This window comes from Curtobacterium sp. MCBD17_026 (assembly GCF_003234895.2).
Classification (GTDB): Bacteria; Actinomycetota; Actinomycetes; order Actinomycetales; family Microbacteriaceae; genus Curtobacterium; species Curtobacterium flaccumfaciens.
This window is the reverse complement of sequence record NZ_CP126281.1, coordinates 566,223-621,892: the sequence shown is the minus strand read 5'-3', so window position 1 is coordinate 621,892 and position 55,670 is coordinate 566,223. Positions and strand designations below refer to the sequence as shown.

The window sequence follows — 55,670 nt, the reverse complement described above, 5'->3', positions numbered from 1 at the left end:
CCGGCGACCGGTTCCGCCGAGGAGCCCGTGTCCGTGCCGTCGGACAGCGCCCGCGCCCTGCGCGAGCTCGAGATGGCCCTGTCGTCGTTCCGGCAGCAGGTGCGTGCGGACCTGCGCCGTCGGGCGACCCGCGGCACGCTCGGTGCGGACACCGTGACGCGGCTGCGCGACGGCCTGGAGGCCCTGCGCAAGTCGCTCTGACGGCCGGCGGCCGACAGGCGGTCGCGACCACGGGCCTCCCGGCCGTCACCGGGACCGCCCGCGGAACCAGGTTCCGGACACAGCACCGTGCAGATGCGCGGTGCCGTGTCCGGAACCTGGTTCCTCACCGTCCCGCAACCGGTGGGTCGACGACCGACAGCCGCGTCGGCGCGAAGCCGGCGAACGCCTCGGCCGCAGTCAGGGGTTCCCCGTGCTCGACGCGCGCCACGGTGGTGCGCACCGCCGCGAGCTGCCGGGCCAGCCGGTCCCGTTCGTGCTCCAGCCACGTCAGGTGCGCCGTGAGCGCCGCGACGTCGTCACCCTCGTCGTCGAGGCGTCGCGCGATCTCCGGCAGTCCGAGTCCGAGTCCGCGCAGCAGCAGGATCCGCTGCAGCCGGACGAGCGCGCGGTCGTCGTAGCGCCGGAGCCCGCCCGCGCCGACGGCGGTGGCCGGCAGCAGTCCGACGGCCTCGTAGTGCCGAAGGGTCCGACTCGAGACGCCGGCGGAACGCGCCACCTCGGTGATGGCGTGGGGAGCTTTCGCAGCTGCGTCGTCCGGGCCTGTCGATCCGTTCATGCTGGCGACTGTACTGGTTGACGCTGCGTCAACGGCAAGGGGTGGGCGGCACCCAGGGTCGAGCGCCCGTGGGCACCCGGGAATATGCGGCAGGCGAACCGTGTTGACTCGCGCCCGGAACTGAGTAGGTTTGCCGCTCGTGACGAACGAGATCCGGTCGTTGAAAGCACGACTGATCGGGGATCCCCTCCCCTCTGAGAAGCTCGAAGGACAGCTCCTCCCGAAGCACCTGGCCCTGCCGATCTTCGCGAGTGACCCGCTGTCCTCTGTCGCGTACGCGCCGCAGGAACTCCTGATGATCCTGCTGCTCGGCGGCATGGCCTTCCTGACGTTCGCGCCGTGGGTCGCCGCGCTCGTCGTGCTGCTGCTCGTGGTCGTCGTCGCCTCGTACCGGCAGCTCATCAAGGCGTACCCGTCCGGCGGTGGCGACTACGAGGTGGCGCACCGGAACCTCGGTGAGAAGGCCGGGCTGGTCGTCGCCAGTGCGCTGCTCGTCGACTACGTGATGACGGTGGCCGTGTCGGTCGCCTCCGGTGTCGACAACATCATCTCGGCGCTGCCGATGCTCGACCACTTCCGCGTCGAGCTCGCCCTGCTGTTCGTCGTGCTGCTCGCCGCCGCCAACCTGCGGGGTGTGCGGGAGTCGAGCAAGGCCTTCGCGATCCCGACGTACCTGTTCGTGGCGAGCGTCTTCGTGATGGTCGTCACCGGGCTCGTCCGGGTGGCAGCGGGCAACGCCCCGGTCGCGGAGTCCGCTGCGTACACCGTGCAGAACGTGGAACACACGACGCAGGCGGCGTTCATCCTGCTGCTCCTTCGCGCCTTCGCCTCGGGCTGCTCGGCCCTGACCGGCGTCGAGGCCATCGCGAACGGTGTGCAGGCGTTCCGCCGGCCGAAGATCAAGAACGCGCAGGCCACCCTGGTCGCGATGGGCGGCATCGCGATCGTCCTGTTCATCGGGCTCATCACCCTGGCGCTCGTGTCGCACGTGCACTACGCCGAGCGTGCCTGCGACCTGCAGGGCTTCGCGAACTGTGCCACCACGCCCCAGCGCTCGCTCATCGCGCAGATCGCTGCGGCGACCTTCGGCAACAACTCGGTGCTGTTCTTCGTCATCCAGGCGACGACGGCTGCGGTCCTGCTCCTCGCGGCGAACACGGCCTTCAACGGGTTCCCGCTGCTCGGCTCGATCCTGGCGCGCGACTCGTACGCTCCGAAGGCGCTCTCGACCCGCGGCGACCGCCTCATCTACTCGAACGGCGTCATCGTCCTCGCCCTCGTCGCCGCGGCGCTGCTCGTGGTCTACCGGGCGAACGTCACGAGCCTCATCCAGCTCTACATCATCGGTGTCTTCGTGTCGTTCACGCTCGGGCAGACGGGCATGGTCGTGCACTGGACGCGGCTGCTTCGGGCCGACCGGGACCGGGACGGGTCGCCCGCTGCTGACGACGAGCCACCCGTGAACCGCGGGCAGGTCGTCCGCTCCCGAACGATCAACGCGATCGGCGCCACCTTCACCCTCGTGGTGCTCGTCATCGTCACGATCACGAAGTTCACCCACGGGGCCTGGCTCGTGTTCCTGATCATGCCGGTGCTGTACGTGCTGATGCTCGGCGTGAACCGGTACTACCGCGACGTCTCGCACGAGATCGAGGCCGACGTCGAGACGAAGTTCGGCGCCACCGGCGACCACGCGATCGTCCTGGTGAACAAGCTGCAGAAGCCCGTGCTCAAGGCGCTCGACTACGCGGTCGCCGCGGAGCACGCGAGCATCGAGGCGGTGCACGTCGCGATCGACGACGCCGAGTCCCAACGCCTGCGCGACCAGTGGGCGGAGTACGGCATCCAGGTGCCGCTGACGATCGTGCCGAGCCCCTACCGCGACATCTCGATGCCGCTGATCAAGTACATCAAGGCACACCGGCACGAGCACGGCTCCGAGGTCGTCACCGTCTACACCCCGATCTTCATCGTCGGGCACTGGTGGGAGGGCCTGCTCCACAACCACCGCGGTCGCCGCATCCGCAAGAAGCTGCTGCTCGTGCACGGCGTCACCGTGGCCCTGGTGCCGTGGCTCCTCGACTCGTCCGAGCTGCTGTACGGCCGACGCTCCCGCCCGCTGCCCGGCCAGGATCGCCGCGGCGAGCCCGTCCGGCCCCCGCTCCGCCGCCCCGCGCAGCCCGCGTCGCCGGCCGAGGCCGCGACCGAGGACCGCCTGCTCCGATCCGCGGAGCGCAACAGCATCCAGCCGCGCCGCGCGACCCGTCCGGCGGGCCCCGCCGAGGGCGTCGACCCCGCGCTCTGCACGGGCGAGATCCACGCCCTCGTACCCTCCCCGCCGCGACGGGGAGCCGACGAGTCGTAGCATGTGGCCCCATGACCATCAGTGACCTGCGGACGTTCGCCACGTTCGACGGACACGGCGGCAAGGTCTCGAAGCGCGTCGAGGTGCTCGACCACGAACCGCCGCCCGGCAGCCCGCTCGAAGGACTCGTCGCCGTGCGGGGCGAGCACCCCCTCGGCGCGCGTGACGAGCGCGCCGCCGACGACTCCGCCGCGCTCTCCCGTGGCGTCCCGAGCGTCGGGTGGGTGGATCCGGCGGCGCTCCGCGACTGGTACCGCCCGGACCGCGTCGTCCTCACCCGGCTCGAGGCGCGGCAGTCCGGCATCGAGCCCGGCGTCTACGCCGACTCCCGTGGGCGCGGTCGCGTCCGGATCGACGGCCTGGAGGCTCACCTCGCCCCCGACGGTCGACCCGCGTTCCGCGCGCTGGCCGGCCCCACCGCCGAGCCCGTCGTCGACGCGCCGCTGCCGACCGACCAGGCCGTCCGCCTGGTGGCGGTGAGCGCTGTCACCGAAGGGCTCGAGGTCGTCACCGCCCCGGTGTCACCGTTCCTGCAGCCCGGCGAGCACCCGGCGTACGGCGACGACGTGGTCGGGTTGCCGCCACGTCCGGCGAGCGGTCACGTCCGGGTCACGGCGTCGGTGCTGCTCGACGGCGAACTGCACGAGGTCGACCGGATCGACGTGCGTGCGGCGACGATCTGGATCCGCCGCGACGACCGCGTCGTGCCGATCGCCACGAGTGCCGTCGGGCCCGACCTGGTGCGGTACGCGGCGACTGCGGTCTGAGCCGCTTCGGGGGACGCCGCTGCTGCGTGTCGTGACGGGGGTGCGGCGTACCGTCGCGGACATGAGTGACGCAGACCGCGACCAGCAGCAGACCCCGGACGCACCGATCCAGGGCGAGACCCTCGGCGGCCCCCGACCCGACCCCTCCACCGACGCGAGCAAGGACCCCGAGCAGTGGGTCACCGGCGACGAGCCGATGACCGGACCGCAGCGCAGCTACCTCGACACCCTGGCCCGTGAAGCCGGCGAGGAGCTCCCCGCCGACCTCACCAAGGCGCAGGCGTCGGAGCACATCGACCGTCTCCAGCAGCAGACCGGCCGCGGCGCCGATTCCTGAGGAGCAGTCCGCCCTTCGGCGGACCGCTGCCTGGGCATGCTCTGAGCGTGTTCTGGCGAAGCGCGGTCAGTCCCCTGTTCGAGGACGATTGGTGACGCGTCACCGGCTACCTTCGTGGCCATGCGAACGACATCGACCTCCATCGGCCTGACCGCGCTCCGCATCGTCCTCGGGGTGGTGTTCATCGCCCACGGCGCCCAGAAGTTCGCCCAGGGCATCCCCGCCGTGGTGCAGGGCTTCTCCGGCATGGGCGTCCCCCTCGCCGAGGTCGCAGCACCCCTGGTCGCCGGCCTCGAGCTCGTCGGCGGCATCCTGCTCGTGCTCGGCGTCGCCACCCGTGTCATCGGCGTGCTGCTGGCCGTCGACATGGTGGTCGCCGGGTTCCTGGCCCACGGCACCGCCGGCTTCTACTCGCAGGACGGCGGGTTCGAGTACGTGCTCGTCCTCGCGGTGGCGTCGTTCGCCGTGGCGTTGACCGGGCCCGGGCGGTTCTCGCTCGACGCCCTGGTGCTCAAGTCGTCGCGCCGTCGTCGTGGCGTCGAGGGACCCCTGCCCGCCTGAGCCGCGCGGCTCGTCCGGTGCGAGGTTCCGTCGCTCGTGCGAGCTCACCGGGGCCGCACCGGGAACGGAACCTCGCACCGTTCACGCGGCCCCCTCGCACCGTGCGAGGGGCCGCGCGGCCGTTCAGCCCGCCAGTGCATCCATGACCTGGCGGGCGATGCGCCGTCCGGCCCGGTTCGCACCGATGGTCGACGCCTGGGGACCGTAGCCGGCCAGGAACAACCGCGGCTCCTCGGCCGACCGGCCGTCCTCGACCACCACCCCGCCCGCCGGGGTCCGCAGGTGCAGCGGTGCGAGGTGCCGCAGGTCGGCGCGGAACCCCGTCGCCCAGATCACCGCGTCGGCGCGCACATGGGATCCGTCGGCGGTCCACACGCCGGTCTCGTCCATCCGCGTGAACATCGGCTCGTCACGCAGCACGCCGCGGTCGATGCCGGAGCGGATCCGTCGCGACACCGGGACCCCGGTGCCGCTGACGATGCTCGGCAGGACCTCGCCGGCGCGGGCGGCACGGTCCTGTTCGTCGACGGCGGCCACCGCGGACTCGACGTCGAGCGACGCGGTCCCGGCCCAGACCATCGGGCGCCGGGTGAACCACCGCGTCGAGCGGGCGACGCCGTCGAGTTCGAGCAGGAACCCGATCGCGCTCGTCCCACCGCCCACCACCACGACGTCCTGGCGAGCGAACTCGGTGGCGCTGCGGTACTCGGTCGTGTCGACCTGCCGTCCGCGGAACACGTCGCGGCCCGGGTACCACGGCACGAACGGGGTGCCCCACGTGCCGGACGCGTTCACCACGACCTCGGCACGGATGCGCGTGACGGTGCCGTCGGCGCTCCGGGTCGTGACGCACAGGCCGCCGTCCGCCGGAGCCTCGGCCGCCACGCCGCCGTCGCCGTCGATGCGCGAGACGGACGTCACCGTGACCGGGCGCCGGACCCGCAGGTCGTAGTGCTGCTCGAAGCGCCGGTAGTACTCCCCGACGACGTCCCGGGCGGGCCGTGACCGGTCGGCGTCGTCGAACTCCAGGCCCATCGCGCGCATGCCGGGCAGGTCGTGCACCCGGTGCGCCGCTCCGAGCCGCAGGGCCTCCCACCGGAACTGCCACGCCCCACCGGTGCTCGGCGCGCGGTCGAGGATCACCAGCTCGCTGCCCGGGACGAGCCCGAGGCGACGCAGGTGGTATCCCACGGAGAGCCCCGCCTGCCCCGCACCGATCACCACCACGCGGGCGTGCTGGTCGACCGGGGTCTCGAGGGGTTCCGTCATCACTTCGATTCTGCTGTGCGGGCCAGCCGTCGCGCGACGTCCAGATCGAGGTACATGGTAGAGTGATCGGCAGATTTCAAACCACGAACCGTCTGGTTCCCCGAGTGATCCTCCGTCATTCGCCAGGACCGGACCAGAGCCGAACGAGGGGGTCACGCATGGGGCGCGGCCGTCAGAAGGCGAAGCACACCAAGGTCGCCCGCGAGCTGAAGTACTTCAGCCCGCAGACGAACTACGGTGCGCTCGAGCAAGAGCTCTCCGCCGGACAACACTCCGACGAGAACTACGTCGACCGTTGGGCGGACCAGTACGGTCCGGAACCGGCGGAAGACGAAGACGAGTTCGAGACCCAGGCAGACCAGAACAAGTCCGCCTGACTTCTCTCGCAGTCACGCCGCGCAGCCCTCGGGCAGCGCGGCGTTTCCGCGTGCCCGGACGCCGGACGCGCACAGGCACTCATCGGATCTTCCAGGGCACCCTGCAGCGCGCTCGGGTCCCGGCCGCGAGTGGTCACGACTCCCCGCGCGCAAGACGCCGTGCGGTCGAGAACTGTCGGCTGCAGGCACGCCAGGCGACGGTTCGTGACCGCTCACCGCACGCACCACAGCGAGTCCCCGGCACACCCGCGACGGAGGCAGGGGCCAGGCTGCTCGCATCACACGCACCGGTACCGCGCCCGAGTCCCGGCCTCGAGTGGTCACGACTCCCCGCGCGCAAGACGCCGAGCGGTCACGAACTGTCGGCTGCAGGCACGTTGAACGACGGTTCGTGACCAGTCACCGCACGCAGCACGGCGAGTCCCCGGCACACCCGCGACGGAGGCAAGGACCAGGCTGCTCGCATCACACGCCCCGGTACCGCGCCCGAGTCCCGGCCTCGAATGGTCACAACTCCCCGCGCGCAAGACGCCGTGCGGTCACGAATCGTCGACTGCAGGCCCGCCGAACGACGGTTCGTGACCACTCACCGCACGCTCCACGGCGCGGCGCAGGACCGCGGCGCGGCGGGAGCGGGAGCCCCCGGCCCGGCGCCGCCGAGCTGGTCAGCCCGCGTAGCTCCCGACGAGCCGGACAGCGCCGCCGTCGACACCCTTGGCCCCCTGCTCGAACCCGGTCAGGTCCCGCGCGGACGTGGCGATGGTGCCGACGGGCCACGTGGGCATGCCGGCGGCACCGAGTGAGGCGATGACCTCGGCAGCGTCCCCGGCCGAGACGACGGCGAACATGCCGATGCCCAGGTTCCAAGTGCCCTCGGTGTCCTCGATCGGGGTGCCGGCCATGTCAGCCAGGACCCGGAAGACCGGGAGCGGCTGCCAGGTGGAACGGTCGACCTCGACCCAGGAGCCGACGGGCACCACACGCGCCAGGTTCGCGGCGATGCCACCACCGGTCACGTGCGAGAGCGAGTGCACCGCGCCCGGGTGCTGCTCGAGAAGGGCCAGGAGCGGTGCGGTGTACAGGCGGGTCGGCTCGAGCAGGGCTTCGCCGACGGAGACCGCGCCGCCGAACCCGACGCCGCTCAGCTCGGGCAGCTGGTCCGTGAAGCCGACGCCCCGCGACGCCAGGATGTGCCGCACGAGCGAGTAGCCGTTCGAGTGCAGGCCCGACGACTCGATCGCCAGGACCACGTCACCGTCCTGCACGAGGTGCGCTCCGAGCTGCGCGTCCGCCTCGACGACACCCGTCGCCGCACCGGCGACGTCGTAGTCGTCCGGGCCGAGCAGCCCCGGGTGCTCGGCGGTCTCGCCGCCGACCAGGGCGGTGCCGGTCTCCGAGCAGCCGCGGGCGATGCCCGCGACGATGTCGGCGATCCGGCCCGGCACCACACGACCGCACGCGATGTAGTCGGTCATGAACAGCGGCTTCGCGCCGACCACGACGATGTCGTCGACGACCATGCCGACCAGGTCCTGCCCGATGGTGTCGTGCTTGTCGATCGCCTGCGCGATCGCGACCTTGGTGCCGACGCCGTCGGTCGAGGTCGCGAGCAACGGGTGTGAGAAGTCCTTCAGGAACGAGACGTCGTAGAGCCCGGCGAACCCACCGACGCCACCGAGGACCGAGGCGTTGTGGGTCGCCGCAACCGCGGACTTCATCAGTTCGACGGCCAGGTCACCGGCAGCGGTGTCCACTCCGGCTTCGGCGTACGGGTTGGGCATGCGGAGTCCTTCGCGGTGACATGGCAGACTTGTTCGGTACCCCCCGATTCTACGGTCTGGAGCACACCCGCGAATGTGCGGCATCGTCGGCCTTGTTGCGCAGGGCCCCGCCAACCAATCCATCTACGACGCACTGCTCCTCCTGCAGCACCGCGGGCAGGACTCGACGGGCATCGCCACGGTCGAGGGTCACGTGCACCACATGCACAAGACCCGCGGCCACGTGCGTGAGGCGTTCCGCACCCGCGACATGCGTGCCCTCCTCGGCACCATGGGACTCGGACACGTCCGCTACGCCACCAAGGGCGCCGCGACGAACGAGGAAGAGGCCCAGCCGTTCTACGTGAACGCGCCGTACGGCATCGTCCTCGTCCACAACGGCAACCTCACCAACACGCGGGAACTCACGCGTGAACTGTTCGACATCGACCGTCGCCACCTGAACACGACGAGCGACACCGAGCTCCTGGTGAACGTGCTGGCGCACGAGCTGCAGGGCCAGGTCCGCGGCGCGAACCTCGACCCGGGTCAGGTCTTCGACGCCGTCGAGCGCGTGCACGAGCGGGTCGAGGGCTCCTACGCCACGATCGCGACCATCGCCGGGCACGGGCTGCTGGCCTTCCGCGACCCGTTCGGCATCCGCCCGCTGATCCTCGGCCACAAGTTCGACGAGGCCGGGCAGCCGGAGTGGGTCGTCGCGAGCGAGTCGCTCGTGCTCGAGTCCGGCGGGTACGAGATCGTCCGCGACATCGCCCCGGGCGAGGCCGTCTTCATCGAGATGAACGGCCAGATGCACGCCCGCCAGTGCGCGAAGAACCCGCGCCTGGTGCCGTGCTCGTTCGAGTACGTCTACCTGGCACGCCCCGACTCGGTGATGAACGGCATCTCGGTCTACGACGCGCGTCTGCGCCTCGGCAACCGTCTCGCCGACACCATCGAGCAGTACGCGCCGACCGGTGACATCGACGTGGTCATGCCGATCCCGGACTCGAGCCGTCCGGCGGCCATGCAGGTCGCCCGGAAGCTCGGCATCGAGTACCGCGAGGGCTTCTACAAGAACCGCTACGTCGGCCGCACCTTCATCATGCCGGGGCAGGCGGAGCGCAAGCGTTCGGTGCGCCAGAAGCTCAACGCGATGTCGTCCGAGTTCAAGGGCAAGAACATCCTGATCGTCGACGACTCGATCGTCCGCGGCACCACGAGCCGCGAGATCGTCGAGATGGCCCGGGCCGCCGGCGCGAACGAGGTCACGTTCACGAGTGCCGCTCCGCCTGTCCGGTTCCCGCACGTCTACGGCATCAACATGCCGACGCGCGCGGAGCTCATCGCGCACGACCGGAAGATCCCGGAGATCAACCGCGTGCTCGGCAGCGACCACCTGATCTACCAGGAGGTCGGGGACATGCGCGACGCCATCATCGAGGGCTCCGACGTGACCGACCTCGAGATGAGCTGCTTCACGGGCGAGTACGTCACGGGCACCGTGAGCCCGGAGTACCTGTCCTGGGTCGAGGCGAACCAGCTCAGCTAGGTCGCGTCCGAGACGCGACCACCAGACGGACTGGAGGCCCGGTGCCAGCTGGCACCGGGCCTCCAGTCCGTTGATCGGGAGCGGCTACGGCCGCTGGTCACCGTGGTCGTCGAGCTCGCCGTCGACCGTCTCGGGCGGCAGTTCGACCTCGACGCGCTCCGCCGTCAGGCGGGCCGACCGCCGGGCGTAGACCCGGTCGAACACGACGGCGACGACCGCACCGACGAAGGCACCGATCGTGACACCCCACAGACTGAAGTAGCCGACCAGGCTGCCGAAGCTGGTCTGGTCCCGCTGGCCACCGAGGTTCATGGTGAGGGCGACCACGACGAGGGTCGCGAGGAATCCGAGCACGGCACCGCCGACGATGAACACGCCGAACTTCGGTGCACGGCGGATGGTGACCTCGTCGGGGCTGGCGACCGCGCTGGGAGCCGGTGCCGGCGTGGGGAGCGGCTGCTCGTCGGGTTGATCGGTGTTGCTCACCCGTCCATTGTCCCCCACTGTGGGACGTCCCGCGGCCTGTGCCCGGCGACCGATCCGGGAGAGGATGGTCGCTACTGGTCGGTATCCCAAGGGGAGGAGGTGTGTCGGATGCGTGAACGAACCGCACCCGCCCGCCGACGCCGACCGACCGCCCCCGCCCGCGTGGCCTGGCCCGTCGCGCAGCGCGTCGAGGAGGACCGCGCCGTCGCCGTCGTCGCCGAGCACCGGTGGAGCGTCGCACTCGTCGGCGCCCCCGGGATCGGCAAGAGCACCGCCGCGGCGCGGGTCACCGACCGCGTCGCCGGTCGCGACGGCACCGGCCGCACGGTCGTCGTGCCGATCACGGCGGTCGCCGCGAGCAGGTCGATGCCCTTCGGCGCCGTCGCCGAGCGCTTCGGCGAGCTGCCGGCGTCCATCTCGGAGCTGTCCGACGACACCGGTGCCGAGCAGCGCCTCCGGGCGATCGAGGACCTCGTCGACCGCGACGTCCTGCTCCGCGTCGACGACGCCGACCACCTCGACGCGATCTCCGCGCGGTACGTCGCCTGGCTGGTCCGCCGGCAGGGCGCCCGGCTCGTCCTGACCTGCCGCGACTTCACGGCGCTCCCCGAGCCGCTCCGCGCGCTGTGGCAGGACGACCTGCTCGAGCGCATCGACCTGCAGCCCCTGGCGCTGCACGAGACCGCGGCACTCGTGGCCGAGGCGCTGGGCTCGCCGCTCGAGAACGCCTCCGCCGAGCGCGTCCACCGCGCCACCGCCGGCAACCCGCTGTACCTGCGCGAGGTGGTCCGCGCGGCACGGGTCTCCGGTGCACTCGACCACACGGCGACCGGGTGGTACTGGCGCGGACGGGTGACCGCGTCGGACAGCCTCGCCGACATGTACCGCACGGAGCTCGGGTCGCTGCCGGAGGACCTGCGCGACGTCGTCGACATCGTCGCCCTCGCCGACCCGATCCCGCTCGCGCGCCTGCTCGGCCTGGTCACCGGCGGGGACGTCGACCGGGTCGTCGCGCTCGGCTTGGTCCGGATCGATTCACTCGAGGACGGCGCCGCGGTCGTCCGGCCGTCGCACCCGCTCGTCGGCGAGGTCATCCGGACCCTGGTGCCGGTGGCCCGGCGCACGGCACTCTTCGCGCGCGCCAACGCCTTCCGCACCGACCGGCCCGAGGGCGCACCGCCCGCAGCACGCCTGCGTGCCGCGCTGTGGTCGCTCGAGTGCGGGGTCCTGCCGTCGGTGGACCAGCTGCTCGACGCCGCGCAGGTCGCCGTGCGGCTGCAGGAGCACGAGAGCGGGATCGCCCTGGCCTCAGCAGCGCTCCGCACGACACTCACCCCGACCGAGCAGGTCACGGCGCACTGCCTCCGCTCGCTGGCGTACTCGTACTCGGACGGCCGTGAAGCCGGCCGCGCCGGCGCCGAAGCCGCTTGGGACGTGGCGAAACGGCACGTCGGCGACGTCACCGACGAGGCCGTGATCGAAGCGTGCGAGACCCTGGCGAACATCCGCCAGTTCCACGACGACGACGTCACGGCGGCGGTCGCCCTGACCGATGCCGCCACGCGCCTGGTGGAGTCCGACGAGGCCGTCGAGCGGCTGCGGCTGCTGCGGATGGCGCACCAGGGCTGGGGCGGAGACTTCGCCGAGGTCCGGGCCGAGATCGAGCGCAGCGGGATCGTGCACGCCCCGACGATGCCGATGTCGTTCCTCGCCGTCGCACCCTGCGCCGTGATGGCGTTGGCGACCGCCGGCCGACTGGACGACGCGTCCGCGCTCGGACACCGCGCCCTGGCCACCGCCGTGGCGCACGTCGAGGCAGCGCCCTGGAGCGTCGGTGAGAACTCCTCCGTCCTGCACCAGGTGCAGATGTGGCGCGGCGACCTGGACGACCTGATCATCGAGGTGCCGGCGGGGCGGTCCAGCCCATACCTGAAGTACGACTTCACGCTCGAGCTCATCGGCCAGGGCAACCTGGCGATCGCACAGCGCCGCTGGGACGACGCGGTCGCCGCGTTCTCGGCGGCGTGCGAACGGTACGACATCGCCGACCACGGCGGGTTCGCGGCCTACCCCTGGGCACGTCTGGCCCTGGCGCACGCCTACGCCGGACGCCCGGAAGCAGCCTCCAGTGCGCTCGAGCGGGCCCGGACCACCCCGCTGCGGGCGATGCGGATCATCGGCGAGCAGGTCGCCGTGTCGATCGCCTGGACCGAGGCCGTGCTCGGCAACCCGGCCGGACTGCAGCACGCCGACGAGATCATCGAACGCAGCACGGCCAACGGCTCGTGGACGCACGTGATGTACGGGTACGCCCTGCACCACGCGGTCGGCATGTCGCAGGGGCGCGACTCGACCGGTTCGCTCGCGCGGATGCGCGAGGCCGCCACCCGCGTCGACGGACCACTCGCCGCCGCCGTGATCGAGTACGCCGACGCCGTGCGTGCCGGCGATCGCACGCGGGTGATCGCGGCGCAGGGCGTGCTCGCGGCGCACGGTGTCTCGGTGGCCGCCGCGCGCTCGAAACCGCCGCTGACGAAGCGCGAGTACGAGGTCGCCGAGCTCGCTGCGCAGGGGCTGAGCAACCGCCGGATCGCGGAGTCCCTCGGGCTCTCGACGCGGACGATCGACGCGCACCTGTCCCGTGTCTTCGCGAAGTGGGACCTGCACGCGCGCTCGGAGCTCAGCGAGCTGCTCTGAGCTGCTCTGAGCTGCTCTGAGCTGCTCAGCGTTCGGCATCGGCTGTCGCACACGCAAGAACGTTGCGGATTGCAGCACGACGCGCCGCCACGATTGACACGTTGTGTGGAACATCGCGTACCTTGGTGCCTGTCGCCGGGTTCGGACCCGTTCGGGTCGGGTCCGAATCCCGGCGACTTCAAGCTTAGGAACCCGGTCGATGCGGGCGCATCGGTAGGCACTACCTAATTCGCGCGGGAATCCTCCGCGGGCGGCTTCGGGGCGGTTCGGGCAGGCGCGATTCGGTCAGGCGCGGGTGGGTCAGGCGCCGGGGGCGGGCAGCCGGACCGGCAGGAACGCCGTCAGGTCGGCGCGCGAGCCCGAGGCGCTGACGCGCGACTGCGCGACCGCCTCGGCCCAGGTCAGCTCGCCGGACGCGAGCGCGAGCCACGTGGTGGCGTCGGTCTCGACCACGTTCGGCGGCGTGCCACGGGTGTGCCGGGGTCCGGGCACGGCCTGGACGGCGGCGAACGGCGGCACCCGCACCTCGACGCTGTTGCCCGGCACCTCGTCCGCCAGGCACTGCAACGTCCACCGCACCGCGGTCGCGACGGCCGGTCGAGCCGTCTCCCCACGACGCACCGCGGCCAGTGCCGCGCGCCCGTCGGCGTCGTCGATCCTCCTGGGTGGCATCTCCACAGGCTAGCCCTCGCATCGCGGGCGGCGAGTCGGGCTGGGTAGGGTGATCGGGTGCGAATCCTCGTCCTCGGTTCCGGTGCCCGCGAGCACGCGATCATCACGGCCCTCCTCGCTGAGCATGCGGGTCACGTCATCACGGCAGCGCCCGGCAACGCCGGCATCGCCGCCGACGTCGAGACCGTCTCCCTCGACCCCACCAACGGTGCGCTCGTCGCCGAGTACGCGATCGAGAACGACGTCGAGCTCGTCGTCGTGGGCCCCGAGGCCCCGCTCATCGCCGGCGTGGCCGACCCGGTGCGCACCCGCGGCATCCCGGTGTTCGGGCCGGGCAAGGCCGCCGCGCAGCTCGAGGGGTCGAAGGCGTTCGCCAAGCGGATCATGGGCGAGGCCGGTGTGCCCACCGGGCGTCCGGTCTACGCCGGCACGGCGGACGAAGCCGTCGCCGCGATCGACGAGCTCGGCGCCCCGTACGTGGTCAAGGCCGACGGGCTCGCCGCCGGCAAGGGCGTGCTCGTGACCGACGACCGCCAGGCCGCGATCGACCACGCCACCTACTGGCTCCAGCACGGACACGTCGTGGTCGAGGAGTTCCTCGACGGCGAAGAGGTCTCGTTGTTCTTCCTGAGCGACGGGCACGACGTCCGCGCGCTCAGCCCTGCGCAGGACTACAAGCGCCTGGCCGACGGCGACCACGGACCGAACACGGGCGGCATGGGTGCGTACTCGCCGCTGCCGTGGCTCGCCGACCGCTGGCCGTCCGAGCAGGCCTTCGTCGACGAGGTCACCGAGCTCGTCGCGCTGCCGACCGTCCGTCGCCTCGAACACGAGGGCACGCCGTTCGTCGGGCTCCTGTACTGCGGCCTCATCGTCACCGAGCAGGGCGTCCGCGTGATCGAGTTCAACGCCCGCTTCGGTGACCCGGAGACGCAGGTCGTGCTCCCCCGCCTGGCCACGCCGCTCAGCGAACTCCTGCTGGCCGCCGCCACCGGGCAGCTCGGTGCGGTGCCCGCACCCGTGTTCCGCGACGAGGTCGCCGTGACCGTCGTCCTGGCGAGCGAGGGCTACCCGGAGAACCCGCAGACCGGTCGACCGATCACCGGCATCGACGACGCGAACGCCCGCGACGGCGTCTCGGTCGCGCACGCCGCCACCGGTGTCCTCGACGACACGCTCGTGGCCACGGGTGGCCGGGTGCTCAGCGTCGTGGCGACCGGGTCGGACTTCGCCCAGGCCCGCGAGCGCGCCTACGCCGGGCTCGGCGACATCACGCTCGACGGCGCCCAGTTCCGCACCGACATCGCCGCGAAGGTCGCGAAGTGACCGCCGCCGCTCCGATCGCCGGCTGGCGGCACGTCTCGTCCGGCAAGGTGCGCGAGCTCTACGTGCCCGAGGGCACCGCGGACCTGGCGAGCGCGTCCGAGCTGCTGCTCGTCGCCTCGGATCGGGTCAGCGCGTACGACTTCGCGCTCGAGCCGCCGATCCCGGGCAAGGGCGAGCTGCTGACCCGCCTGTCGCGGTTCTGGTTCACCCAGCTGAGCGACGTCCCGAACCACATCATCGGCCCGTCCTCCGGTGGAACCCCGGTGCCCGCCGAGGTCGAGGCACGGTCGATGCACGTCATGCCGCTGACGATGTTCCCCGTCGAGTGCGTCGTGCGCGGGTACCTGGTCGGCAGCGGCTGGGCCGAGTACCAGGAGACCGGCAGCGTGTGCGGCGTCGCGCTCCCCGCGGGGCTGTCCAACGGTGACCGCCTGCCGGAACCGATCTACACGCCGGCGTACAAGGCGGCCCAGGGCGAGCACGACGAGAACATCTCGTACGAGCAGACCGTCGACCTGGTCGGTGCCGAGACCGCGGCCACCCTGCGCGAGCTCTCGCTGCACGTCTACACCGAGGCCGCGGCCATCGCTCTCGAGCGTGACGTCGTCATCGCGGACACCAAGTTCGAGTTCGGGCAGGACGCCGCCGGCCGGATCCGCATCGCCGACGAGGTCCTGACGAGCGACTCCAGCCGCTACTGGGACGCCCGCTCCGCCGACCGCACCGACTCGTTCGACAAGCAGATCGTGCGGGACTGGCTCAGCGCGCACTGGGATCGCCAGGGCACGCCGCCGGTCCTGCCGGACGAGATCGTCCAGCGAACGGCTGCGCGCTACGCCGAGCTGATCGAACGCCTCGGCGCCTGACGCCCCGCCCGGTCGGCCGGCCGGCCGGCCGGCCGGCCTGTGCACGGTGTCGCACGAACGGTCACGACACCCCGCTCAGGTCCGGCGGGCGGTCACGAACCGTCGCCCGAGGCCGCGCCAACCGACAGTTCGCGACCACTCGGCGCCCGACGCACGGCAGGTCGCGACCACTCGCCGCGCGACCGGCCGACGAGCCGGCGGCAGTTGTTCGACCGCTCAGGCCCCGAGCGCGTCCCGCGCCACCACGACGACGGTCAGGTCGTCGCCCGGGTCGTGCTCGGCGACGCGTGCGCGCACCCGCTGCAGGAACGTCTCGACGTCCGGGGACTCCCGGTACAGCGACCCGAGCTCCGACAGCGACGCGAGCGTGGAGTCCCAGAGCTCGAGCGCGCCGTCGGTCACGACGATGAGCACGTCACCGGGCCGGAGCACGAGCGACCCGGCGGCGCGGGGCATCCCTGCGGGGTGCAGCCCGATCGGCAGGTCCGACGACCGCAGGATCCGTTCGGCACCGTCGTCGCGGAGCTGCAGTACGAGCCCGTGGCCGGCGTCGGCGAAGTCGAGGCGCCCGGTGGACGGGGTCAGTCGGCCGTGGAACATCGTCGCGAAGGACTCGGCACGGCTGAGCTCGGGGGCGACCTGCGCCTCGAGTTCGGCGACCGCGACGCTCGGGTCCTGGTCGCCGCGGGCGAGCAGCCCACCGCGGATGTTCGCCGCGAGGAGCCCGGCGGACATCCCCTTGCCCATGACGTCCGACACGGTCAGGTGGATCGAGTCCTCGCCGGAGCGGTGCCAGTCGTGGAAGTCACCGGAGACGAGCCCGTGCGGGATCGACACCCCCGTGATCCGGTACCCGGGCACCTGCACGGCAGCCGGCTGCAGGCCGTGGAGCACGGTGCGCAGCCGGTCCTCGTCGGCACCGGCGAGCAGCTCGCGCTCTGCCCAGATGCCGAGTTCCTGCAGCAGTTCGAGCTCGTCGGCGTCGAGGGTGCGCGGCTCGGGGTCGATCAGGCAGAGGGTGCCGATCTTCAGGTCGTCGTCGCCGGCGCGGAGCCCGACACCGGCGTAGAACCGGATGTTCGGGTCGTCGAGCACCATCGGCAGGTCCGCGTACCGGTCGTCCAGTCGGGCATCGGCGACGACCACGGGGCCCTGCTCACCCAGGCTCCGTCCGCAGAACGTGTCCTGCAGCGGGATGACCGGATCGAAGGCGGCGTCGCTCTGCTGCGACTTGATCGTCAGCGTGGTCTCGCCCGCCAGGTTGAGGAACGAGCCGGAGACCCCGAGGGCCTCACGGGCGATCCGGGTGATCCGTTCGAACCGTTCCTCGACCCCGCCGTCGACCACGTCGAGTGCCGCGATCAGAGCGGCTCGCCGGACCGCATCGGCCCCGGTCGGCGCGGGCACGGACATCGCGGTTTCCGGCTGCATGCTCCCACGGTAACGCGCGGAACGGACAAGGCCTGTCCCCAGTCCGGAGGGCGCAGGTGGTCGGGCGCGTCGGCGTACCCTGGTCGTCGTGCTCCGAGTCGTCCCCGCAACCGTCCTCGGCGCGGCCGCGCTCCTGGCCCTCGCTGGCTGTGGCGCCCACGACTCCACCGGCCAGGTGTCGGTCACGGTGTCGTCGAACGCCGCCGACCACCCCTACGAGGTCAAGGTGTTCGCCTCGACCGGCAAGCTCTCCGAGCACCAGCGGGTGTTCCCGGGCGGTACGGCGGACTTCGCGGGCGTTCCCCTCGGCCAGGTCACGGTCCGCGCCGGCGACCTCTGCCCGCAGGCGACCACGGTGTCCGACGGCACCGTCGCGAGGGTCACCCTGACGACGACGGGCTGCTGACCCCGACCGCGACCGGGTGCTCGACGCGCGGTTCGCCCGCCGAGCCGGATGCCGGAATCCGCGAAGAACGCGAGAACTACCGTTCTCCGGGTGTGCCGCTCCGCGCGATGGTCTGGTGCGGCTGCTCCCCGAACCGTTCCCGGTAGTACGCCGCGAACCGCCCCAGGTGGGTGAACCGCCACCGCCGCGCCACCTCGCTGACGAGCAGCGCGCGGGAACCCGGCCGCCCCAGCTCCAGGTGCACCCGGTCGAGCCGGACCTCGCGCAGGTACCGCATGGGCGTGACGCCGAGACGACGGCGGAACAGGTCCTGCAGGCCGCGCTCACTCAGGTCGCAGGCCGCTGCGACGTCCGCCACCGTCAACACCCGGTCGGCGTGGTCGTGGACGAAGCCGATCGCGCGCCGCATCCGGTCCGCGACGTCCGCTCGCGACCGGGCGAAGGTCGACAGGACGACGGTCGCGATCCGCCGGTTCAGGGCCGCACGGTCGGCGGCGGGCAGCGCCGGGTCGAGGATGCGCCCGGAGGCCTCGCGCAGCAGTGCCCGCAGCGGTTCGAGTGCGGGATCGCCCGCGTCCGGCTGCCGGAACAGTGAGGACTCCCCCGTGTCGCCGAGCAGCGACGGCGACAGGTGCAGCAGCGTCGTGGCGGTCGCGTCGGTCTCGAAGGCGTACGCGACGGACGCCGAGAGCATCATCGGCCGCCCGGCGCCGACCTGCCACTGCTCGCCGTCGTCGGCGGTCAGGCTGGCCCGGCCGTCGGCGAGCCAGAACACGACGTGGTCGGGACGCGGACCGATCGTCCCGGACTGCTTGCCCGGTGTCGCGATCCGGTGGATCGACAGGTCGTCGTCCCCGCCGGTCTCGTAGCCGAAGCCCTGGTCGTCAGCGGTCACGGCGTCGGGACCCGGTCCCACTCGTCCCCGTACCGGGACAGCACCGACCACCGCGAGATCGGCCACGTGGTCACGAAGGCGCGCCCCACGACGTCGTCGACCGGCACGGTGCCGTGCACGCGCGAGTCGGCGGAGTCGTAGCGGTTGTCGCCCATCACCCAGATGCGCCCCTTCGGCACGGTGATCTCGAAGTCCTTCCCGGCGACACGGTCCGACCCGCGTTCGAGCACGACGTAGGGCTCGTCGACCGCGTGTCCGTTCACCGACAGGCGCCCCCGGGCGTCACAGCACGACACCGTGTCACCCGGCAGGCCGATGACCCGCTTGATCAGGTCGTCGCCCTGGCCCATGCTGAGCCAGCCGCCCGGGTCCTGGAACACCACGACGTCACCACGCTGCAGCGGGACGACCCCGGGCACGAGCTCGTTGACGAGCACCCGGTCCCCGACGAGCAGCGTGTTCTGCATCGAGGCCGAGGGGATGTAGAAGGAACGGACCAGGTACGCCTTCACCAGGAAGGACGCCAACAGCGCCACGACGACGATGATGACGAGGTCGCGCAGGAACCGCAGACCGCCGCGCTTCGGCTCGGCCACGGCGTCGGCGTCAGCGCCGGATGCAGCGTGGGCGTCGGTGTCGCTCAATGCGTCAGCACCACCTTGACGAGGCCGATCACGAACGCCACCGCGGCCAGCACGATGCCGCCCCACAGCCCGAGGAACGTGGGCTGCTTCCCGCTGAACCGCTGCATGAACACACCCACCAACCCGATGCGTACGACCAGGATCACCGTCGCCGCGATCTGTGCCCACTCCGCCGGCAGCCACCCGATCCAGGCAACCGCGTAGAGGACCGCCGGGATCAGCCCGGAGGTCGCGATCGGGTTGGCGTTCCTGACGATCGTCGCGACCGAGTCGCGGCGCGCAGCGCGGTCCTCGGCGGACTCCTCGCCGTCGTCGCCGAGCCCGTGCGCGACCAGGTGCGCGAGCACGTGGGCCAGGTACGTGAGCACCGCGGTCGCCAGGACGGTCGCCACCGCTGCTCCGTGGTGGATCTGATCCGGGTTCACCGCGATCGCGACGGCGAGCACCGTGATGTTGCCGTAGATGTACGACGACATCCGGTCGCGGACGTGCTCGAGTGGCAGGTCGCGGGGATCCGGGCGACCGCCGCGGGGTCCGCGCCCCGGTCGGGAGGGCCGTCGTGTGCGTGGCATCCGTCCATCTTGGCCCCCGCGGTCGGCCGTCCGCCGACAGGACACCGGGTGCGATGGCCACAGGGGTGGCCGGTTCCGGCAGACTGGGTGCCGATCGGCGCGACGGAGCGCCGGACAGGAGGCCCGCATGACGTCCGCACGACCACTCGCCCTGGTGACCGGGGTGGGCCGCAGAGCCGGCATCGGCGCAGCACTCGCCACCCGGCTGGCAACCGACGGCTGGGACCTCGCCATCTCGTGGTGGGGGCCCTACGACGACCGCGTGAGCGGCGGGGCGGACCCGGCCGGGGTCGAGTCGGTGGTGCAGGAGTGCGAGGCGGCGGGAGCACGGGTGACGCGCCTCCCGGTCGACCTGGAGGACCCGGAGCAGGCGGCCGCGCTCGTCGGCCGCGCCGAGTCGGATGCCGGCGCCCCCGTCACCGCCCTCGTCATGTCGCACTGCGAGTCCGTGGACTCCGACCTGCGCACCACCACGGTCGAGTCGTGGGACCGCCACTTCGCCGTGAACGCCCGCGCACCGTTCCTGCTCGTGCAGGCCTACGCGGCGGGGCTCGAGCGCGCCGGGGACGCCGCACCGCGCGACCGACGCCGGATCGTCGCGCTGACGAGCGACCACATCGCGTACAACCTGCCGTACGGGGCATCGAAGGGTGCGCTCGACCGGATCGTGTTCGGCGCCGCGAAGGAGCTCGGCAGCCTCGGCGTCAGCGCCAACGTGGTGAACCCGGGCCCGAACGACACCGGCTGGATGTCCGACGAGGTCAAGGGGTGGGCCGTCGAGGGCACTCCGCTCGGCCGACTCGGACGCCCGTCGGACACCGCCGCGCTCGTCGGGTTCCTCTGCTCGGAGCAGGGCGCCTGGGTGAACGGGCAGCTGCTGAAGTCGGACGGTGGGATCTCGAACAGCGCCTGATGCGGGCGGCCGGGCAGCCGGGCAGCCGGCGCCGAGTCTCGGAGTCAGCGACACTTCTCGTGGCTGCGGGCGCGAGAAGTGTCGCTCAGTCCGAGTCTCGGCCGCCCCGCGGCGGACCGCGTCAGGCGCGACCGGGCGCAGTCACCTCGATGCGGTTCGCCCACGGGTCCTCGAACGCGACCGTCCGGCCGTCGTCGGCGGTCTGCACCCCGGTGTCGTGCATGCGTGCGACGAGGGCACCGAGGTCGTCCGACCCGGGCACCTCGATCCGCACGAGTCCCAGCCCGAGCGCGAGCTGGCGGCGCCCGGCCCCACGTGAGTTCCAGGTGTTCATCGCCATGTGGTGGTGGTAGCCGCCGGCGCTGACGAACAGGGCCTCGCCCCAACCGGCCGTCGTCGCGAAGCCGAGCTTGTCGACGTAGAAGTCCTTCGCGCTGGCGACGTCGCCGACCGACAGGTGCACGTGGCCGACCCGACCCGGCGCGTTCGGCGCGGACTCCACTGCCTCGACCGTCAGGTGCTCTTGCAGGAACGCGTTCGGGTCGACGTACTTCGTGTCCATGTCGACCATGCCGTGCGTCCACGACCACTCCGTGCGGTCACGGTCCCAGTACAGCTCGACGCCGTTGCCCTCGGGGTCGGTGAAGTAGAACGCGTTGCTCACCAGGTGGTCGGCGCTGCCGGTGAAGGTCTGCGGGAACTTCGTTGCGACCGAGTACAGCGCGGCGGCCAGGTCGGCCGTCGTGTCGAACAGGATCGCGGTGTGGAACAGGCCGGCGTCGTGCGGGCCTGCGTGCTGCATGGACGGCGCGTGCTCGAGGATCACGATCGGCACCGCCAGGCCACCGGCACCTGGTCGCCCGAGGACGGCGACGCCGCCCTCGTTCGAGAGCAGCGAGAGCTGGACGCCGTCGCGGTAGTAGCCGATCATCCGGTCGAGGTTCGCGACGCGGAGGGTGACGGCACCCATCCCGGTGTCGGCGGCGAGGAGGTTCTGCGGGTGCATGGCACCAGTGTGCGCCCATTTAGTTGACGCGTCAACCAAATGGGCGTCGGTCGCCTGCGCCAAAGCGACAGATCCACGCCATCCCGGTGCGAGGTACCCGCCAAAGCGACAGATCTCTGCGAACAGTTCGCGGCAATCTGTCGCTTTGGCGCACGGGGGCGCGCAGCGGACGGGGCGCGCAGGCGACGAGAGGCCCGGTGCGCGTCCGCCCCTCCGGCCGCGGTCAGCGGGAGCGGAAGTAGCGGTGCAGCGCGCGCTCGCGGATCGCGGCCGCGGCGAGCGCCCCACCGAGCAGCGCGCCCACGAGCCCGAGGGACGCGATCGCGATCGCCTCGCGCACGATCGGCAGCGCATCGTCGACGTCGAGGCCACGCACCGACACCACCGCGACGCTCGTCGCGACCACCGCCCCGACCGATGCCCAGACCAGGTGCTGCAGGACGACGCCGAGGACCTGCGCACACCGCGGTACCCCGACGTGCCGGTCGTAGGCCAGGGCGAGCCGACGCCGTGCGACCGCTGCCCCGCCGATCGTCAGCCCCACGAGGGCCGCTGCACCGAACGGGACGAGCACTGGCTGCCGCGCCGCGGGGGTGAAGACCGCGCCCAGCGTCGGGTTGAGCTGCCCGGCGGTCGGTCGGTCCTCGCCGTCGGCCCCGCTCGCCGGCAAGACGGTGCGCCGGAGCATCGAGACCGTGTCGTCGCGCTGCGGCCACACCGTCGCCCAGCAGGCGTCGAACGGCGACCCGTCGTCGACCGCCGGCGCGAGGACCGCGTACTCCAGGTCGGGGTCCCGGCCGTCGTCGGGGTAGTCGTACACGCCGGCGACTCCGGTGCCCGCGCCGCCCACCGTCACGAGGCGATCGCCGGCAGCAAGGCCCAGGGTCTCGTGCACCGCGGGCGAGACGATCACTCCCGTCGCCCCGTCGGCAGCCGAGCCGCCGAGCAGGCCACGCACCCCGGCGGTCACTTCGTAGGTCGGGATCGCCGAGCCCGGCAGCGCGGCGGGGACGACCCCGGCGTCGAGGCGCCGGAACGCACCAGACGCGATGACCCCTTCGGCATCCGCGAGGGCATCGCACACGCGGCCGTCGATCCGCCCCTCGGCCCGCTGGACGGTCGTCGCCGCACCGCTCGCGACAAACACCGCAGCCGCTCGGACGTCACCGGCGACCGCTACGGCGCGCATGCCCACGACGCCGCTGAGCAGCACCGCGAGGACGACAGCGGCCGTGGCTGCCCACGAGGCTCCGGAAGCGATGTCGCGCCACGCCTCCCGCCAGACCTCGGTCACCTGCATCCGGCGAGGGCTCATCGGTACCGCCCGAGGTCGAGCACTCCGTCGCAGGCGTCACGGCTCGCGTCGTCGTGCGTGGCGACGACGACGACCGTCCCCGACGCGGCGAGCGCACCGATCCCACGGTTCACCTCGATCGCGGTCGCTCGGTCGAGTTGCGCCGTCGGCTCGTCGACCAGCATCAGACCCGGCGCACTCGCGATCGCGCGCGCGAGCATCAGGCGTTGCGCCTCACCACCGGACAGTTCGGCGAATCGCGCGTGCGCCCGCGAACCAAGCCCGAAGCGCTCGAGGACCCCGAGCGCGCGGACGTCCGCGGTCCGACGATCCGCGCCCTGGGCGACGAACGGCAACGCGACGTGGTCAAGCACTCGGCGGCGGGCCACCCCGTACGGGTTCTGGAAGACCCAGAGCGGCCGACAGCCCGGCGGACGGACGGCGGCACCGCGCGTCGGACGGAGCATCCCGGCGAGGATCGCGAGCAGCGTTGACTTGCCGGAACCGCTCGGCCCGACGACCGCGGTCACGGTCCCCTCGGCGAAGGTGCGGTCGACGCGGTCGAACAGCACGGTGCCGTTCGGCCAAACGTGCCCGACGCCCTCGAGCGTCACCGACACGAGCTGGACCGGTCCGGCGCGGCACTGATCCGGTCGAGCGTTCGTCCGCCGGGCACCCGGACGAACGACTGCCCGAGTTCCGATCCGAGCACCTCGACCCGGAGTGACCGCCCCGTCGTCGGTTGCACGCATGCCTGGGCGCCCACGAGGTCCCAGAGGGCCGTCGGTGGCACCACTTGGACGGCTCGTGGCCGGCTGAGCGTCCACGTCGCGGCCACGGTGGGTGCGCCGTCCGCCGAAGCGACCGTCGCGGCGTACTCCGGCGGGGCGGTGATCGCGGCGAGGGCCGTCGGCGACGAGACCACCCCGGCGGCGTCGATCGGGACATCGGCGTTCCCGATCCGCAGCACGCGCTCCCCCGGCGCCGGATCGACCGGGAGCGCCTCGATGCGCGCACCGCGGAGTTCGGCCGGGAGTTCGACGAGGACACCGTCGGCGCCGACCGTTGCCCCGACGACGGCCACGCATGCCAGGACGATGTTCTCGGCGGCTGGTACCCATGCGAACGGGGCCCGCGGCACGACGTCGTCGGGCAGGTCGTCGCGGTCGACGCCTCGGTCGACCAGGAACTGCTGCGCAGCACGGAGTGTGCCCCGACCGAGGACGCCGTCGATGCTCAATCCGGCACCGAGGCGCGTGAGTTCCCGCTGCAACCCCGTGACGTCGGCCCCGCGGTCGCCGAGCTCGAGGTCGCGCCACAGCGGCTCGTCACTGGCGAGTGCGAGCACCGGCTGTCCGTCGACCCGCGCGAGGACGTCCCCGCTCCGCACGGGTGCCCCAGTCGAGCACGTCGACGTCGTCACCGTGCCGGTCCGCGACGTCACGACCAACCGTGGGGCACCGATGTCGAGTGCGAGCTGCACCTGTCGTTCATCGGCATCGGTGCGCTCGGTCACCCGGACAGTACTCGCGGGGGCAGCCGTCCGGAGTGCGGCCGGGACCTCGGCCGGCACAGCGACCACGATGGCTGCGGCCGTCGCCGCTGCGACCACCATCGCCCCGAGCGCCAGGAGCGCGGCAGATGGGAAGCGCATCACCGCCGCCAGAGGCCGAGGGGGTCCAGCCGACACTGTACGGCTGCGGGATCCCACGGCGAGAAGGAGAAGTTCCCGTCGTCGTTCTGATCACGCCAGTCACGTTCGGTGTACGTGTCGTCGACGAGTCTCGCAGCACGGAGGCACGCGACGGTGATCGTTGCCTCGTCCTGCTTCTCCGGGTTCCGCCGGACCTCGTTGAACAGGTAGGTCACGTCGCTGTCGAAGTCCTTCGCGCACTTCGACTTCGAATCGTTCATGGCCATGGCATCTTCAGCCTTCCGCCCTGGGAGTGGCGAGGCTTCGGACGTGCCATCCTCCGCTGTCGTGTAGTGGTAGCCGAGATCTCGCATGCATGCGCTCATGCGGGACTGCGCATCTGCGACCTCCCGCGCCGAGATCGTTCCGTCCGAGAGGATCTGCCACTGGTAGGAACTGGTGTCGGAGGCCGATTCCGCGAACTCACCCGCCCACGGCCCGGCCGCGGAGAAGCCCGACGGATCGACGACCCGGGGTGCAGCATCCGCCTGGGCACAACCGACGAGCCACGCGGCGGCGATCGCCCCGACGATCGTTGCCCCCCGAAGCCTGCTCCGAATCACCGCGTCAGGCCCGGGTCATGCCGTACTGGGCGATGTTGGTCCAGCAGGCAGCCTGGTAGGACCACTTGTTGCCACCGACCACGTTCCCCCACTTCATCGTCCCGCTCCGCAGACGGTTGAAGTGCTGAGCGCGACCACACCCCGACTCGTTGAAGCCAGTGCTCTGCGTCACCTTCCGCCAGCACGTCGCCGCACTCGCCTCCGGCGCCGTCACGGTATCGACCGCGATCCCGCCGCCCACGACACTCCCCAGCACGACCGCACCCAGTACGACGTTCTTGATCGACATCGATCTCCCCTTTCGTTCCGACATCGCCCAGATTTCACCGTTAACGTATTACCGGTCGATACGAAAACGCAACGACCACCACCACATCCGTGCAGGATGGACCCGTGACTGACGACATCCGGTGGGAGGTGGTCGAGGAGAGCACGCTGTCGCTCCCCGACCACGAAGCGATCGCAGCGCTGCTCGGGCAGGCCTTCCCCGACTGGTCGCACTGGTACGTGGGCGGCCGGAGCTGGTCCGGCATGCAGCCGGAACGCCGGGTGCTCGCGCACGACGCCGACGGGGTCGTCCTGGCCCACGTCGGCATCCGCCGCATGTACATCTCCGTCGGCGGGCAGGACGTCCTGGTGGGCGACACGGGCCTGGTCGCCGTCGCGCCCCGCCTGCAGGGCAGCGGCGTCGGCCGCGAGTTGATGACCCGCACCGCGGCGGTCCTCGAGGGACTCCGCGTCCCCTTCGGGTTCCTCGGCGCGGGCGAGGACCGCATCCGCTTCTACGCGAAGCTCGGCTGGCACGAGTTCCCCGAGGCCGTCGGCACCTTCTCGGCGTTCACCGCCGAGGGCGCGGGCGTCAGCAACACCGAGCAGGGCGGCTGGATGGCGCTGCCGGTGGCAGCGCAGCTCGAGGACTGGCCCGCTGGCCCGATCTGGCTGAACGGCCAGCAGGTCTGAGCACGAGGACTGGGCACCCCCGACGCACCGGCCCGATCTGGCTGAACGGCCAGCAGGTCTAGACGCGACGACCGACGGACGGGAGGCCCGGTACCAGCTGGTACCGGGCCTCCCGTCCGTTGGTCGTCCAGCGGGGCTTACGCCTCGACCGCGACCTTCTCCGGGTCCTCGTTGGAGCCCGGCGCGCTCGGCGCGACCGCGGCGCGCACGCGCGCACCCAGGTCGGCGTCGACGTTCGTCCAGTAGGCGAACACACGCTCACGCAGGTCGTCGCGCGTCACCTTCGAGACGTGGCCGGCGATGTTGCCGACCAGGCGCTCACGGGCGGCGTCGTCGAGGACCTCACGGACGAGCGTGCCGGCCTGGCCGAAGTCGTCGTCCTCCGGGTGCAGGGTCGCGGCGGAACGCTGCAGCGCACCGTCGGACTCCCAGCCCGGGGCGTCGTCAGTCGCGTTCGGGTCGGCGTGCGCACCACCGAGCGAGTTCGGCGCGTACACCGGCACCTCGGACTTCTGGAAGTCGAAGCGCATGCCGCCGTCCTTCGAGTACGAGTGAACCTCGTTCTTCGGGGCGTTCACCGGCAGCTGGGCGTGGTTCGTGCCGACGCGGTAGCGGTGTGCGTCCGCGTAGCTGAAGATGCGCGCCAGGAGCATCTTGTCCGGGCTGGCAGCGATGCCGGGCACGAAGTTCGAGGGGGCGAAGGTCGCCTGCTCGATCTGCGCGAAGTAGTTCTCCGGGTTGCGGTTGAGCTCCATCGTGCCGACCTCGATGAGCGGGTAGTCCGCGTGCGGCCACACCTTCGTCAGGTCGAACGGGTTGAAGCGGTAGGTCGCGGCGTCCTCGTAGGGCATGACCTGCACCTTGAGGGTCCAGCGCGGGAAGTCCTGACGCTCGATCGCGGCGTGCAGGTCACGGATGTGGAAGTCCGCGTCCTCGCCGGCGATGCGGTCCGCGTCCTGCTGCGTCAGGGTCTTGTGGCCCTGCTCGGTGATGAAGTGGTACTTCACCCAGAAGCGCTCGCCCTCGGCGTTGATCCACTGGTAGGTGTGCGAGCCGAAGCCGTCCATCTCGCGCCAGCTCGCCGGCAGGCCGCGGTCGCCCATCAGCCACGTGACCTGGTGCGCCGACTCGGGCGAAAGGGTCCAGAAGTCCCACTGCATGTCGTGGTCGCGCAGGTGCGAACCGGGCAGGCGCTTCTGCGAGCGGATGAAGTCGGGGAACTTGATGCCGTCGCGGATGAAGAACACCGGGGTGTTGTTGCCGACGAGGTCGTAGTTGCCCTCGGTCGTGTAGAACTTCAGCGCGAAGCCGCGGGGGTCGCGCCATGTGTCGGGGGAACCCTGCTCACCGGCGACGCTCGAGAACCGGGCGAGCATCTCGGTGGTCTGACCGGGCTGCAGGAACGCGGCGCGGGTGAAGCGCGAGACGTCCTGCGTGACGGTGAAGGTACCGAAGGCGCCGCCACCCTTGGCGTGCACGACCCGCTCCGGGACACGCTCGCGGTTGAACTGGGCGAGCTTCTCGACCAGGTAGTGGTCGTGCAGCGCGAGGGGGCCGTCGGCCCCCACACCCATCGAGTGCTCGTCGCTCGAGACGGGTGCGCCGCTGTTGGTCGTGGTGGTCGGGGTGCCGGTCGGCGTGTTCTGGTCGGACACGGTTCCTCCTGCGGTGGGACGTTGGTTCGGTCAGGGGTGCTCGGGTGGTCAGGGTCCGGCGCGTCGTGGCGCCGGTGCGGAGGGCGATCGCCGTCAGGCGGGCGTGGGGGCGTCGGGCGCCTGCGCGCTCGCGTCGGGCGCGTCCGGGTGGTCGCGCTCCGCGTCGTCGCGCGCCGCGTCGTCGCGCGCCGCGTCGTCGCGCGCCGCGTCGTCGCGCGCCGCGTCGTCGCGCTCTGCGTCGTCGCGCTCTGCCGCCGCGCAGCGCTCGCAGATGCCCCAGTAGGTGACCTCGGCGGTGGTGACCGCGAAGCCGTGGGTCTCGGACGGCGTCAGGCAGGGCGAGTGGCCGACCGCGCAGTCGACGTCCTCGATCGCGCCGCACAGGGTGCAGACGATGTGGTGGTGGTTGTCACCGGTGCGGCGCTCGTAGCGCGCAGGGCTGCCGGCCGGTTCGATGCGGCGGACGAGCCCGACGCCGGTCAGGGCGTTCAGCACGCCGTAGACGGCCTGGTGACTGGTGGTCGGCAGCTCCACGGCGAGCGCGGTGACGATGTCGTCCGCGGTGGCGTGCGGCATCGAGTCCGTCGCGCGGAGCACCGCGAGTCGTGGGGTCGTGACCCGGAGCCCCGAGGAACGGAGCAGATCGGCGTCGGCGTCCATGCTGAGCCTTTCTTTTGCAGGAATCAAGACAACGCGTTCACTGTACACGAGCTTCTGCTACCGACCAGCGAGGAGACGCATGCCGCCACCGGAATACGAAGTGTCACGATCCGGTCGCGATCAGCTGGGACGACACTGGACCGACCGTTCCGCACGCTAACGTCCGAACATGTCCACGAGCCAGGGTCTGCCTGAACAGGCGAACAGCACCGCGGACGTCCGGGGGATCATCGCGAAGCGGGACCTGGTCGTCGACCTCATCCGGACGGCCTGCGTCGTCCTCGTCGTCATCGTGCACGTCACGATGGTCGGCGTCGCGGCCGATGACCAGGGGGTGCGGGTCACGAGCCCGCTGCAGGAACTCCCCTGGTACGTCGCCGCCACCTGGGCCGGGCAGGTGATGCCGCTGTTCTTCGTGGTCGGCGGGTTCGCGAGCGCCGTCGGCTGGCGCAGCACCGTCGCCCGTGGCGCGCCGAGCCCCGCCCGCGACTACCTGGCCACCCGCCTGGTGCGGCTGTTCCGGCCCGCGGTGCCGCTGTTCGTGTTCCTCGCGCTCGGGCTCGGGGTCGCCACGGCCGCTGGCACGCCGCCGGAGCTCCTGGCCGAGGTCGCGTTCGGCATCGGTTCGCCGCTCTGGTTCCTGGCTGCCTACGGCATCACCCAGTGCTGCGTCCCCGTGATGATGCGCCTGCACGAGCGAGCACCCTGGGCCACCCTCGCCGTGCTGCTCGTGCTCGCCGGGGCGGTCGACGCCGTCCGCCTGTCCACCGGTGTCGCCGAGGTCGGGCTGCTCAACCTCGGGCCGGTGTGGCTCTTTGCGCAGCAGCTCGGCTTCCTCTGGGCCGACGGCTGGTTCGCGCGCCGGTCGAAGGTGCTCCTGCTCAGCATCGCCGTCGCCGCGTACGCCGTGCTCGTGCCGATGACCTCGGTCGGGCTCTGGGCACCGGACATGCTGCAGGACCTCAACCCGCCGATGCTCCCGCTGGCGTTCCTCGCGATCGCGCAGGCCTGCCTGGTCCAGCTCGTGCACGCTCCGCTCACCAGGCTGATGCGCACGCGGGCCGCACTCGGGGCCGTGTTCGTCCTCGGCCGCGACGGCATGACCATCTACCTGTGGCACCTGCCGCTGTTCATCGCGCTGAACGGCATCGCCCTGCTCGTCGGGGTGCCGTTCCCGGCGCCGGGCTCCGGTCCGTGGTGGGCGTCGCGCATCGTCGCACTCGTGGTGGTGCTCGCCGTCGCGATCGGGGTGGCCAGGGCTCTGCGCTGGTTCGACCGGCCGCTCCCCCGGCTGCTGCCGTCGGCCGACCGCCCGTCGTGGCCGGTCGTCGCGTTCGCCGCCCTCTGCACGATCGGCCCGGCGTTCCTCGTGATGCAGCTGCACCTGTCGTTCGGCGTCGCGCTCGTCGGTGCCGTGGCCGTGCCGGCGGGCGTCTGGCTGCTGTCGCGGACCGTCCCGGCACGCGGGGTCGCCCGGATCTGAACCGGTTCTCACCGTCGCGGGGCCACGACGGACCCCCGGCGGACGTCGGGCGGACGGAGGATGGTTCCGGCGGCGCGAAGGACGAGTCCGCCTGATCCCCAGGAGGCTCCCCACGCCGTCGACACCCGAGTTCTGGAGCACCTGGCGGTTCGATCCCCTGGCGGCGGTGCTCCTCGTCGTCGCCGCGGTCGCCTACGGCCGGTGGGTCGTCGGCGCGGCGCGACGGGGTGCCCGATGGCCGTGGTGGCGCACGCTCGCCTTCGCCACGGCGCTCGTGCTGTTCGGCGTCCTGCAGTTCGGCATCGTCGGCGTCGACGACGAGCGGTTGCGCTGGGCCTTCGTCCTGCGGGCCGCCCTGCTGTTCTTCGCGGTCCCCACCTTCGCCGCGCTCGGTGCGCCGGTCGCACTGCTCCGGATCGGAGGCCCGGCTCGCCTGGCGCAGGTCGCCGACGCGGTCATGCGGTCACGTCCGGTGCGCCTGCTCGGCAACGCGATCGTCGCCCCGCTGGTCGCGCTCGCGCTGTTCGCCGTCCTGCTCACCCCGTTCTCGGCGGTGATCCGGGAGTCCCCCGCATGGGCCGCCGTCATCACCGTGGCCGTGCCGGCGCTCGGGTTCGGGCTGCTCGCGCCGCTGTCCGAGGTCGGTGTGCTCGTCTCGTCGACGTTCGCCACGGCCGAGTTCCTGCTGGCGTTCGTCGAGCTCGTCGTCGACGCGGTGCCCGGCATCGTGCTGCGGATCACGAACCACGTGCTCGACGGGTCCCTCGTGCCGGTGGTGGGTCGGGCCTGGTACCCGTCACCGCTGCAGGACCAGCACCTGGCGGGCGACCTGCTGTGGTTCATCGCCGAGGTGGCGGACATCCCCGTGCTCGTCGCCCTGTTCATCCGGTGGCAGCGGACCGACCGCCGCGAGGCCCGGGCCGTCGACGCCCTGACCGACGAGCAGGTGGACGAGCTCACCCGGGCGCACCTGCAGCGCCGCGGATGAGCGGTCGGCGCGACGCCACGCGACGCCCGGCTTCGCTTCGCTTCGTGAGCAGCAATGGCCGGGTGCCCGAAGGCGACCCGACCATTCCTGCTCACGAAGTACGCTCGTGCCCTACTTCGACGGGGCCCCCGCGGGCTCGGCGTCGGGCTGCGTGGTCACCGATCCGGTCTGCTGCCAGGCGACGGTCTGCTTCGGCTTCGCCAGGAACAGCGCCGCGACGATGGCCACGATGAGCACGATCGCCGGCAGGTAGAGCGACTCACCCATGGCCTTGGAGAACGGCTCGAGCAGGAAGCCCGGCAGTGCGCCGACCTGCTGCTCCGCGCCACCGGCCGTGGCCCCACCGGACGACGCCGGGAAGTTCGCGGTGATCCGGGCCTCCATCAGGGCGGCGATGCCGGCGGAACCGAGCACCGCACCGATCTGGCGCGTGGTGTTGTAGACACCCGAGCCGGCACCGGCCAGCTTCGGCGGCAGGTTGCGCGTCGCCGAGACGGACAGCGGTCCCCACATGCAGGCGTTGGCGAGGCCGAGGAGCGCGCTCGGCAGGAGCACCCAGCCCCACTCGGCACCGCTCGACAGCAGGGCGCCGAACCAGAACAGGCCGACGGAGAAGCAGGCGAGCCCGAACGAGGCGACCCAGCGCGGGTTCCAGCGGTTCAGGTTCTTGCCGACGATCGGCGCGAGTGCGGCGGACAGCACGGCCTGCGGCACGAGGAGCAGTGCGGCCTGGGTCGGCGAGAAGCGCAGGACGTCCTGGGCCCACAGCATGATCGGCAGCGCGAACGAGGCGATCGCGACACCGACGGCGGTGATGGCGACGTTGGCCAGCGTGAAGTTGCGGTCCTTGAACAGGCCGAGCGGCAGCAGCGGCTCACCCTTCTGCACGCCCTGCCAGACGACGAAGCCGGCGAGCACCACGAGGCCGACGATGATGAGCGACCACACCGAGATCGGGCCGGCGATGACGCCCCAGTCGTAGGTCTCGCCTTCCTGGATGCCGAAGACGAGCAGGAACAGGCCCGCTGCCGACAGGAAGATGCCGAGGTAGTCGAAGCGGTGTCCGTGACGCTCGAACGACGGCACGAAGCGCTGTGCGAGCACGAACGCCACGACACCGACGGGGACGTTCACGAAGAAGATCCACTCCCAGCCGAAGCCGTCGACGAGCAGGCCGCCCACGATCGGGCCGACGAGCGACGCGACACCGGCGACGGCGCCCCAGAGGCCCATGGCCGCGCCGCGGTTCTGCGGCGGGAAGATGCGCGTGATGACCGACATGGTCTGCGGGCTCATCATCGCGGCGCCGAGGCCCTGCACGACGCGGGCGACGATCAGCACCTCGATCGAGCCGGCCAGGCCGCACCACAGGCTGGCGAGCGTGAAGACCACGAGGCCGATCTGGTACATGACCTTCGGGCCGAAGCGGTCGCCGAGCCGGCCGGTGATGAGCAGCGGCACGGCGTAGGCGAGCAGGTAGGCGCTCGTCACCCAGATCACGGAGTTGATGTCCGCGTCGAGCTTCTGGGCGATGGTGGGGGTGGCGACCGACACGATGGTCGAGTCGACGAGGATCATGAAGAACCCGACGACGAGTGCCCACAGGGCAGGCCACGGCTTCTTCTCGGTCGTCCGCGGAGGCGTGACGGTGGTCATCGAGTGGTTTCCTTGCTGTTCGTGGTGGTGTCTGCGGACGCGACGGAGGCGTCCCAGGAGATGTGGCCGGCGGCGATCCGGTCGGCCGTGGCGGCGAGCCACTCGATCTGCGTCGTGAGCATGGCACGCACGTACGACACGTCGAGCCAGTACCGCTCGGGCAGGTCCTTCGCACGGACGACCCCGAGGATCTCGTCCGCCTCGTCGCGCTGGGCCCGGAGTGCGACGGCCCGTGCCCGGAGCGCGGACTCGGCCTCGTCGACCGACAGGTTCTCGATCTCGGCGACGGCCAGGTGGAAGACGGGGTACTCCTCGGCCGGTTCGGCGATCAGCCGGACGAGCCCGTCGTGCAGGGCCGTCCACCCGTCGTCCGTGATGGCGTAGGTGGTGCGTTCCGGACGGTTGCCCGCCCGGTCGGTCCCGACGACCTCGGCGAGGCCGAGCTCCACCAGGCGGCCGACCTGGTGGTACAGGGTGCCGGGCCGGACCTTGACGTTCCGGCCGTCCCGGCGGTGCGTCATCGTCTGGAACATCTCGTAGGGATGCGTCGGCCCCTCGGCCAGGAGCCCGAGCGCGGCGAACGCGAGTGGCGTGAGCGACGGCACACGTGCCTCCAGTCCGCTTGTTCGTTGTTGACTATTCGGTTTGGAATATACGCGTTGGAACAGACGTGAGCAAACGCACAGCAAGGGCCCGCCTGGAGGCCCGGGGACGTCCCGGCGTGTCGCGCGCGCCCCGTAGACTGGTCGCGTCCCCCCACCCCTGAAGTGCTGGAGAGAACACGTGCCAACGATCGTCGTCGAGGTCATGCCCAAGGCCGAGATCCTCGACCCCCAGGGGAAGGCCGTGGGCAACGCCCTGGCCCGCCTCGGCAAGGCCGACCTGACCAACGTCCGCATCGGCAAGCGCTTCGAGGTGACCGTCGACGGCCCCGTCGACGACGCCAAGCTCGCCGAGGTCCGTGACATCGCGGCCGACGTCTTCTCGAACGCGGTCATCGAGGACGTCGTGTCCGTGACCGTCGAAGGCCAGTGACCCGGATGCGCATCGGCGTCATCACGTTCCCCGGCTCGCTCGACGACCGCGACGCCCAGCGCGCCGTCCGTCTCGCCGGCGCCGACCCCGTCGCCCTGTGGCACGGCGACCACGACCTGCAGGGCGTCGACGCCATCGTGCTGCCCGGTGGGTTCTCGTACGGCGACTACCTGCGTGCCGGCGCGATCGCCGCGAAGGCGCCGATCATGGCCGAGGTCATCGACGCCGCCGGCAAGGGCATGCCCGTGCTCGGCATCTGCAACGGTTTCCAGATGCTGGCCGAGGCCCGTCTGGTCCCCGGCGCGCACACCCGCAACGCGCACCAGCAGTTCATCCGTCGCGACCAGAAGCTCCGCGTCGAGACCACCTCGACCGCCTGGACCTCCGGGTTCAGCGCCCAGCAGGAGATCACCATCCCGCTGAAGAACGCCGACGGCCGCTTCGTCGCGGACGCCGACACCATCAAGCGCATCGAGGACAACGGCCAGGTCGTGTTCCGCTACGTCGGCGTGAACCCGAACGGCTCCATCGACGACATCGCCGGCGTCTCGAACGAGCGCGGCAACGTCGTCGGCCTGATGCCGCACCCGGAGCACGCGACCGAGGCCGGCTTCGGCCCGGACACCCCCGCTGCGATGGCCTCGGGCACCGACGGCCTGACCTTCTTCACCTCCGTGATCGAGCACGCGCTCGTCAAGTGACAGGGAACAACGACACCGTGACGACACCCGTTCGCCCGAAGCCCGACACCGTGCAGGACGCGGCAGCCACCCCCGACAAGGAGCAGCCGTACGACGCGCTGGGCCTGAAGCCGGACGAGTACGCCCGCATCAAGGAGATCCTCGGCCGCCGCCCCACCTCGGGCGAGCTGGCGATGTACTCGGTGATGTGGAGCGAGCACTGCTCCTACAAGTCCTCGAAGAACTACCTCCGTCAGTTCGGCAAGAAGGTCACGCCGGAGATGACGAAGAACCTGATGGTCGGCATGGGCGAGAACGCCGGTGTCATCGACGTCGGCAACGGTTGGGCGGTGACCTTCAAGGTCGAGTCGCACAACCACCCGTCCTACGTCGAGCCGTACCAGGGCGCGGCCACCGGTGTCGGCGGCATCGTCCGCGACATCATCTCGATGGGCGCCCGGCCCGTCGCCGTGATGGACCAGCTCCGCTTCGGCGCGATCGACCACGAGGACACCGCACGCGTCGTGCACGGCGTCGTCGGTGGCATCTCGTTCTACGGCAACTGCCTCGGCCTGCCGAACATCGGCGGCGAGACCTACTTCGACCCGGTGTACCAGGGCAACCCGCTGGTCAACGCCCTCGCGGTCGGCGTGCTCCGCCACGAGGACCTGCACCTGGCGAACGCGTCCGGCGCCGGCAACAAGGTCGTCCTGTTCGGTGCCCGCACCGGTGGCGACGGCATCGGCGGCGCGTCGATCCTGGCGTCCGACACCTTCACCGAGGGCGGCCCGACCAAGCGTCCCGCCGTGCAGGTCGGCGACCCCTTCGCCGAGAAGGTCCTGATCGAGTGCTGCCTCGAGCTGTTCCAGAAGGACCTGGTCGAGGGCATCCAGGACCTCGGCGCCGCGGGTATCTCCTGCGCCACCTCGGAGCTCGCGAGCAACGGTGACGGCGGCATGCACATCTCGCTCGACGACGTCCTGCTCCGCGACCCCACGCTCACCGCCGAAGAGATCCTGATGTCGGAGAGCCAGGAGCGCATGATGGCGGTCGTCCGCCCCGACAAGCTCGACGAGTTCCTGAGCGTCGTCGGCAAGTGGGAGGTCGAGACCAGCGTGCTGGGCGAGGTCACCGGCACGGGCCGACTCGTCATCGACTGGCAGGGCCAGGAGATCGTGAACGTCGACCCGCGCACCGTCGCCGTCGACGGCCCGGTCTACGACCGCCCGGTCGCCTACCCGACCTGGATCGACGCGCTGCAGGCCGACACCGCCGCCTCGCTCGACCGACCGGCCGACGGCCCCGCGCTGAAGGCACAGTTCCTCAGCCTGCTCGGTTCGCCGAACCTGGCGTCGAAGAACTGGGTCACGAACCAGTACGACACCTACGTGCTCGGCAACACCGCGCTGTCCTTCCCCGACGACGGCGGCATGATCCGCGTCGACGAGGAAACGGGGCTCGGTGTCGCCATCGCCACCGACGCGAACGGCCGCTACTGCCAGCTCGACCCGAAGCAGGGTGCACGCCTGGCCCTGGCCGAGGCGTACCGCAACGTCGCCGTCACCGGTGCCGTCCCCGCCGCCGTCACCGACTGCCTGAACTTCGGCTCCCCCGAGAACCCCGAGGTCATGTGGCAGTTCTCCGAGGCGGTCGAGGGCCTGGCCGACGGCTGCATGGAGCTCGGCATCCCGGTCACCGGCGGCAACGTGTCGTTCTACAACCAAACCGGCTCGACCCCCATCCACCCGACGCCCGTCGTCGGTGTGCTCGGGATCATCGACGACGTCGCCAAGCGCGTGCCGTCGGGGTGGCAGGACGACGGCCACAACATCTACCTGCTCGGCACCACGAGCCTCGAGCTCGACGGCTCAGCGTGGGCCGGCACCGTGCACGGGCACCTGGGCGGGCGTCCGCCGGCGGTCGACCTCGAGCGCGAGAAGGCCCTCGCGGAGCTGCTGTACGCGGCGTCCGGCGAGCAGCTGCTCACCAGCGCGCACGACCTGGCGGACGGCGGCCTCGGCCAGTCGCTCGCCGAGTCCGTGCTCCGCTTCGGCATCGGCGCCCGCGTGGTCCTCGACGAGCTCGAGACCCGCGACGGCATCGACACCGCGACGGCGCTGTTCTCCGAGTCGACCGGTCGCGTCATCGTGACCGTCCGCCGCGAGGACGACGTGCGGTTCCAGGGCATGTGCGACGGCCGGGGCTTCCCGGTGCTGCGCATCGGCGTGACCGACGCGACGTCGAGCACGCTCGAGGTCCAGGGCGCGTTCGAGGCCACGGTCGACGAGCTGCGCGGCACCCACGCCGCGACGCTGCCGGCCCGTTTCGGCGACGTGATCGTCGAGGACGTCACCGAGGGGTACGTCGGCCGCGGGCCGCTCGACTCCGACGGTGCCTTCTCGCCGCGCACCGACGCCTAGGCCCGGGTCGCGGATGCCGATCGTCACCCTGCCCTTCGCCGAGCTCGTCGACCGGTTCGGCCCCGTGCCGGACGGTATCGAGCTGGACGTCTGGGACGTCGAGTCGCCGTACGGTCGCCCGGACGACGTCGCGATCACGCTCCTGCCGTTCTACTTCGAGGGGCGGCACCGCTGGCAGTTCGTGCACGACCTGCCCGAGCTCCAGCTGCTGCAGCTGCCGAGCGCCGGGTACGAGCACGCCATCCCGCACGTGCCCGGGCACGCGCAGCTGGCGAACGGTCGCGGCATCCACGACGACGAGACCGCCGAGCTCGCGGTCGGCCTCGCGCTGACGTCGCTCCGTGAGATCTCGGCGTTCCAGGTCGACCGTGCCAACGGCGTCTGGGACTCCCGCGAGACCCGATCGCTCGCCGACCGGCGGGTGACCGTCGTCGGCTACGGGGCGATCGGGTCCGCGATCGCCACCCGGTTCGAGGCGTTCCGCACCGAGGTGACCGTGGTCGCCCGGACCGCTCGCGAGCAGGACGGCCGGCACGTGCACGCGTTCGGTGAGCTGCCCGAGCTCGCCCCGACGACCGACGTGCTCGTGCTCATCGCGCCGCTCACCGCCGAGACCGAACGCCTGGTCGACGCGGAGCTGCTCGCGGCGCTGCCGGACGGCGCCCTGGTGGTGAACGTGGCGCGCGGCAAGGTCGTCGACACCGACGCCCTGGTCGCCGAGCTGCGGTCGGAGCGGCTGTTCGCGGCCCTCGACGTCACCGACCCCGAACCCCTGCCCGCCGGACACCCGCTCTGGACGACACCGAACACCGTGCTGACCCCGCACGTCGGCGGCAACACCGACCTGAGCGTGCCGCGGTCGATCGAGCTGATGCGCAAGCAGGTCGCCGCGCTGGCCGAGGGTCGCCCGTTCGAGAACCTGATCGAGTTCTAGCGCGCGAGCGGAACCGCGGCGTCACTCGAGTCGCAGCGCCATCCCCAGGCTCGGTGCGACGTCGTCGAACCCGAGGGACCGGTAGAGCCGCTGCCCCGGCGGGTCTCCGACGAGCGTGACGTACGCGCCCGCAGGTGCACGGTCGCGGACGTCCGCCAGCAGCCACTCGACGACCCGACGGCCGAGGCCCCGCCGCTGGTGCGCGGGATCGGTGGCGATGTCGGCGATGTGGAAGTACCACCCGCCGTCGCCGATCGTGCGCCCCATCGCGACGGGCGTACCGTGCTCGTCGACCACGTGGCACGCCGACCAGCTGCCGGCGATCGCTCCGGCACCCTGGGCGGGGTCCTTCGGGGACAGACCGGAGTCCCGACGCAGCCGCAGGTAGTCCTCGAGCGGCGGCGGACCGACGACGATGCGGTACTCGGGCTGTGCCTTCGCGGAGGTCACGGTCAGAGCGGGACGACGCAGGTCGGGGTGCCGACCGGGATCTGCGCGACGGCTTCGCCGGGCATGCCCTCGGCGTCGAGCGGCAGCACGGCGACGGCATCGGACATCTGGTTCGCCACCAGGACGAACCCGGGCACCCGCGCGAAGTGCCGGGGCCAGACACCACCGCAGGGCACCGACCCGACGACGGCGAGCCCGCCGTCACGCGCGTCGAGCACCACGAGCAGGTCACGCCCGCGCACCGCCACGTACGCGCGGCCGGCGTCGTCGACCTCGATGTGGCTGAGCAGCGACTCCCCCACGGCACCGTCGAACGTCGGCACGGCAGCGATCGTCACGAACGACCCGGAGTCGTCGCGGCGCAGGCGGTGCACACGCCCGTCGAGTTCACCGGCGACGAGCAGGTCACCGTCGATCCAGGCCATGTGCCTGGGGCCGGCGCCGGGTGTCACGTGGTGCACGCGGAGCGCCTCGATGTCGGGGACCCCGTGGGCCGACACCGTGACGCGGAACTCGTGCAGGGCATCGCCGCCGAGGTCGGCGACGAGCACCGTGCCGTCCGGGGTGGCGATCGACTGGTGGGCGTGCGGGCCGTCCTGGCGGTCGTCGTCAGGACCCGTGGCGTCGGGCAGCGCGGCGACCGCGACGGCCTCGGCCGGCACGGAGCGCTGGGTGGCGTCCCCGTGCAGCACGACGCCGTCACTGGCGGTCACCGAGGCGGCGTGCGACTCGGCCGGGGCGAGGGAGATCGCCGCGACCGTGCCGGAGACGTAGTTCGTGACCACCAGCGCGCCCGAGGGGTCGACCCGCACGTGGCACGGGGCGTCTCCGCCGGCGGGGGCATCCCACAGGTGCTCGAGCGCGCCGCCCTGCAGCCGGAAGGCCGACACGGCGCCGTCGTTCGTCTCGGAGACCGCGTAGACCCGGTCAGCCGAGACCGCCAGGAACGAGGGGTCGTCGAGCACTGCGACGGTCCGGGGTGCCGGAACGGCTCCGGCCGGCCCGGCGTCGACCAGCGAGATGCCCGTGGCGTTCCCCGCGCCGGTCGCCGTGTACGACCCGATGAGCAGCGACGGCAGCTCGGCGCTCATTCGTCGCGGCCCGCGATGCGCTCGTGGTGGTGGATGACCTCGGCGACGATGAAGTTGAGGAACTTCTCGGCGAAGGCGGGGTCGAGGTGGGAGTCGGCGGCGAGCGACCGGAGCCGTGCGACCTGGACCCGTTCGCGATCCGGATCGGCGGCCGGCATGCCCGACTCGGCCTTCAGGTGCCCCACGCGCTGCGTGTACTTGAAGCGCTCCGCGAGCATGTGGATCACGGCGGCGTCGATGTTGTCGATGCTCTGCCGGATGCTCCGCAGTTCGGCGACGGCGCTCGCGTCGGCCTCGGGCGGGGTGACGTCGTCGTTCATGGTCCGAGCCTACTGGCGGACGTGCAGCGGAACCCGGTCCGCTGCTGCGAGAATGTGCACATGTCGGTCCTGCTGGTGATCTCGGGTGTCTGTGCGGTCCTCGCGGGCCTCGTCCACGTGTACATCTTCTTCCTCGAATCGATCATCTGGACCAGTCCGCAGGCACGCCGGATCTTCGGCATCGCTTCCGAGACCGAAGCCGTGGCGACCCGTTCGCTCGCCTTCAACCAGGGCTTCTACAACCTGTTCCTGGCGATCGGGGCGATCCTCGGCGTCGTGCTCGTGCTGGCCGGCAACACCGTGAGCGGCTGGACCCTCGTGGTGTTCTCGACCGCGAGCATGCTCGGTGCCGCGGTGATCCTGCTCGGCACGGGTCGCAAGTACGTCAACTCCGCCTTCAAGCAGGGCACGCTCCCCCTGATCGCGCTGCTCTTCGCGCTGCTCGGCTCCACCGTCGGCGTTTAGTCGGACGCCCCCGAACTGCGAAAGCGACAGGGTGCCACCGAACATCGGCGGCACCCTGTCGCTTTCGCGTGAAGGTCGTGAAGGTCGTGAAGCTCGAGACCCGCTCTAGCCGAGCTTGTCCTCGAACTGCGCCGGCAGCTTGTCGAGCGCCCACTCGATCGCGGCCGTCGTGCCCATCGAGAACGCGGACGATACGTCCTTGTCGTCGAAGACGATCGAGTGCCCGGCCTCGACCGACGGCACCTTCTGGAACAGCTTGTTCGACGAGGCCTCTGACGCGTCGACGTAGATCGGCAGGATCAGCGTCAGGTCGGCGTCGAGCAGGTCGAGGTTCTCGTCGGACAGGTGCACGGAGAACTCCTTGCCGGCCTGCTCGTCGATGGCCTTCGGGATCTCGAAGCCCAGGTTCCGCATGAAGGTCGAACGGCTGTCGGTGGAGGCGTACGCCCCGAAGCCCTCGGAGCTGTAGGCACCGACGACAGCCGTCTTGCCGTCGAAGTCCGGGTGCGCCTTGCGTGCTGCGGCGTAGGCGTCGTCGAGGCCGGAGAGCAGCTTCTTGCCCTCGGACTCCTTGCCGAGCGCCTTCGCGATCATGGTCGTCTGCTGCTCGGTCGAGGCGAGGTAGTTCTCGCCGCCCTTCGGGATCGCGACGGTCGGCGCGATCGCCGACAGCTTGTCGTACCGCTCCTTGTCACCCGAGGACTTCACGTCGAGGATGACGTCGGGGTTGAGCTTGAGGATGTCCTCGTAGCTCGGCTCGAGCGTCTGGATGATCTTCGGTGACTCGTCGTACGCACCCTTGAGCCACGGACCGACACCGTCGCCGCCGAAGGCGAGCCAGTCGCTCGCCCCGACCGGCTGGACACCGAGCTCGAGAGCCGTCTCGGCGTCGCCCCACCCGAGCGCGACGACGCGCTTCGGTGCCGACTCGATGGTGGTGGTGCCGAGGCCGGTCGTGATCGAGACCGGGAACGCGGCGTCGGACGACCCCGACGACGCCGAGTCGGTCGAGGAGCCGGAGCCGGACGCGCAGCCGGCGAGGACGAGGGACGCTGCGACGACGGCGCCGGCTGCGGCGAGCACGCGTCGGAGACGCAAGGGGAAACGGTTCACGAAGGGTAGCCTAACCTAACGGGGCACTCAGGAACACGGCTGGCTAGGCTGGATGACCGTGGCGTTCACCGATCCAGGCCGCACGCACCTCGCGGTGCTCGGCTCCCCCATCGCGCACTCGCTCTCGCCCACGCTCCACGCAGCGGCCTACGATGCGCTCGACCTGCCCTTCACCTACGGGAGGCACGAGGTCGCGTCCGGCGGCCTCGCCGCGTTCGTCGCGGGGCTGGGTCCGGAATGGCGTGGGCTGAGTCTCACGATGCCGCTCAAGCGCGAGGTCCTGCCGCTGCTCGACCGCACCACCCCGCTCGTCGACGAACTCGGGGTCGCCAACACGGTCGCGTTCCGCCTCGAGGGTTCCACGCTCGTCCGAGCCGGCGCCAACACCGACGTGCAGGGGCTCGTCCGCCCGGTCGAGGCGCTCGGACACCTGCCCGGCGAGGCCACGATCCTGGGCGGCGGAGCCACTGCAGCGAGCGCCCTGACGGCTGCCGTGCGGCTCGGGGCGTCGCTCGTCCGGGTGTTCGTCCGTGACACCGCGAAGACGCGCGCGCTGGTCGACCTGGCCGTCCGGCTCGGGGTCACGCTCGAGGTGCACCCCCTGACCGAGCTCGCCGGCACGCACCACGGGTTCGTCCTCTCGACGCTGCCTGGCGGTGCCGCCGACCCGCTCGAGTTCCGTCCGTCGGGGCCGGACGCCGTCCTGTTCGACGTCGCCTACGAACCGTGGCCCACCGTGGTCGCCAGCCGCTGGACCGATGCCGGGGGCCGCGTGCTGAACGGCCTCGACATGCTCACCGAGCAGGCGATCGGGCAGATCCGGTTCTTCCTGACCGGTGACGAGGACGAACTGCTCCCCGACGAGGCCGGCGTCCGCCGGGCCATGCGCACCGCGGTCGACCTACCCGCCGTCATCGGTTAGGCGACCCCTCGCGGACCGCGAGTCGTCAAAGACCGATAGTCGCGTCACACCGTTCGATCAGGTCGCGATCGTGCGTAGCGGTCAGGACGGTGGAGCCCGCATCGGCGAGGGAGCGCAAGAGAACGTGAATTTCGTTCGCGTTCTCGGCATCCAAGGCAGCCGTTGGCTCATCCGCGAGCACGAGTGCAGGCTTACGCACGAGCAGACGAGCGAACGCCACACGAATCCTCTCCCCGCCGCTCAGAGAATATGCGGGCGCATCGAGGACTCCGTCGATGCCAACGGCGTCGGCCGCATCCTCGATTCCGAGCTGGTCACTCGCCGGAGAGGAGGGGAGAGCCTTCAACGCGATCGAGATGTTCTTGCGCGCACTCCAATGCTCGACGGGTCCTGCATCTTGAAACACGAATCCCACCTGCTCCCGTAGGTACTTTCGCTGGGCCCCGGCCCCAAGAGCGTTGACGGTCAAGTCCCCCACCTGCACAAGCCCCCGAGTTGGGCGCTCGAGTCCACCGACGACACGGAGGAGAGTCGACTTGCCCGATCCCGACGGACCGACGACGGCGGTGAGAGCTCTGGCATCGGCGTTCGCGTGCAGGTCCCGGATCAGCGACCGCCCCGCCACAAGGTGGGTGAGGTCGCGGAGCATTACGCCCAGACCTTCTTGCGTCTCAGTAGGCATATGCCCTCACTTGCTTCCTCGAGAAACGCCTCGTGAAACCGACCAACGCGACCCCGGCGGTGACAGCAGTCACGAAGATCGGGCCACCGATGAAAGTAGCGTTGGTGACGTCCGTTGCCTGCAGCCCCGCTTGTGCCGTGATCCAGAGCAGGACGCCAGCACTGAACCCGATGGCAATGCTCGGCAGAATATTAGCTTTTACATTGAAATGGAAGTCCTCTAGCCTCCGGGTAAGCGCACCCCCAAGAGAAGCTGCATCGGGCACCCTGCCGAGTGGACGGCCATCGCGCTCCGGCCCCGTGTCGGGCGGCGTCAGGCCCGGGTCTGCGGGTGGTGCTTGGCGAGCAGGAACACCCCGGTGATGGCGATGCCCGCGGCGACCACGAACCCAGCCACCGCGAACAACGGCGCCCCCGAGGCCTCGCCGAGCACGATGACGCCGATGCCGACCGCGACGATCGGATCGATCACCGTCAGCCCCGCGATCACGAGGTCGGCAGAACCGCTCGAGTACGCGTTCTGCACGAAGTACCCGCCGAGCGACGCCGCCACGACCACGCCGGCGATCGCGAGCACGGTCAGCCAGTCGAAGGTGCCGTTCACGAACCGGTTCAGCACGACCTTGGCCAGTGTCGCCACGAACCCGTAGAGCACCCCGGCCCCGACGATGTAGTACAGCGCGCTGCGACGCTTGGCCACCAGGCGGAACGACACCAGCACGAGCACCAGCACGACGGCCAGGATCACCAGCACGGTGACGAGCTGCTGGCGGGTGATCGCGCTCTCGTGCCCGACGAACGCCGCGATCCCGACGAAGATGCCGACACCGATGATGCACGTCCACACGGCCCGCCGCGCACGACGACCGAGCGGCACACCCGACGACCGCGACGAGAACCACGTCGTAATGACCAACGCCACGGCACCCAGCGGCTGCACGACGATCAGGGGCGCGAACGTGATGCTGACCAGCTGCAGGACCACCGCGATGCCGAGCATGAGTGTGCCGAGCACCCAGTAACCGCTCGAGACGAGCCCGACCACGTGCCGGACGCTCAGCCCCTTCGACTGCCGCCCGAGACGCGCCTCGACCCGCTGCACCCCGCGGCTCTGGAACTGCGCCCCGAGCGACAGGAACACCGCACTGGTCAGGGCCACCGGGATCATCAGCCCAGCGAGCGCGCTCGCGCTCATCAGAGGCCAGACTCGATCGGCGGATCCGGGAGCGGTCGGTGAAGCACCAAGTCAGCCGCCCCTTCACCAACGCGTTACTTGTGGGCGCTAGCGCTGAAACTCTACCGGTCGTATGCGATACAGAAAGTCAGCTGCCGATGAGTCTGAGGGGCCTGGCGTTGACGGTCAGGCGACCACGCCGTCCACGTAGAACCATCGTCCCTGCTCGCGGACGAAGTCGCTCGTCTCCTCGAGCGTGCCGCGCTCGTCGTCGGAACGCCACCACGCGCGGAACGTGACGGTGCCGTGGGAGTCGAACGGGCCTCCCGAGGTGGTCGCCAGCACGTCCAACCGGGTCCAGCGCTGGGTCGGGTCCAACTCGAGACCCGCCGGGCGGGTGCGCGGGTGCCAGGTGAGCAGCAGGTACTCCGGCAGGCCCAGCGCGAAGGCGCTGAAGCGGGAGCGCATGAGCCGTTCCGCGGTCGGCGCCACGGCCCCGGCGTGCAGGGGGCCGCAGCACTCCCCGTAGGGGTTGCCGCTCAGGCAGGGGCAGCGCGTCGTGTCGGTGACCACCGGCCGAACGCTAGTCGACGATGGACAGCGTGACGGTGATGTTGCCGCGGGTGGCGTTCGAGTACGGGCAGATCTCGTGTGCACGCTCGGCCAGGCGCTGGCGCTGCTCCTGCGGGGCGTTCGGGGCGTAGACGTCGAGCTCGACCGCGAGACCGAAGGCGCCGTTGCCGGTGCCGCCGATGCCGACCTCGGCGGAGACCTCGGCGCCGGTGGTGTCGACCTCGAGCTCCTTGCCGGCGGCGTGCAGGGCACCGAGGAAGCACGCGGCGTACCCGGCGGCGAAGAGCTGCTCGGGGTTCGTGCCCTCGCCGCTGCCGCCCATCTCCTTGGGCGGGCGGGTGTCGAGGTCGAGCCGGTCGTCCTCGCTGCGGACGTGTCCGTCGCGGCCGCCTCCGGTGGCGTGGGCGGCCGCGGTGTAAACGATGTCGAGACTCATGCTCCGAGGTCACCGTGCCCACCTGGACGAACCCTGAGCGGCAGCACCACGTCGCGGGTGCGGCGGCGCCGAGCGGAAGTGTTCGGGCGTGTCCGGGCACCCCGCACCCCCACCGGGTAGACATGACGCGTGTTCAAGACCGGGTGGCAGGTGTTCCGGGAGCGGGCTCCCGCACTCATCGGGCCGCAGTACCGCCGTCGCGTCGTGATCGTCGCCGGCGTCGTCGCGCTGGTCGCGTTCATCGGGCTGCAGTGCCTCGCGCTGCTCGTGGACGACGGTTCGGTCCCCCTCGCGGTGTGGCTGGTCGCATCGGCACTGTTCGCGGCCGGCGTCGGCGGGATCGGTTCGTGCTTCGTCCCCATCGGCCCGAAGGGGTGGGCGGTCGCACCGATCCCCGGCATCGGATGGCGCACGCAGGAGGCCGTCGCCCGGTACTACCGCCGCAACGCACCTCCGGTCGACCCGAAGCACCGTGACGCTGTCCTCGACCGCATGCCCGAGACCCGCGACCTGATCGTCCGTGGAGCGTTCCGTGGCTTCCTGCTGCTCGGCGGCTGGGCCCTGGCACTCGTCGCCACCGTGGTGGTCAACGTCGCCACCGTGCCGGCCGGCGACGGACTCGTCGGGCTGTCCGCCTTCTGGTTCGTCGTGCCCCTGAGCGGCGCCGTCACCGCGATCGGAGGACTGCGCACCCTCGGCCGTCAGGAGCAGCTCCGCGTGGAGGCCGAAGCGCTCCCACCGGTCCCCCCGCCCGTACCACCTCGCGGCCGTCCCGGCGCGCGGAGCGGTAGCAAGCTCGCCCTGCCGGAGGAGTGACCGTGTTCACGCTCGGGTGGCAGGTCTTCCGTCGGCGCGTCACGGACGTGCTGGGTCCGGCACGCGTCCGTCGCGCTGCCCGGTGGTCCGGGTTCGCGGCGGTCGTCGCGCTGGTCGGCATGGCCGTCCTGGAGGCCCGGCTCGACTGGACGGGGGCAGCCCCGGTCCGCAGCGTGGCCGCGATGGTGCTGCTGGCGCTCGGGCTGTCGGAGTACGTCGTCAAACTCGGCCGCTCCGAACGAGCCCGCCTGGCCGCCGAGTCCCTCGACCCCGCACCGGAGACGCCCGCACGCCCCACTTCCTGACACCGTGACGCGCACCACTGTCGGCGGCGACGGGCACACTGGGCGCATGTGTGGAAGGTTCGTCGTCTCCGACACCACGGCCGATTTGTTGCCCGAGCTCATGGGCGAGCTCGCCGCCCGGACCGAGCACGTCGACGAGGACACCGGCGAGGTGCACCCCGGCCTCGCCCCGAGCTGGAACGTCGCACCGACCGACCCCGTGTACGCCGTCCGCCAGCGGCACGGCGAACGCGAGCTGCCGCAGATCAGCTGGGGCTTCGTGCCGAGCTGGGCGAAGGACTTCCAGAAGCAGCGCCCGAAGCCGATCAACGCCCGCATCGAGACGGTCGCGACGAGCGGCATGTTCAAGCGGGCCTTCGCCACGAACCGCTGCATCGTGCCGGCGCAGGGGTACTACGAGTGGGTGGTGCGCGAAGACGGCAAGGAGCCCCACTTCGTGCACGAACCCGGCGGCGCCCTGGCGATGGCCGGCGTCGTCAGTGCCTGGCCCGATCCCACGAAGCCCGAGGGCGACCCGGACAAGTGGCGGCTGTCGCTCGCGATCATCACCCGTGACGCCCACGTCGCCCCGGGCGAGGTCCACGACCGCATGCCGGCTTTCCTGACGCCCGACGGCTACGACGACTGGCTCGGCGGCGACCTGCACTCCGACGATCTGCTGGCCCTGCTCGACCACGAGTCGCTGACGGTGGCGGCGGGCCTTGCGCAGTACGAGGTCTCCCGCTCGGTGAACAGCGTGCGGAACGACGGACCGCAGCTCATCGCGCCCGTCGCGTAGGCGGTCGCGCCCCGCGCGCGGACAGGAGGCCCGGATCACCGCAGCGGGTCTGCTGCGGTGATCCGGGCCTCCAGTCCGGTGCCGTGTTACGGACGTGCGCTGCGGCGGATGCCCGGCGCGACGCGGACCGCGATCCGTCGTCGGGTCACCAGGAGCACGCCCGCCAGCATGAGCGCGAGCGCCGCGAGCCCGAGACCGACCAGTCCGGTCACGCCCGTGAAGGCGAGCTGGGTGCCGTGGACGATCGCGGCGAGCCCGGTCGGGAACGTGACCGTGACGGTCGCGGTGACCGTCTGACCCGCGCTGTCGGTGACCGTGTAACCGACGAAGGTGGTTCCGGTGAAGCCTTCCTCCGGGGTGAAGACGACCCGGCCGTCGTGGATGGTCCACGTGCCCTGGTCGGCGACCACCACGCGGTCGGTCGGTGTGCCGGACTCGGGGTGGAGCAGGTGCAGCGTGCCCGGCTCGAACGCGGCCCCACCGGTGGCGGAGTCGTTGTCGAGCGGATCCACGACGACCCGGTGTCCGACGATCCCGGTGGCGGAGTCGTCGGTGGCGACCGCCGCGGCGACCACGGTCATGGTCGCGGTGGCGGTGGCCTTCTGCCCCGAGGCGTCCGTCACCGTGTACGTGAAGGTGTCCGTGCCGGTGAAGCCGGCGGCCGGGGTGTAGACGTACGCGCCGTTCCGCTGGATCGAGACGGTGCCGTGGGCGGGCTTCCGGGCCGGGGCGGCGGTGAGGCCGGTGCCCTGGTCGTCGGCGAGCAAGCCGTGGCGGGCGTCACGGGCTACGGGCGTCCCGGATACGGTGTGCCCGGTGTCGTCCGCTGCGGCGATGCCGACCGTGATCGTGACGGTGGCGTCGACCTGCTGCTCCGTCGAGTCCTGGGCACGGTACGTGACGGTGTCGGTGCCCGAGAAGCCCTTCGCCGGGGTGTAGACGAACGTGCCGTCGGCGGCGATGGTGGCCTTCCCGTGACGGGCCTTGCCCACCGCGACGACCGTCAGGGCGTCGCCGTGGTCGTTGCCGAGCACGCCGTGGCCGGCGACCCGGACCGTCTTGCCGGCCGTGGTCGTCGCCTTGTCGTCCTTCGCGACCGGGGCGACGTCGATGACGACGCGCGCGAACGCGGCGGTGCCGTCGGCGTCGTTGGCCGAGTAGGTGAACCAGTCACGTCCGGACCAGTTCGACGTGGGCGTGTAGACGTACGAGCCGTCCTTCTCGAGCGACAGCGTGCCGTTGAACGGCTTCGTCTCCATGGCGGCCCAGAGCCCACGACCGGAGTCACCGACCAGCACGCCCTCGTCGGCGGACATGCGCATGCTGCGGTTCGTCGACATGGTGTGCCAGTGGTCGACCGCGGCGACGCCGACGAGGACCGTGACCGTCGCGGTCGAGGTCCGTCCGGCGCCGTCGGTCACCGTGTACTCGAACGTGTCCGCGCCGGAGAAACCCTTGGCCGGGGTGTAGACGAGCGAGCCGGGCTCGGTGCCCTCGGTCACGGTGCCGTGCTCGGCGCGGCCATGCGCGGTGACGGCGAGGCCGGTGCCGCGGTCGTTGCCGGTCAGGGTCGCGCCGCTGATCGGCAACGCGGTGTTCGCCGCGGTGCGCAGGGCGTCGGCGACCGCGGTCGGCGTGACGGTCACGGTGACCGTCGCCGTCGCGGTGCCGCCGGTCGGGTCGGTCACCGTGTAGGTGAACGTGTCCGTGCCGGAGAACCCGTCGGCGGGCGTGTACGTGACCGAGCTGCCACCGGCCGTCGTGCTGCCGGTGATCGTGGCGGTTCCGTGGCCGGGCTTCGACACCGCGGTGACGGCGAGCTCCGTGCCCGAGTCGTTGCCGGTGACGGCGACGTCGACCGGGGTCGCGGCGCTCGTCGTCGCGGTGTCCGCGGCGGCCTTCGGGGCGACGACGATCGTCACGGTGCCCGTGGTCGTCCCGCCGGAGCCGTCGGTGACCGTGTAGTCGAACCCGTCCGGGCCGGAGTAGCCCGGCTCGGGCTTGTACGTGTACGAACCGTCCTCGTCGACCGTCACGTCGCCGTGCTCGGGCTTCGTGTGGTCGGTGACCGCCAGGTCGGTGCCCTTCGCACCGTCGAGCAGGCCGGTGCCGGCCGGCACGGTGGTGGTGGCGTCGGCCTCGGCCGAGGTCGACCCGCCGCCGGCGACCGGGGTGACGGTGACCGTCACGGTGCCGGTGTTCGTGGCGCCCGACGGGTCCGTCACCGTGTAGGTGACGGTGTCCGTGCCGGAGAAGCCGTCTTTCGGCGTGTAGGTGATCGTGCCGTCGTCGTTGCGGGTCGCGGTGCCGTGATCGCCGCCGGAGACGGACACGACGGTCAGGCCGGTGCCGTGGTCGTTGCCCGTCAGGGCGCCGGAGGTGACGGTGGTGCTGCCACCCGCCGCGACGGTGACGGTGTCGGGCTCCGTGCCGGGGCGGACCGTGACCGTCACGGTGCCGGTGGTGGTGCGGCCGGCGGGGTCCGTCGCCGTGTAGGTGAAGGTGTCCGTGCCCGAGAAGCCGTCCTTCGGCGTGTACGTGTACGAGCCGTTCCCCGCGAGCTCGATCGTGCCGTGCGCCGGCTGCTGGTCGACGGCCGCGGTCAGACCGGTGCCCCGGTCGTTCGCGAGCACGCCGTCGCCCTTCGCGACGGTCAGGGTCGAGCTGGCCGTGGCGGTGGCGGTGTCGGCCGTGGCGCGGGGGCCGACGACGACCGTGACCGTGCCGGTGGTGGAGCGGCCGGCGGTGTCGGTCACCGTGTAGGTGAAGGTGTCCGTGCCCGAGAAGCCGTCGGCCGGGGTGTAGACGACGCGGCCGGTGGCACGGTCGAGGGTGACCGTGCCGCGGGCGGCGTCGCCGGTGCCGGCGGCCGCACCCGCGGTCACGTCGGTCACGGTCAGCCCCGTGCCCCGGTCGTTGCCGGTCAGGGCGGCGGCGTCGATCGTCAGCGCCTCGTCGGCCCGGGTCGACACCGTGTCGGCCGTCGCGACGGGTCGCACGGTGATCGTGACGGTCGCGGCACCGGTGGTGACACCGCTGCCGTCGGTCACCGTGTAGGTGAACGAGTCGGTGCCGGACGACCCGGCGGTCGGCGTGTACTCGACCGAGCCGTCCGCTGCGACGACGGCCGTGCCGTGGGACGGACCGGTGACGATCGTGGTCTCGAGGTCCGAACCGCGGTCGTTGGCCTGCACGTCGATCGCCACCGGGGTGCCGGCGTCCGTCGACGCGGTGTCGGCGCCGATCGTCGGGTCGACGGTGATGGTGACGGTCGCGGTGCTCGGCGAGCCGGAGCCGTCGACGGCCGTGTACGTGAACGCGTCGGGGCCGGAGTACCCGTCGGTCGGGGTGTACGTATACGTGCCGGTGGCCTTGTCGAGCGTCAGCGCACCGTGCGAGGGGGACGTGTTCGACGCCACGGTGAGCCCGGTGCCGGAGTCGTTGCCGAGCACGCCGGTCGCCCGGGTGCCGGCGGTGGCCGTGCCGCCCGCGGCGACCTTGACGGTGTCGTCCTGTGCGGCCGGGGCGACCTGCACGGTGACGGTGACGGTGTCGGTCCCGCCGCTGCCGTCGGTCACGGTGTACGTGAAGGAGTCGGCGCCCGAGAACCCGGCTGCCGGGGTGTAGGAGTACGAGCCGTCCGGACGCACCGTCGCCGAGCCGTGGGCGGGAGTGCTGCTGCCGGTGACCGTCAGGCCGGTGCCCAGGTCGTTCGTGAGCACGTTGCCGGTCGTCGTCGACCCGGCCGTCGCGGTGACGGCATCGGCCGTCGCGGTGGGCAGCACGGTGAGGCGCACGGTCGCGGTGACGGTCGCGCCGGCGCCGTCCTTCGCGGTGTACGTGAAGGAGTCCGGCCCGGAGAAGCCCTTGTCGGCACCGTAGGAGAACGACCCGTCGGGCCCGATCTTCACGAGACCGTGTGACGGCTGGCCGTGGCCGGTGAGGGTCAGGTCCGACCCGCGGTCGTTCGTCAGGACGCCGTCCGCGGCGTTCACCTTGAGCATGGTGCCCGCGTGCACGCTGTACGCGTCGTCCGAGCCCTTCGGTGCGACCGTGACGGTCACGGTGCTGGTCGAGGTCTGCCCCGACGAGTCCTTCGCCGTGTACTGGAACGTGTCCGAGCCGGAGAACCCGCCGGCCGGGGTGTACGTGTACGAACCGTCGGCGGCGACCGTGGCGGTGCCGTGCGCGGGCGTGGTGTTCGAGACGACGGACAGGCCGGTGCCGCTGTCGTTCGCGAGCACGCCCGAGGCGGCCGGCACCTTCAGCGTCGTGCCGGTGGGGGTCGTGGCGGTGTCGCTGCTGGTGGTGACGTGCGTGGCCTTCAGCGTGTTCGTGAAGGTGACCAGGACGTCCGTGCCGTCCGCGGTGGTGGCTGCCGGGAACGTGAAGGTCCCCGTGGTGCCGGTGCCGCTGGCGACGAGGGCGCCGCTGTTGAGGTTCACGGCCTTCCACGAGGTCGTGTAGTTCGACAGGTCTGTGGTGCCGGCCGCGGTCTGCCGTGCGGTGTACGTCTTGTTCGGCGTCGACAGGACCGCGCCGGCCTTCTGCGGCTGGGTGCCGGCGGCCGTGCCGTCGGTGGTCGCCGTGTTGCCGGTCGAGACGCCGCCGCCGGTCACGGCGAGCCCGAACTGGTCGGACGAGCTCCACCGCTGGTCGACGCTCGACTGCGCGGCCACGGTGTTGGCGTAGTTGCAGGACGCGAGGTCGCTCGGCGAGTAGCCGTCCGCGATCGTGAACGTGCTGACCTGCGCGCCGGAGCCCGGGTCGATCTTGTACATGGTCGACCCGACCGAGGCGAACAGGTAGCCGTCGGACGAGAACGCGATGCCGGGGCTGCCGTTCGTGCTGGCGTCGATCGGAAGGGTCGCGACCTTCGACGTGGTCAACACCGCGGTGCCGGCGGTCGCGGGGACCGTCTCGGTGTCGACACGGCGGATCTCGTTGCCGGTGACGACGAAGAGCAACCCGCGGGTGCTGAACGCCATGTCGCCGTTCTTACCGGTGAGCAGGTTGCCGATGGTACCGACCTGCCCGATCTTCGCGCCGGTCTTCGTGTCGTACGCCCCGAGGTAGGCAGGGTTCGCACCGCTGGCGTAGTAGTAGACCCCCGTCGCAGGGTTGATCGCACCACGGAGCAGCTGGTGGTCACCGTTCGGGTCGGCAGCGGTCACGTCCGTGATCGGGGCACCGGCGACGGCGTCGTACCCGGTGATCGTGTTGCCGTTGTTGACCGAGGCGTAGGCGGCGACACCGTTGCGGGCGACCGCGAGGGCGTTGTTGCCCGGCGCCATGCTCGTCACGTTCGTGACGGCACCGGTGGTGGCGTCGATGGCGGCGAGCTGGTTCGCGGCGGTGTTGATGCCGTACAGCGTGTTTTGGTCGCACGACAGCGCGCCGGCTGCAGCGGCGGGGTCGGCCACGACGGCCTGGGTCAGACCGACGCCGGCGAGGAGCGCGGCGCCGAGCATGGCGACGGCGCGCAGGCCGGGACGGCGTCTGGGCACAGCGGTGCCCGGGTTCGTACGCTGCATGATCACTTTCGGGTCGAGACGATGCGGGCACCGAGACCGACCGGAGGATCAGGGAGAACGGTCGTTGGCGCCAGGTTGATCCTGGCAGTTCTTCGAGTTCGGATGGGGACAAACCGGGTCCCCAATAGGGGGGACCACTCGTTCAGGGGGTACGCCACAGACGCGAAGAACCCCCGCCGGCAAGCCGGCGGGGGTTCGAAGATCAGGGGGGGATCAGCAGTGGATCAGGCGGTCGGACGGATGACGTCCGGCAGCAGCACGTGCAGGCGCTCGGCCAGGCGCGCCTTCGCCTCGTCGAGGGAACGGAAGTCCCCGACGTACTCACCGAAGGTGTCGGCGACGAAGAAGTGGCTGCCCTGACGGTCGACGGTGCCGCCGTAGTAGCCGCCGTAGTTCGCGACCCACAGGCCCGTGTCGGCCTGGGCCCACGAGATGCGGACGGGGGATGCCTGCACGGGAGCCACGACCTGGGCCTCGATCTCGGCGATGACCTCGATCGTCTGGGTGTCCAGGGTCACCTCGGCCTGCTGGCGGTGGGCGACGGTCGTGCTCATGGTCCTGCTCCTTCGTGCTGTGCTGCGTTCTGGGTGGTGCCGGTGGTTCCGAGTGGTGCGGGCGTCGCGATCGACGCCGATGGTGCTGGTGTCCGCTGTCGTCACTCGACCGGCCGGATCACCGGCGGGAGCATGACGTGCAGCTGGTCCTCGAGCTTGGTCTGCGCCTCTTCGAGGGAGGAGAACTCGCCCACGACGAGCCCGAAGGTGTCGGAGGCCACGTAACGGTCGTCGCGCTTGTCGACGCTGCCGCCGAAGTACCCGCCGTAGCCGGCGATCCACTCGCCCTGGTCTTCCTGCACCCAGGTGACCTTGGCGCGCTTGGGACGCGTCGAGAGCGCTGCATCGGCTTCGAGGATCGCGATGGTGTCCACGGTGTCGGTGTCGAGGGTGACCTCGGCCTGCGTCGCGTTGTTCACGGTGATGCTCATGTCGCTCTCCTTCACGATCCGGGGTACATCTGCTGACACCAGAACGCTACGAGAAGTGCGGAGGGGATCGCCAGCGAGGCCCGTGGATTCACGGGTTCCGTCAATGCGACCCTTCGCCTAGCCCCGGATTTCCGGGCAGGTGCGTCACACTTCCGGGGTACAGCGTCAGGATCGGGGTACTCGTTTTCCGGATCGCCGCGAATCGGGGGACGCGACGGCAAGAACGGCCGATCGTTTGAGTCGGCGCAGTGCGCCCGAAGGCATCGGTTCTTGGACTTCTACGAGAGGCACTCACTGGCACAACCGTGTCGTCTCCTAAGACTCCAACAGTGAGCAGCTTCCGACACGGGTTCGCCAGCGCACCGAGAACAACCTGAAGGATGAGAACGATGTTGAGGGCACAGCTCTTGGCCCGGACGCTCAGAGCGCCGTTAGTGGAGGTTCGCCGAGCGCAGGACCTGCTGCTGCTACCGGTGTGGTTTCAGGGCCTGCACCAGCAGGAAGATCACGCTTCAGGACGGCAGGGACACCAGCCCAGAACGTGTCGTCCGGGCAGTCCTCCCGCACTACCGATCCAGCAGCGATCACGCACCCACGACCAATAGTCACGCCCGGAAGGATGGTTACTCGAGCACCGATCCACGATCCGTCACCGATCGACACAGGCAGGTTCTTTGGGACGCCGCTACCCGCTCGCCACTCCGACGGCCCCATTTCATGCGTCGAGGTGAGGATCATCACCCCAGGTCCGATTGCCACTCGGGTGCCAACAGTGATCAGACCCTTACCCTCGAAGGTGGCTTCACGGTTGAGGTACGAACCGGCACCGATCGACACCTTCGTGTTCCAAAAACGGACGCCGCGCTCCACGCCGACTGCTGCCTTCACAACGCCCAATGCCGACAGCAGCTGCCACCTGCGCGACGCGGGGAACGGCAGGGATGCAACGAACGTAGCGAGGCTCTTCACGGTCGACACGATACGTGGATGGCGCTCATTGCACACCCGCCTCGGGACGTTTCGTCGTTCACCGTCGTGGCTACAACTGAAGGACGGTCACACGAATACGCCCGACCGCTCCACACCATCGACATCTCACGGCTGATCCTCCGGCGGATCAGGGTCCACAACACTACGGACATTGGAATGGAGGCGCGACTCGCTAACGTCGGCATGTGACCTCCGACAAGCCCCGCGTCGACGACCGCGCCCCGGCCACCTGGCGCAGCCGTCGGTTCGCCGCGGGGCTGGCGGTCGCCTACGGCGTCACCCTGACGCTCGTCGGATTTTGGGGCTCCCCCGTGGACATTGCGGGAGGTCCGTGGCTCACCCGCGTCCTCGCAGCGGCGCACCGTCACGGCCTGCCGGAGCGCATCGACTACGCCGACGTGGAGTCCCTGGCGAACGTGGTCTACTTCGTGCCGCTCGGCCTGCTCGTGGTGCTACTCGCCGGTGCGCGGTGGTGGTGGGCCGCCATCGCCGGGGGGCTCGTCGTCAGTGCATGCATCGAGACCGGCCAGGCGCTGTTCCTGCCGGCCCGCACCGCGACCATCGACGACGTCGTCGCGAACGGCGTGGGGGCACTCCTGGGTGCCGTAATGGGCGTGCTACTGCTCAGCCGAGCGGCTTGGCGTCGGCACCCCTGACGACGGCCCCCGGAGCTGCTCCAACACAGGGCACAGTCCCCGGACACGACGAAGCCCCCAGAGCAGATGCTCCGGGGGCTTCGTTCAGTGTGTCGAGACTCAGACGGATTCGCGCTGGCGGCGGACCGACCCGCGGACCAGCAGGAGGCCACCACCGAGGACGACTGCGCCGCCGGCGACCCAGAGGGCCAGGGCGGAGACGGTCGAACCCGTGAAGGCCAGCGTGCCGTCGGTGCCGGTACCGGCGCCCGCGCCAGCGGCGGGGACAACAGCAGCGTCAGCCGGGGCGACGGTGAAGGCCGCGAAGCCGACGACGCCCGAGGTGGCGCCGGTGGCGGTCAGGTTGTAGGTGCCCGAGGCGCCCTGGGGGAACGTGACGTTGACGTCGAGCGAACCGTCCGAAGCGGCCGTGTAGGTCTTCGAGACGGTCGTGGTCGGCAGCGCGCCGAGCGTGACCGCACCGGCACCGGTGACCTGGACGTTGACGGTCTCGTTGTCCTGGAACGCGCCCTCGGTGAAGTTCACCGAAGCGGTGCCACCGGCGACGGCGGTGCCCGAGACGGAGACGTCGGAGTCAGGCGTGTAGCCGGCGGCGTTGGCGACGGCCGGAGTGGCGAGCAGTGCGGCGCCAGCCAGCACCACCGCTGCGATGAGCTTCTTCATGAATGGTTCCCCTAAAG

At 71.1% G+C, this 55,670-nt stretch carries 57 protein-coding genes and 1 pseudogene (1 of these 58 only partly in view); 25 read left to right on the top strand and 33 right to left on the bottom strand.

All coding sequences use genetic code 11. The features are described 5' to 3' along the window. A protein-coding gene (locus DEI85_RS03005; RefSeq protein WP_027465044.1) for a PadR family transcriptional regulator crosses the window boundary here: on the top strand, positions 1–201 show its final stretch. 381 nt of this gene lie to the left of the window's left edge; only the last 201 of its 582 coding nucleotides appear in the window; its start codon lies beyond the left edge, outside the window; it ends in the stop codon at positions 199–201. Positions 202–325: 124 nt separating this feature from the next. On the opposite strand, the gene DEI85_RS03000 is transcribed toward DEI85_RS03005, so the two are convergent. Then, a complete protein-coding gene (locus tag DEI85_RS03000) occupies positions 326–778 on the bottom strand; it encodes a MerR family transcriptional regulator (protein ID WP_110858857.1) in 453 nt (150 codons plus the stop codon). Between the two features lie 130 nt (positions 779–908). On the opposite strand from DEI85_RS03000, the gene DEI85_RS02995 reads away from it, so the two are divergent. The 4 genes from DEI85_RS02995 (at position 909) to DEI85_RS02980 (ending at position 4,808) form a co-directional block, all read left to right on the top strand. Further along, positions 909–3,143, top strand: coding sequence for an APC family permease (locus DEI85_RS02995; RefSeq protein WP_110858856.1), 2,235 nt, complete (start codon positions 909–911; stop codon positions 3,141–3,143). 11 nt (positions 3,144–3,154) lie between these two features. After that, positions 3,155–3,910: a hypothetical protein gene (locus DEI85_RS02990; RefSeq protein WP_110858855.1), complete on the top strand. Its 756-nt coding sequence runs from the start codon at positions 3,155–3,157 to the stop codon at positions 3,908–3,910. A gap of 61 nt (positions 3,911–3,971) precedes the next feature. Further along, complete coding sequence (locus tag DEI85_RS02985; protein WP_017886246.1) at positions 3,972–4,247, top strand: DUF3072 domain-containing protein; 276 nt, start codon at positions 3,972–3,974, stop codon at positions 4,245–4,247. Positions 4,248–4,367: 120 nt separating this feature from the next. Next, positions 4,368–4,808, top strand: a complete 441-nt coding sequence (locus tag DEI85_RS02980) for a DoxX family protein (protein WP_110858854.1) — start codon at positions 4,368–4,370, stop codon at positions 4,806–4,808. Between the two features lie 123 nt (positions 4,809–4,931). Here DEI85_RS02980 and DEI85_RS02975 read toward each other — a convergent pair whose 3' ends face one another. Further along, positions 4,932–6,077: an NAD(P)-binding domain-containing protein gene (locus tag DEI85_RS02975; RefSeq protein ID WP_110858853.1), complete on the bottom strand. Its 1,146-nt coding sequence runs from the start codon at positions 6,075–6,077 to the stop codon at positions 4,932–4,934. A gap of 158 nt (positions 6,078–6,235) precedes the next feature. Between DEI85_RS02975 and DEI85_RS02970 the strand changes: the two genes are divergently transcribed. Then, positions 6,236–6,454, top strand: a complete 219-nt coding sequence (locus DEI85_RS02970; RefSeq protein WP_017886249.1) for a DUF3073 domain-containing protein — start codon at positions 6,236–6,238, stop codon at positions 6,452–6,454. Positions 6,455–7,119: 665 nt separating this feature from the next. Here DEI85_RS02970 and purM read toward each other — a convergent pair. After that, entirely contained in the window at positions 7,120–8,235 is a 1,116-nt protein-coding gene (gene purM / locus DEI85_RS02965) for a phosphoribosylformylglycinamidine cyclo-ligase (RefSeq protein WP_111123688.1), read from the bottom strand. 73 nt (positions 8,236–8,308) lie between these two features. Here purM and purF point away from each other — a divergent pair, with 73 nt between their 5' ends. Further along, positions 8,309–9,766: an amidophosphoribosyltransferase gene (gene purF, locus DEI85_RS02960; RefSeq protein WP_027465037.1), complete on the top strand. Its 1,458-nt coding sequence runs from the start codon at positions 8,309–8,311 to the stop codon at positions 9,764–9,766. Between the two features lie 84 nt (positions 9,767–9,850). Here the strand turns inward: purF and DEI85_RS02955 are convergent, their stop codons facing one another. Further along, complete coding sequence (locus tag DEI85_RS02955) at positions 9,851–10,252, bottom strand: hypothetical protein (protein WP_110858851.1); 402 nt, start codon at positions 10,250–10,252, stop codon at positions 9,851–9,853. Between the two features lie 108 nt (positions 10,253–10,360). Here DEI85_RS02955 and DEI85_RS02950 point away from each other — a divergent pair, with 108 nt between their 5' ends. After that, positions 10,361–12,949, top strand: a complete 2,589-nt coding sequence (locus tag DEI85_RS02950) for a helix-turn-helix transcriptional regulator (protein ID WP_146238481.1) — start codon at positions 10,361–10,363, stop codon at positions 12,947–12,949. Positions 12,950–13,249: 300 nt separating this feature from the next. Here DEI85_RS02950 and DEI85_RS02945 read toward each other — a convergent pair whose 3' ends face one another. Continuing rightward, positions 13,250–13,621: a sterol carrier family protein gene (locus DEI85_RS02945; RefSeq protein ID WP_111123718.1), complete on the bottom strand. Its 372-nt coding sequence runs from the start codon at positions 13,619–13,621 to the stop codon at positions 13,250–13,252. A 57-nt stretch (positions 13,622–13,678) separates the two neighbouring features. Between DEI85_RS02945 and purD the strand changes: the two genes are divergently transcribed. Together purD and DEI85_RS02935 are read left to right on the top strand one after the other, a co-directional pair. Then, positions 13,679–14,947, top strand: a complete 1,269-nt coding sequence (purD, locus tag DEI85_RS02940) for a phosphoribosylamine--glycine ligase (protein WP_111090232.1) — start codon at positions 13,679–13,681, stop codon at positions 14,945–14,947. Next, entirely contained in the window at positions 14,944–15,813 is an 870-nt protein-coding gene (locus DEI85_RS02935; protein ID WP_110858849.1) for a phosphoribosylaminoimidazolesuccinocarboxamide synthase, read from the top strand. Before purD ends, DEI85_RS02935 begins: the two co-directional genes overlap by 4 nt. Positions 15,814–16,029: 216 nt before the next feature. Here the strand turns inward: DEI85_RS02935 and DEI85_RS02930 are convergent, their stop codons facing one another. Continuing rightward, positions 16,030–17,244, bottom strand: coding sequence for a PP2C family protein-serine/threonine phosphatase (locus tag DEI85_RS02930; protein ID WP_110858848.1), 1,215 nt, complete (start codon positions 17,242–17,244; stop codon positions 16,030–16,032). A gap of 88 nt (positions 17,245–17,332) precedes the next feature. On the opposite strand from DEI85_RS02930, the gene DEI85_RS02925 reads away from it, so the two are divergent. Beyond that, complete coding sequence (locus DEI85_RS02925; protein ID WP_111123689.1) at positions 17,333–17,650, top strand: hypothetical protein; 318 nt, start codon at positions 17,333–17,335, stop codon at positions 17,648–17,650. Between the two features lie 76 nt (positions 17,651–17,726). On the opposite strand, the gene DEI85_RS02920 is transcribed toward DEI85_RS02925, so the two are convergent. From DEI85_RS02920 to DEI85_RS02910, 3 genes are read right to left on the bottom strand one after another with little or no spacing between them, the layout of a single operon-like run. Beyond that, positions 17,727–18,545 carry a helix-turn-helix transcriptional regulator gene (locus DEI85_RS02920; RefSeq protein WP_146249002.1) on the bottom strand — a complete coding sequence of 273 codons (819 nt, stop codon included), beginning with the start codon at positions 18,543–18,545 and terminating at the stop codon, positions 17,727–17,729. Beyond that, positions 18,542–19,189, bottom strand: a complete 648-nt coding sequence (gene lepB, locus DEI85_RS02915; protein ID WP_111123691.1) for a signal peptidase I — start codon at positions 19,187–19,189, stop codon at positions 18,542–18,544. The genes DEI85_RS02920 and lepB overlap by 4 nt, the downstream gene beginning before the upstream one ends. After that, positions 19,186–19,761 carry a hypothetical protein gene (locus DEI85_RS02910; RefSeq protein ID WP_146249003.1) on the bottom strand — a complete coding sequence of 192 codons (576 nt, stop codon included), beginning with the start codon at positions 19,759–19,761 and terminating at the stop codon, positions 19,186–19,188. Before DEI85_RS02910 ends, lepB begins: the two co-directional genes overlap by 4 nt. Before the next feature lie 127 nt (positions 19,762–19,888). On the opposite strand from DEI85_RS02910, the gene DEI85_RS02905 reads away from it, so the two are divergent. Then, entirely contained in the window at positions 19,889–20,674 is a 786-nt protein-coding gene (locus DEI85_RS02905; RefSeq protein ID WP_111123693.1) for an SDR family oxidoreductase, read from the top strand. Positions 20,675–20,795: 121 nt separating this feature from the next. On the opposite strand, the gene DEI85_RS02900 is transcribed toward DEI85_RS02905, so the two are convergent. The 6 genes from DEI85_RS02900 to DEI85_RS02875 all read right to left on the bottom strand — a co-directional run bounded on the left by DEI85_RS02900 (position 20,796) and on the right by DEI85_RS02875 (position 25,519). Further along, positions 20,796–21,680 (bottom strand): VOC family protein, encoded by an 885-nt coding sequence (locus DEI85_RS02900; RefSeq protein ID WP_111123694.1) that lies wholly within the window; start codon positions 21,678–21,680, stop codon positions 20,796–20,798. Between the two features lie 223 nt (positions 21,681–21,903). Then, positions 21,904–22,995 carry a hypothetical protein gene (locus DEI85_RS02895; protein WP_146244637.1) on the bottom strand — a complete coding sequence of 364 codons (1,092 nt, stop codon included), beginning with the start codon at positions 22,993–22,995 and terminating at the stop codon, positions 21,904–21,906. Beyond that, entirely contained in the window at positions 22,992–23,594 is a 603-nt protein-coding gene (locus DEI85_RS02890) for an ABC transporter ATP-binding protein (RefSeq protein ID WP_111090228.1), read from the bottom strand. Before DEI85_RS02890 ends, DEI85_RS02895 begins: the two co-directional genes overlap by 4 nt. After that, complete coding sequence (locus tag DEI85_RS02885; protein WP_111123695.1) at positions 23,585–24,628, bottom strand: peptidoglycan-binding domain-containing protein; 1,044 nt, start codon at positions 24,626–24,628, stop codon at positions 23,585–23,587. The genes DEI85_RS02890 and DEI85_RS02885 overlap by 10 nt, the downstream gene beginning before the upstream one ends. Next, complete coding sequence (locus DEI85_RS02880) at positions 24,628–24,888, bottom strand: hypothetical protein (RefSeq protein ID WP_110858838.1); 261 nt, start codon at positions 24,886–24,888, stop codon at positions 24,628–24,630. The genes DEI85_RS02885 and DEI85_RS02880 overlap by 1 nt, the downstream gene beginning before the upstream one ends. Before the next feature lie 346 nt (positions 24,889–25,234). Continuing rightward, positions 25,235–25,519 (bottom strand): hypothetical protein, encoded by a 285-nt coding sequence (locus DEI85_RS02875; RefSeq protein WP_110858837.1) that lies wholly within the window; start codon positions 25,517–25,519, stop codon positions 25,235–25,237. Positions 25,520–25,623: 104 nt separating this feature from the next. Between DEI85_RS02875 and DEI85_RS02870 the strand changes: the two genes are divergently transcribed. After that, complete coding sequence (locus DEI85_RS02870) at positions 25,624–26,190, top strand: GNAT family N-acetyltransferase (RefSeq protein WP_181436388.1); 567 nt, start codon at positions 25,624–25,626, stop codon at positions 26,188–26,190. Positions 26,191–26,327: 137 nt separating this feature from the next. Here DEI85_RS02870 and DEI85_RS02865 read toward each other — a convergent pair whose 3' ends face one another. Together DEI85_RS02865 and DEI85_RS02860 are read right to left on the bottom strand one after the other, a co-directional pair. Next, positions 26,328–27,845: a catalase gene (locus DEI85_RS02865; RefSeq protein ID WP_111123697.1), complete on the bottom strand. Its 1,518-nt coding sequence runs from the start codon at positions 27,843–27,845 to the stop codon at positions 26,328–26,330. Between the two features lie 240 nt (positions 27,846–28,085). Continuing rightward, a pseudogene (locus DEI85_RS02860) lies at positions 28,086–28,505 on the bottom strand (Fur family transcriptional regulator); the annotation flags it as partial. A gap of 169 nt (positions 28,506–28,674) precedes the next feature. Here DEI85_RS02860 and DEI85_RS02855 point away from each other — a divergent pair. Together DEI85_RS02855 and DEI85_RS02850 are read left to right on the top strand one after the other, a co-directional pair. Next, the gene (locus tag DEI85_RS02855; RefSeq protein WP_111123698.1) at positions 28,675–29,988 is read left to right on the top strand and encodes an acyltransferase family protein; all 1,314 of its coding nucleotides are present in this window, start codon (positions 28,675–28,677) and stop codon (positions 29,986–29,988) included. A gap of 166 nt (positions 29,989–30,154) precedes the next feature. Further along, positions 30,155–30,976, top strand: coding sequence for a cytochrome c oxidase assembly protein (locus DEI85_RS02850; RefSeq protein ID WP_110858833.1), 822 nt, complete (start codon positions 30,155–30,157; stop codon positions 30,974–30,976). Positions 30,977–31,087: 111 nt separating this feature from the next. On the opposite strand, the gene DEI85_RS02845 is transcribed toward DEI85_RS02850, so the two are convergent. Both DEI85_RS02845 and DEI85_RS02840 read right to left on the bottom strand, forming a co-directional pair. Next, positions 31,088–32,632, bottom strand: coding sequence for a DHA2 family efflux MFS transporter permease subunit (locus DEI85_RS02845; RefSeq protein WP_027465025.1), 1,545 nt, complete (start codon positions 32,630–32,632; stop codon positions 31,088–31,090). Then, positions 32,629–33,237 (bottom strand): PadR family transcriptional regulator, encoded by a 609-nt coding sequence (locus DEI85_RS02840; protein ID WP_051596619.1) that lies wholly within the window; start codon positions 33,235–33,237, stop codon positions 32,629–32,631. The genes DEI85_RS02845 and DEI85_RS02840 overlap by 4 nt, the downstream gene beginning before the upstream one ends. A gap of 178 nt (positions 33,238–33,415) precedes the next feature. On the opposite strand from DEI85_RS02840, the gene purS reads away from it, so the two are divergent. The 4 genes from purS to DEI85_RS02820 are packed head-to-tail and all read left to right on the top strand — an operon-like array spanning position 33,416 to position 37,701. Further along, complete coding sequence (gene purS, locus DEI85_RS02835) at positions 33,416–33,667, top strand: phosphoribosylformylglycinamidine synthase subunit PurS (RefSeq protein WP_017886272.1); 252 nt, start codon at positions 33,416–33,418, stop codon at positions 33,665–33,667. A gap of 5 nt (positions 33,668–33,672) precedes the next feature. Beyond that, on the top strand, positions 33,673–34,368 hold the full coding sequence (gene purQ / locus DEI85_RS02830; RefSeq protein ID WP_110858942.1) for a phosphoribosylformylglycinamidine synthase subunit PurQ: 696 nt from the start codon (positions 33,673–33,675) through the stop codon (positions 34,366–34,368). A gap of 17 nt (positions 34,369–34,385) precedes the next feature. Next, the gene (gene purL / locus DEI85_RS02825; protein WP_258369774.1) at positions 34,386–36,767 is read left to right on the top strand and encodes a phosphoribosylformylglycinamidine synthase subunit PurL; all 2,382 of its coding nucleotides are present in this window, start codon (positions 34,386–34,388) and stop codon (positions 36,765–36,767) included. A gap of 13 nt (positions 36,768–36,780) precedes the next feature. Further along, positions 36,781–37,701: a 2-hydroxyacid dehydrogenase gene (locus DEI85_RS02820; RefSeq protein WP_110858830.1), complete on the top strand. Its 921-nt coding sequence runs from the start codon at positions 36,781–36,783 to the stop codon at positions 37,699–37,701. Between the two features lie 21 nt (positions 37,702–37,722). Here DEI85_RS02820 and DEI85_RS02815 read toward each other — a convergent pair whose 3' ends face one another. The 3 genes from DEI85_RS02815 to DEI85_RS02805 are packed head-to-tail and all read right to left on the bottom strand — an operon-like array spanning position 37,723 to position 39,562. Further along, positions 37,723–38,151 carry a GNAT family N-acetyltransferase gene (locus tag DEI85_RS02815; RefSeq protein WP_110858829.1) on the bottom strand — a complete coding sequence of 143 codons (429 nt, stop codon included), beginning with the start codon at positions 38,149–38,151 and terminating at the stop codon, positions 37,723–37,725. 2 nt (positions 38,152–38,153) lie between these two features. Next, positions 38,154–39,242, bottom strand: coding sequence for a lactonase family protein (locus DEI85_RS02810; protein WP_110858828.1), 1,089 nt, complete (start codon positions 39,240–39,242; stop codon positions 38,154–38,156). Next, complete coding sequence (locus tag DEI85_RS02805) at positions 39,239–39,562, bottom strand: chorismate mutase (RefSeq protein WP_110858827.1); 324 nt, start codon at positions 39,560–39,562, stop codon at positions 39,239–39,241. The genes DEI85_RS02810 and DEI85_RS02805 overlap by 4 nt, the downstream gene beginning before the upstream one ends. 60 nt (positions 39,563–39,622) lie before the next feature. On the opposite strand from DEI85_RS02805, the gene DEI85_RS02800 reads away from it, so the two are divergent. Continuing rightward, entirely contained in the window at positions 39,623–40,027 is a 405-nt protein-coding gene (locus DEI85_RS02800; RefSeq protein ID WP_110858826.1) for a DUF1304 domain-containing protein, read from the top strand. Positions 40,028–40,132: 105 nt separating this feature from the next. Here the strand turns inward: DEI85_RS02800 and DEI85_RS02795 are convergent, their stop codons facing one another. Continuing rightward, complete coding sequence (locus DEI85_RS02795; protein ID WP_258369772.1) at positions 40,133–41,140, bottom strand: iron-siderophore ABC transporter substrate-binding protein; 1,008 nt, start codon at positions 41,138–41,140, stop codon at positions 40,133–40,135. A gap of 58 nt (positions 41,141–41,198) precedes the next feature. Between DEI85_RS02795 and DEI85_RS02790 the strand changes: the two genes are divergently transcribed. Continuing rightward, on the top strand, positions 41,199–42,062 hold the full coding sequence (locus DEI85_RS02790) for a shikimate dehydrogenase family protein (protein WP_181419956.1): 864 nt from the start codon (positions 41,199–41,201) through the stop codon (positions 42,060–42,062). A 25-nt stretch (positions 42,063–42,087) separates the two neighbouring features. Here DEI85_RS02790 and DEI85_RS02785 read toward each other — a convergent pair whose 3' ends face one another. The 5 genes from DEI85_RS02785 to DEI85_RS02765 all read right to left on the bottom strand — a co-directional run bounded on the left by DEI85_RS02785 (position 42,088) and on the right by DEI85_RS02765 (position 44,926). Continuing rightward, complete coding sequence (locus DEI85_RS02785) at positions 42,088–42,711, bottom strand: ABC transporter ATP-binding protein (protein ID WP_181419955.1); 624 nt, start codon at positions 42,709–42,711, stop codon at positions 42,088–42,090. A gap of 22 nt (positions 42,712–42,733) precedes the next feature. Continuing rightward, complete coding sequence (locus DEI85_RS02780; protein WP_146238474.1) at positions 42,734–43,009, bottom strand: hypothetical protein; 276 nt, start codon at positions 43,007–43,009, stop codon at positions 42,734–42,736. Positions 43,010–43,056: 47 nt separating this feature from the next. Continuing rightward, positions 43,057–43,938, bottom strand: a complete 882-nt coding sequence (locus tag DEI85_RS02775) for a DMT family transporter (protein WP_111123699.1) — start codon at positions 43,936–43,938, stop codon at positions 43,057–43,059. 165 nt (positions 43,939–44,103) lie between these two features. After that, positions 44,104–44,490 (bottom strand): YchJ family protein, encoded by a 387-nt coding sequence (locus tag DEI85_RS02770; protein WP_027465017.1) that lies wholly within the window; start codon positions 44,488–44,490, stop codon positions 44,104–44,106. Positions 44,491–44,500: 10 nt separating this feature from the next. After that, positions 44,501–44,926 carry an organic hydroperoxide resistance protein gene (locus DEI85_RS02765; protein WP_027465016.1) on the bottom strand — a complete coding sequence of 142 codons (426 nt, stop codon included), beginning with the start codon at positions 44,924–44,926 and terminating at the stop codon, positions 44,501–44,503. 129 nt (positions 44,927–45,055) lie between these two features. Between DEI85_RS02765 and DEI85_RS02760 the strand changes: the two genes are divergently transcribed. Genes DEI85_RS02760 through DEI85_RS02750 form a run of 3 tightly spaced genes read left to right on the top strand, consistent with a single transcriptional unit; the run spans position 45,056 to position 46,825 of the window. Beyond that, a complete protein-coding gene (locus tag DEI85_RS02760; RefSeq protein WP_110858821.1) occupies positions 45,056–45,742 on the top strand; it encodes a hypothetical protein in 687 nt (228 codons plus the stop codon). 2 nt (positions 45,743–45,744) lie between these two features. Next, positions 45,745–46,047, top strand: a complete 303-nt coding sequence (locus DEI85_RS02755) for a hypothetical protein (RefSeq protein ID WP_146238473.1) — start codon at positions 45,745–45,747, stop codon at positions 46,045–46,047. Between the two features lie 46 nt (positions 46,048–46,093). Further along, entirely contained in the window at positions 46,094–46,825 is a 732-nt protein-coding gene (locus DEI85_RS02750; RefSeq protein WP_110858819.1) for an SOS response-associated peptidase, read from the top strand. Positions 46,826–46,911: 86 nt separating this feature from the next. On the opposite strand, the gene DEI85_RS02745 is transcribed toward DEI85_RS02750, so the two are convergent. The 4 genes from DEI85_RS02745 to DEI85_RS02730 form a co-directional block, all read right to left on the bottom strand. Further along, entirely contained in the window at positions 46,912–52,359 is a 5,448-nt protein-coding gene (locus tag DEI85_RS02745; RefSeq protein ID WP_146249005.1) for an Ig-like domain-containing protein, read from the bottom strand. A gap of 224 nt (positions 52,360–52,583) precedes the next feature. Next, positions 52,584–52,913, bottom strand: coding sequence for a hypothetical protein (locus DEI85_RS02740; protein ID WP_258370282.1), 330 nt, complete (start codon positions 52,911–52,913; stop codon positions 52,584–52,586). A gap of 101 nt (positions 52,914–53,014) precedes the next feature. After that, on the bottom strand, positions 53,015–53,344 hold the full coding sequence (locus DEI85_RS02735; RefSeq protein ID WP_027465011.1) for a hypothetical protein: 330 nt from the start codon (positions 53,342–53,344) through the stop codon (positions 53,015–53,017). Between the two features lie 420 nt (positions 53,345–53,764). Then, positions 53,765–54,313, bottom strand: a complete 549-nt coding sequence (locus DEI85_RS02730; RefSeq protein WP_111123701.1) for an acyltransferase — start codon at positions 54,311–54,313, stop codon at positions 53,765–53,767. Positions 54,314–54,519: 206 nt separating this feature from the next. Between DEI85_RS02730 and DEI85_RS02725 the strand changes: the two genes are divergently transcribed. Further along, positions 54,520–54,990 (top strand): VanZ family protein, encoded by a 471-nt coding sequence (locus tag DEI85_RS02725; RefSeq protein WP_111123702.1) that lies wholly within the window; start codon positions 54,520–54,522, stop codon positions 54,988–54,990. Positions 54,991–55,089: 99 nt separating this feature from the next. Here DEI85_RS02725 and DEI85_RS02720 read toward each other — a convergent pair whose 3' ends face one another. Then, on the bottom strand, positions 55,090–55,653 hold the full coding sequence (locus DEI85_RS02720; RefSeq protein WP_110858813.1) for a hypothetical protein: 564 nt from the start codon (positions 55,651–55,653) through the stop codon (positions 55,090–55,092). Positions 55,654–55,670 lie beyond the last annotated feature (17 nt).

What these genes read in the sequence shown, in the direction of transcription:
- DEI85_RS02750 (WP_110858819.1), top strand. Translation starts at nt 46,094, where the DNA reads ATGTGTGGAAGGTTCGTCGTCTCCGACACCACGGCCGATTTGTTGCCC.
- DEI85_RS02990 (WP_110858855.1), top strand. Translation starts at nt 3,155, where the DNA reads ATGACCATCAGTGACCTGCGGACGTTCGCCACGTTCGACGGACACGGC.
- DEI85_RS02910 (WP_146249003.1), bottom strand. Translation starts at nt 19,761, where the DNA reads ATGCCACGCACACGACGGCCCTCCCGACCGGGGCGCGGACCCCGCGGC.
- DEI85_RS02765 (WP_027465016.1), bottom strand. Translation starts at nt 44,926, where the DNA reads ATGAGTCTCGACATCGTTTACACCGCGGCCGCCCACGCCACCGGAGGC.
- purM (WP_111123688.1), bottom strand. Translation starts at nt 8,235, where the DNA reads ATGCCCAACCCGTACGCCGAAGCCGGAGTGGACACCGCTGCCGGTGAC.
- purF (WP_027465037.1), top strand. Translation starts at nt 8,309, where the DNA reads ATGTGCGGCATCGTCGGCCTTGTTGCGCAGGGCCCCGCCAACCAATCC.
- DEI85_RS02900 (WP_111123694.1), bottom strand. Translation starts at nt 21,680, where the DNA reads ATGCACCCGCAGAACCTCCTCGCCGCCGACACCGGGATGGGTGCCGTC.
- DEI85_RS02820 (WP_110858830.1), top strand. Translation starts at nt 36,781, where the DNA reads ATGCCGATCGTCACCCTGCCCTTCGCCGAGCTCGTCGACCGGTTCGGC.
- DEI85_RS02810 (WP_110858828.1), bottom strand. Translation starts at nt 39,242, where the DNA reads ATGAGCGCCGAGCTGCCGTCGCTGCTCATCGGGTCGTACACGGCGACC.
- DEI85_RS02930 (WP_110858848.1), bottom strand. Translation starts at nt 17,244, where the DNA reads ATGCAGCCGGAAACCGCGATGTCCGTGCCCGCGCCGACCGGGGCCGAT.
- DEI85_RS02985 (WP_017886246.1), top strand. Translation starts at nt 3,972, where the DNA reads ATGAGTGACGCAGACCGCGACCAGCAGCAGACCCCGGACGCACCGATC.
- purQ (WP_110858942.1), top strand. Translation starts at nt 33,673, where the DNA reads ATGCGCATCGGCGTCATCACGTTCCCCGGCTCGCTCGACGACCGCGAC.
- DEI85_RS02970 (WP_017886249.1), top strand. Translation starts at nt 6,236, where the DNA reads ATGGGGCGCGGCCGTCAGAAGGCGAAGCACACCAAGGTCGCCCGCGAG.
- DEI85_RS02855 (WP_111123698.1), top strand. Translation starts at nt 28,675, where the DNA reads ATGTCCACGAGCCAGGGTCTGCCTGAACAGGCGAACAGCACCGCGGAC.
- DEI85_RS02885 (WP_111123695.1), bottom strand. Translation starts at nt 24,628, where the DNA reads ATGCGCTTCCCATCTGCCGCGCTCCTGGCGCTCGGGGCGATGGTGGTC.
- DEI85_RS02775 (WP_111123699.1), bottom strand. Translation starts at nt 43,938, where the DNA reads ATGAGCGCGAGCGCGCTCGCTGGGCTGATGATCCCGGTGGCCCTGACC.
- DEI85_RS02785 (WP_181419955.1), bottom strand. Translation starts at nt 42,711, where the DNA reads ATGCTCCGCGACCTCACCCACCTTGTGGCGGGGCGGTCGCTGATCCGG.
- DEI85_RS02745 (WP_146249005.1), bottom strand. Translation starts at nt 52,359, where the DNA reads ATGCAGCGTACGAACCCGGGCACCGCTGTGCCCAGACGCCGTCCCGGC.
- DEI85_RS02800 (WP_110858826.1), top strand. Translation starts at nt 39,623, where the DNA reads ATGTCGGTCCTGCTGGTGATCTCGGGTGTCTGTGCGGTCCTCGCGGGC.
- DEI85_RS02720 (WP_110858813.1), bottom strand. Translation starts at nt 55,653, where the DNA reads ATGAAGAAGCTCATCGCAGCGGTGGTGCTGGCTGGCGCCGCACTGCTC.
- DEI85_RS02980 (WP_110858854.1), top strand. Translation starts at nt 4,368, where the DNA reads ATGCGAACGACATCGACCTCCATCGGCCTGACCGCGCTCCGCATCGTC.
- DEI85_RS02950 (WP_146238481.1), top strand. Translation starts at nt 10,361, where the DNA reads ATGCGTGAACGAACCGCACCCGCCCGCCGACGCCGACCGACCGCCCCC.
- DEI85_RS02880 (WP_110858838.1), bottom strand. Translation starts at nt 24,888, where the DNA reads ATGAACGATTCGAAGTCGAAGTGCGCGAAGGACTTCGACAGCGACGTG.
- DEI85_RS02735 (WP_027465011.1), bottom strand. Translation starts at nt 53,344, where the DNA reads ATGAGCATCACCGTGAACAACGCGACGCAGGCCGAGGTCACCCTCGAC.
- DEI85_RS02740 (WP_258370282.1), bottom strand. Translation starts at nt 52,913, where the DNA reads ATGAGCACGACCGTCGCCCACCGCCAGCAGGCCGAGGTGACCCTGGAC.
- DEI85_RS03000 (WP_110858857.1), bottom strand. Translation starts at nt 778, where the DNA reads ATGAACGGATCGACAGGCCCGGACGACGCAGCTGCGAAAGCTCCCCAC.
- DEI85_RS02805 (WP_110858827.1), bottom strand. Translation starts at nt 39,562, where the DNA reads ATGAACGACGACGTCACCCCGCCCGAGGCCGACGCGAGCGCCGTCGCC.
- DEI85_RS02905 (WP_111123693.1), top strand. Translation starts at nt 19,889, where the DNA reads ATGACGTCCGCACGACCACTCGCCCTGGTGACCGGGGTGGGCCGCAGA.
- DEI85_RS02945 (WP_111123718.1), bottom strand. Translation starts at nt 13,621, where the DNA reads ATGCCACCCAGGAGGATCGACGACGCCGACGGGCGCGCGGCACTGGCC.
- DEI85_RS02975 (WP_110858853.1), bottom strand. Translation starts at nt 6,077, where the DNA reads ATGACGGAACCCCTCGAGACCCCGGTCGACCAGCACGCCCGCGTGGTG.
- DEI85_RS02895 (WP_146244637.1), bottom strand. Translation starts at nt 22,995, where the DNA reads ATGAGCCCTCGCCGGATGCAGGTGACCGAGGTCTGGCGGGAGGCGTGG.
- DEI85_RS02875 (WP_110858837.1), bottom strand. Translation starts at nt 25,519, where the DNA reads ATGTCGATCAAGAACGTCGTACTGGGTGCGGTCGTGCTGGGGAGTGTC.
- DEI85_RS02845 (WP_027465025.1), bottom strand. Translation starts at nt 32,632, where the DNA reads ATGACCACCGTCACGCCTCCGCGGACGACCGAGAAGAAGCCGTGGCCT.